Source organism: Desulfosporosinus acididurans (assembly GCF_001029285.1).
Lineage (GTDB): Bacteria > Bacillota > Desulfitobacteriia > Desulfitobacteriales > Desulfitobacteriaceae > Desulfosporosinus > Desulfosporosinus acididurans.
Window position 1 is genome coordinate 1 of sequence record NZ_LDZY01000015.1, and the last position, 57,671, is coordinate 57,671.

At 43.1% G+C, this 57,671-nt stretch carries 52 protein-coding genes, 4 tRNA genes and 4 pseudogenes (1 of these 60 running past the window's edge); 8 read left to right on the forward strand and 52 right to left on the reverse strand.

What is annotated here, in order from left to right:
- Positions 1 to 294 precede the first annotated feature (294 nt).
- From DEAC_RS18065 to tnpA, 7 genes and pseudogenes are all read right to left on the reverse strand, one after another.
- Positions 295 to 618 (reverse strand): helix-turn-helix domain-containing protein, encoded by a 324-nt coding sequence (locus DEAC_RS18065; protein WP_047811492.1) that lies wholly within the window; start codon positions 616 to 618, stop codon positions 295 to 297.
- Positions 615 to 701: pseudogene (locus DEAC_RS22935) on the reverse strand (IS200/IS605 family transposase); the annotation flags it as partial. The pseudogene DEAC_RS22935 and the gene DEAC_RS18065, both read right to left, overlap by 4 nt.
- Positions 702 to 716: 15 nt before the next feature.
- Positions 717 to 959: a hypothetical protein gene (locus tag DEAC_RS18070; RefSeq protein ID WP_242847201.1), complete on the reverse strand. Its 243-nt coding sequence runs from the start codon at positions 957 to 959 to the stop codon at positions 717 to 719.
- A gap of 96 nt (positions 960 to 1,055) precedes the next feature.
- Positions 1,056 to 1,718, reverse strand: coding sequence for a GyrI-like domain-containing protein (locus tag DEAC_RS18075; protein ID WP_047811494.1), 663 nt, complete (start codon positions 1,716 to 1,718; stop codon positions 1,056 to 1,058).
- A 3-nt stretch (positions 1,719 to 1,721) separates the two neighbouring features.
- Positions 1,722 to 2,105 (reverse strand): annotated as a pseudogene (locus DEAC_RS18080) (GyrI-like domain-containing protein); the annotation flags it as partial.
- A 129-nt stretch (positions 2,106 to 2,234) separates the two neighbouring features.
- Positions 2,235 to 3,359 carry an RNA-guided endonuclease TnpB family protein gene (locus DEAC_RS18085; protein WP_047811495.1) on the reverse strand — a complete coding sequence of 375 codons (1,125 nt, stop codon included), beginning with the start codon at positions 3,357 to 3,359 and terminating at the stop codon, positions 2,235 to 2,237.
- The gene (gene tnpA / locus DEAC_RS18090) at positions 3,356 to 3,757 is read right to left on the reverse strand and encodes an IS200/IS605 family transposase (protein WP_047811496.1); all 402 of its coding nucleotides are present in this window, start codon (positions 3,755 to 3,757) and stop codon (positions 3,356 to 3,358) included. Before tnpA ends, DEAC_RS18085 begins: the two co-directional genes overlap by 4 nt.
- Positions 3,758 to 4,098: 341 nt before the next feature.
- Between tnpA and DEAC_RS18095 the strand changes: the two genes are divergently transcribed.
- Positions 4,099 to 4,662 (forward strand): hypothetical protein, encoded by a 564-nt coding sequence (locus DEAC_RS18095; protein WP_047811497.1) that lies wholly within the window; start codon positions 4,099 to 4,101, stop codon positions 4,660 to 4,662.
- Positions 4,663 to 4,706: 44 nt separating this feature from the next.
- On the opposite strand, the gene DEAC_RS18100 is transcribed toward DEAC_RS18095, so the two are convergent.
- The 11 genes from DEAC_RS18100 to DEAC_RS22365 form a co-directional block, all read right to left on the reverse strand.
- Complete coding sequence (locus tag DEAC_RS18100) at positions 4,707 to 4,913, reverse strand: hypothetical protein (protein ID WP_047811498.1); 207 nt, start codon at positions 4,911 to 4,913, stop codon at positions 4,707 to 4,709.
- A 352-nt stretch (positions 4,914 to 5,265) separates the two neighbouring features.
- A complete protein-coding gene (gene cimA, locus DEAC_RS18105) occupies positions 5,266 to 6,870 on the reverse strand; it encodes a citramalate synthase (protein ID WP_047811499.1) in 1,605 nt (534 codons plus the stop codon).
- Between the two features lie 469 nt (positions 6,871 to 7,339).
- On the reverse strand, positions 7,340 to 7,972 hold the full coding sequence (locus DEAC_RS18110) for a redox-sensing transcriptional repressor Rex (RefSeq protein WP_047811500.1): 633 nt from the start codon (positions 7,970 to 7,972) through the stop codon (positions 7,340 to 7,342).
- 252 nt (positions 7,973 to 8,224) lie between these two features.
- Positions 8,225 to 8,917, reverse strand: a complete 693-nt coding sequence (locus DEAC_RS18115) for an SPOR domain-containing protein (protein ID WP_047811501.1) — start codon at positions 8,915 to 8,917, stop codon at positions 8,225 to 8,227.
- A 188-nt stretch (positions 8,918 to 9,105) separates the two neighbouring features.
- Positions 9,106 to 10,113, reverse strand: a complete 1,008-nt coding sequence (locus DEAC_RS18120) for an inorganic phosphate transporter (protein ID WP_047811502.1) — start codon at positions 10,111 to 10,113, stop codon at positions 9,106 to 9,108.
- Positions 10,106 to 10,732 (reverse strand): DUF47 domain-containing protein, encoded by a 627-nt coding sequence (locus DEAC_RS18125; RefSeq protein WP_047811503.1) that lies wholly within the window; start codon positions 10,730 to 10,732, stop codon positions 10,106 to 10,108. Before DEAC_RS18125 ends, DEAC_RS18120 begins: the two co-directional genes overlap by 8 nt.
- A gap of 184 nt (positions 10,733 to 10,916) precedes the next feature.
- Positions 10,917 to 12,242, reverse strand: coding sequence for a bifunctional folylpolyglutamate synthase/dihydrofolate synthase (locus tag DEAC_RS18135; protein ID WP_047811505.1), 1,326 nt, complete (start codon positions 12,240 to 12,242; stop codon positions 10,917 to 10,919).
- A 22-nt stretch (positions 12,243 to 12,264) separates the two neighbouring features.
- Positions 12,265 to 14,892 carry a valine--tRNA ligase gene (locus DEAC_RS18140; RefSeq protein ID WP_427846277.1) on the reverse strand — a complete coding sequence of 876 codons (2,628 nt, stop codon included), beginning with the start codon at positions 14,890 to 14,892 and terminating at the stop codon, positions 12,265 to 12,267.
- Between the two features lie 370 nt (positions 14,893 to 15,262).
- Entirely contained in the window at positions 15,263 to 16,657 is a 1,395-nt protein-coding gene (locus DEAC_RS18145) for an FMN-binding glutamate synthase family protein (RefSeq protein WP_427846278.1), read from the reverse strand.
- A 247-nt stretch (positions 16,658 to 16,904) separates the two neighbouring features.
- Positions 16,905 to 17,435: a nitroreductase family protein gene (locus DEAC_RS18150; RefSeq protein ID WP_047811580.1), complete on the reverse strand. Its 531-nt coding sequence runs from the start codon at positions 17,433 to 17,435 to the stop codon at positions 16,905 to 16,907.
- A gap of 139 nt (positions 17,436 to 17,574) precedes the next feature.
- The gene (locus DEAC_RS22365) at positions 17,575 to 18,423 is read right to left on the reverse strand and encodes a TIGR04086 family membrane protein (protein ID WP_053006497.1); all 849 of its coding nucleotides are present in this window, start codon (positions 18,421 to 18,423) and stop codon (positions 17,575 to 17,577) included.
- Between the two features lie 169 nt (positions 18,424 to 18,592).
- Between DEAC_RS22365 and DEAC_RS18160 the strand changes: the two genes are divergently transcribed.
- Positions 18,593 to 19,336 (forward strand): LysM peptidoglycan-binding domain-containing protein, encoded by a 744-nt coding sequence (locus DEAC_RS18160; RefSeq protein ID WP_047811506.1) that lies wholly within the window; start codon positions 18,593 to 18,595, stop codon positions 19,334 to 19,336.
- Between the two features lie 144 nt (positions 19,337 to 19,480).
- A complete protein-coding gene (locus DEAC_RS18165) occupies positions 19,481 to 20,359 on the forward strand; it encodes a DMT family transporter (protein ID WP_047811507.1) in 879 nt (292 codons plus the stop codon).
- Here the strand turns inward: DEAC_RS18165 and DEAC_RS18170 are convergent.
- Positions 20,325 to 21,323, reverse strand: a complete 999-nt coding sequence (locus tag DEAC_RS18170; RefSeq protein ID WP_047811508.1) for a sodium:calcium antiporter — start codon at positions 21,321 to 21,323, stop codon at positions 20,325 to 20,327. The genes DEAC_RS18165 and DEAC_RS18170 overlap by 35 nt on opposite strands.
- Positions 21,324 to 21,734: 411 nt before the next feature.
- Complete coding sequence (locus DEAC_RS18175; protein ID WP_047811509.1) at positions 21,735 to 22,544, reverse strand: ParA family protein; 810 nt, start codon at positions 22,542 to 22,544, stop codon at positions 21,735 to 21,737.
- A 437-nt stretch (positions 22,545 to 22,981) separates the two neighbouring features.
- On the opposite strand from DEAC_RS18175, the pseudogene DEAC_RS24310 reads away from it, so the two are divergent.
- Positions 22,982 to 23,133 (forward strand): annotated as a pseudogene (locus DEAC_RS24310) (transposase); the annotation flags it as partial.
- A 156-nt stretch (positions 23,134 to 23,289) separates the two neighbouring features.
- On the opposite strand, the gene yihA reads toward DEAC_RS24310, so the two are convergent.
- The 7 genes from yihA to DEAC_RS18215 all read right to left on the reverse strand — a co-directional run bounded on the left by yihA (position 23,290) and on the right by DEAC_RS18215 (position 34,052).
- The gene (yihA, locus tag DEAC_RS18185; protein WP_047811511.1) at positions 23,290 to 23,880 is read right to left on the reverse strand and encodes a ribosome biogenesis GTP-binding protein YihA/YsxC; all 591 of its coding nucleotides are present in this window, start codon (positions 23,878 to 23,880) and stop codon (positions 23,290 to 23,292) included.
- Between the two features lie 24 nt (positions 23,881 to 23,904).
- Positions 23,905 to 26,325: an endopeptidase La gene (lon, locus tag DEAC_RS18190; protein WP_047811512.1), complete on the reverse strand. Its 2,421-nt coding sequence runs from the start codon at positions 26,323 to 26,325 to the stop codon at positions 23,905 to 23,907.
- A gap of 101 nt (positions 26,326 to 26,426) precedes the next feature.
- On the reverse strand, positions 26,427 to 28,142 hold the full coding sequence (lonB, locus tag DEAC_RS18195; RefSeq protein WP_047811513.1) for an ATP-dependent protease LonB: 1,716 nt from the start codon (positions 28,140 to 28,142) through the stop codon (positions 26,427 to 26,429).
- Positions 28,143 to 28,582: 440 nt separating this feature from the next.
- Complete coding sequence (gene clpX / locus DEAC_RS18200) at positions 28,583 to 29,848, reverse strand: ATP-dependent Clp protease ATP-binding subunit ClpX (protein ID WP_047811514.1); 1,266 nt, start codon at positions 29,846 to 29,848, stop codon at positions 28,583 to 28,585.
- Between the two features lie 39 nt (positions 29,849 to 29,887).
- Positions 29,888 to 31,171: a trigger factor gene (tig, locus tag DEAC_RS18205; RefSeq protein WP_047811515.1), complete on the reverse strand. Its 1,284-nt coding sequence runs from the start codon at positions 31,169 to 31,171 to the stop codon at positions 29,888 to 29,890.
- A 361-nt stretch (positions 31,172 to 31,532) separates the two neighbouring features.
- Positions 31,533 to 32,807, reverse strand: coding sequence for a polysaccharide deacetylase family protein (locus tag DEAC_RS18210; protein WP_047811516.1), 1,275 nt, complete (start codon positions 32,805 to 32,807; stop codon positions 31,533 to 31,535).
- A gap of 93 nt (positions 32,808 to 32,900) precedes the next feature.
- Positions 32,901 to 34,052, reverse strand: a complete 1,152-nt coding sequence (locus DEAC_RS18215; protein ID WP_047811517.1) for a UDP-N-acetylglucosamine--LPS N-acetylglucosamine transferase — start codon at positions 34,050 to 34,052, stop codon at positions 32,901 to 32,903.
- A 235-nt stretch (positions 34,053 to 34,287) separates the two neighbouring features.
- Here DEAC_RS18215 and DEAC_RS18220 point away from each other — a divergent pair, with 235 nt between their 5' ends.
- From DEAC_RS18220 to DEAC_RS18230, 3 genes are all read left to right on the forward strand, one after another.
- Positions 34,288 to 34,980, forward strand: coding sequence for a DUF421 domain-containing protein (locus DEAC_RS18220; protein WP_047811518.1), 693 nt, complete (start codon positions 34,288 to 34,290; stop codon positions 34,978 to 34,980).
- A gap of 40 nt (positions 34,981 to 35,020) precedes the next feature.
- The gene (locus DEAC_RS18225; RefSeq protein WP_047811519.1) at positions 35,021 to 35,401 is read left to right on the forward strand and encodes a DUF4363 family protein; all 381 of its coding nucleotides are present in this window, start codon (positions 35,021 to 35,023) and stop codon (positions 35,399 to 35,401) included.
- Between the two features lie 341 nt (positions 35,402 to 35,742).
- Positions 35,743 to 36,162 carry a hypothetical protein gene (locus tag DEAC_RS18230; RefSeq protein ID WP_047811520.1) on the forward strand — a complete coding sequence of 140 codons (420 nt, stop codon included), beginning with the start codon at positions 35,743 to 35,745 and terminating at the stop codon, positions 36,160 to 36,162.
- Positions 36,163 to 36,269: 107 nt separating this feature from the next.
- Here the strand turns inward: DEAC_RS18230 and DEAC_RS18235 are convergent, their stop codons facing one another.
- The 3 genes from DEAC_RS18235 to DEAC_RS18245 form a co-directional block, all read right to left on the reverse strand.
- Positions 36,270 to 36,716 carry a DUF6773 family protein gene (locus DEAC_RS18235; protein ID WP_047811521.1) on the reverse strand — a complete coding sequence of 149 codons (447 nt, stop codon included), beginning with the start codon at positions 36,714 to 36,716 and terminating at the stop codon, positions 36,270 to 36,272.
- Positions 36,709 to 36,918 carry a helix-turn-helix transcriptional regulator gene (locus tag DEAC_RS18240; RefSeq protein WP_047811522.1) on the reverse strand — a complete coding sequence of 70 codons (210 nt, stop codon included), beginning with the start codon at positions 36,916 to 36,918 and terminating at the stop codon, positions 36,709 to 36,711. The genes DEAC_RS18235 and DEAC_RS18240 overlap by 8 nt, the downstream gene beginning before the upstream one ends.
- A gap of 353 nt (positions 36,919 to 37,271) precedes the next feature.
- On the reverse strand, positions 37,272 to 39,242 hold the full coding sequence (locus tag DEAC_RS18245; RefSeq protein WP_047811523.1) for a cell wall-binding repeat-containing protein: 1,971 nt from the start codon (positions 39,240 to 39,242) through the stop codon (positions 37,272 to 37,274).
- A gap of 856 nt (positions 39,243 to 40,098) precedes the next feature.
- Between DEAC_RS18245 and DEAC_RS18250 the strand changes: the two genes are divergently transcribed.
- Positions 40,099 to 40,860, forward strand: a complete 762-nt coding sequence (locus DEAC_RS18250; RefSeq protein ID WP_047811524.1) for a hypothetical protein — start codon at positions 40,099 to 40,101, stop codon at positions 40,858 to 40,860.
- Between the two features lie 289 nt (positions 40,861 to 41,149).
- Here the strand turns inward: DEAC_RS18250 and DEAC_RS18255 are convergent, their stop codons facing one another.
- The 22 genes and pseudogenes from DEAC_RS18255 to DEAC_RS18345 all read right to left on the reverse strand — a co-directional run.
- On the reverse strand, positions 41,150 to 41,452 hold the full coding sequence (locus DEAC_RS18255) for a zinc-ribbon domain containing protein (protein WP_047811525.1): 303 nt from the start codon (positions 41,450 to 41,452) through the stop codon (positions 41,150 to 41,152).
- A gap of 260 nt (positions 41,453 to 41,712) precedes the next feature.
- On the reverse strand, positions 41,713 to 42,198 hold the full coding sequence (locus DEAC_RS18260) for a CarD family transcriptional regulator (protein WP_047811582.1): 486 nt from the start codon (positions 42,196 to 42,198) through the stop codon (positions 41,713 to 41,715).
- 671 nt (positions 42,199 to 42,869) lie between these two features.
- The gene (locus DEAC_RS18265) at positions 42,870 to 43,385 is read right to left on the reverse strand and encodes a DUF5104 domain-containing protein (RefSeq protein WP_047811526.1); all 516 of its coding nucleotides are present in this window, start codon (positions 43,383 to 43,385) and stop codon (positions 42,870 to 42,872) included.
- A gap of 76 nt (positions 43,386 to 43,461) precedes the next feature.
- Positions 43,462 to 44,430, reverse strand: coding sequence for an RHS repeat-associated core domain-containing protein (locus DEAC_RS18270; protein ID WP_053006498.1), 969 nt, complete (start codon positions 44,428 to 44,430; stop codon positions 43,462 to 43,464).
- A gap of 85 nt (positions 44,431 to 44,515) precedes the next feature.
- Positions 44,516 to 44,659, reverse strand: a pseudogene (locus tag DEAC_RS24860) (site-specific integrase); the annotation flags it as partial.
- Positions 44,660 to 44,750: 91 nt separating this feature from the next.
- A complete protein-coding gene (locus DEAC_RS24610; RefSeq protein WP_053006499.1) occupies positions 44,751 to 45,437 on the reverse strand; it encodes a tyrosine-type recombinase/integrase in 687 nt (228 codons plus the stop codon).
- 180 nt (positions 45,438 to 45,617) lie between these two features.
- Positions 45,618 to 45,700 (reverse strand) — tRNA-Leu (locus tag DEAC_RS18280).
- Between the two features lie 145 nt (positions 45,701 to 45,845).
- The gene (locus DEAC_RS18285) at positions 45,846 to 46,142 is read right to left on the reverse strand and encodes a hypothetical protein (RefSeq protein WP_047811527.1); all 297 of its coding nucleotides are present in this window, start codon (positions 46,140 to 46,142) and stop codon (positions 45,846 to 45,848) included.
- A gap of 386 nt (positions 46,143 to 46,528) precedes the next feature.
- On the reverse strand, positions 46,529 to 47,617 hold the full coding sequence (locus DEAC_RS18290) for a DUF5667 domain-containing protein (RefSeq protein ID WP_152671439.1): 1,089 nt from the start codon (positions 47,615 to 47,617) through the stop codon (positions 46,529 to 46,531).
- A 196-nt stretch (positions 47,618 to 47,813) separates the two neighbouring features.
- On the reverse strand, positions 47,814 to 48,458 hold the full coding sequence (locus DEAC_RS18295; protein WP_047811585.1) for a TVP38/TMEM64 family protein: 645 nt from the start codon (positions 48,456 to 48,458) through the stop codon (positions 47,814 to 47,816).
- 236 nt (positions 48,459 to 48,694) lie between these two features.
- Entirely contained in the window at positions 48,695 to 49,075 is a 381-nt protein-coding gene (locus DEAC_RS24865; protein WP_427846275.1) for an ABC transporter permease, read from the reverse strand.
- A 14-nt stretch (positions 49,076 to 49,089) separates the two neighbouring features.
- Positions 49,090 to 50,847 carry a YhgE/Pip domain-containing protein gene (locus DEAC_RS18300; RefSeq protein ID WP_427846276.1) on the reverse strand — a complete coding sequence of 586 codons (1,758 nt, stop codon included), beginning with the start codon at positions 50,845 to 50,847 and terminating at the stop codon, positions 49,090 to 49,092.
- 31 nt (positions 50,848 to 50,878) lie between these two features.
- Entirely contained in the window at positions 50,879 to 53,038 is a 2,160-nt protein-coding gene (locus DEAC_RS18305; protein ID WP_047811528.1) for a YhgE/Pip domain-containing protein, read from the reverse strand.
- Between the two features lie 54 nt (positions 53,039 to 53,092).
- Positions 53,093 to 53,260 (reverse strand): hypothetical protein, encoded by a 168-nt coding sequence (locus tag DEAC_RS23650; protein WP_207642586.1) that lies wholly within the window; start codon positions 53,258 to 53,260, stop codon positions 53,093 to 53,095.
- Positions 53,261 to 53,573: 313 nt separating this feature from the next.
- A tRNA-His gene (locus DEAC_RS18310) sits at positions 53,574 to 53,649 on the reverse strand.
- A gap of 20 nt (positions 53,650 to 53,669) precedes the next feature.
- Positions 53,670 to 53,746 (reverse strand) — tRNA-Arg (locus DEAC_RS18315).
- 61 nt (positions 53,747 to 53,807) lie between these two features.
- Positions 53,808 to 53,885 (reverse strand) — tRNA-Pro (locus DEAC_RS18320).
- A 99-nt stretch (positions 53,886 to 53,984) separates the two neighbouring features.
- On the reverse strand, positions 53,985 to 54,578 hold the full coding sequence (locus DEAC_RS18325; protein ID WP_047811586.1) for an XTP/dITP diphosphatase: 594 nt from the start codon (positions 54,576 to 54,578) through the stop codon (positions 53,985 to 53,987).
- Positions 54,578 to 55,303: a ribonuclease PH gene (rph, locus tag DEAC_RS18330; RefSeq protein ID WP_047811529.1), complete on the reverse strand. Its 726-nt coding sequence runs from the start codon at positions 55,301 to 55,303 to the stop codon at positions 54,578 to 54,580. Before rph ends, DEAC_RS18325 begins: the two co-directional genes overlap by 1 nt.
- Before the next feature lie 91 nt (positions 55,304 to 55,394).
- Entirely contained in the window at positions 55,395 to 56,330 is a 936-nt protein-coding gene (locus DEAC_RS18335; RefSeq protein WP_047811530.1) for a hypothetical protein, read from the reverse strand.
- A gap of 63 nt (positions 56,331 to 56,393) precedes the next feature.
- Complete coding sequence (locus DEAC_RS18340) at positions 56,394 to 57,137, reverse strand: heparan-alpha-glucosaminide N-acetyltransferase (RefSeq protein WP_047811531.1); 744 nt, start codon at positions 57,135 to 57,137, stop codon at positions 56,394 to 56,396.
- Positions 57,138 to 57,139: 2 nt separating this feature from the next.
- On the reverse strand, positions 57,140 to 57,671 hold the 3' portion of the coding sequence (locus tag DEAC_RS18345; protein WP_047811532.1) for an O-methyltransferase. Its footprint extends 122 nt past the window's final position; 532 of the gene's 654 nt are visible here — the last part of the coding sequence; its start codon lies beyond the right edge, outside the window — the gene reads right to left on this strand; the stop codon is at positions 57,140 to 57,142.

The window sequence follows — 57,671 nt, forward strand, 5'->3', positions numbered from 1 at the left end:
GCTTGGCTATCGACAAACAATGTCTTTGATGAATAATCCAAACCTAGTACCGTTTTCTCTCGTTGGTGTTACGGGCTTTTATAGCGGCTTCAAACTCAACCAATACGGAAATATAGTAGTTTCCCTGTAGGAGTTTTTGCTTTATTAGTCGCAGACTTTATAACGGCTTTCTTTAGGTAATTGTCGGTGTAGCTTAATCCGTACATCTTTTTAATTTTTGGCAATCGAATTTATCTTACTGTCAATAAGCCTGATTTGTTCCACCTTGATTGTTGGTAGTATAGGATTTTCTTGTCACGATGCTTGTTTTTTGAACTTCGGAAAGCCTATTGATTTATCCCGAAAGAAGTTTTTGTATGCGGTCTGCAAATTCAGTTGAGNATTAGCCAAAGCCAAACTGTCAACTTCTTTGAGCCATTCAAATTCTTTCTTGAATTCAGCGGGTAATAAGTGTTTCTGTTGTTTCAACGCTTCTTTATCATCCTTGAACTGCTCATAAACCGCTTTACGGTTAGCAAGCATTTTGTTGTAGACAAACCGCACACAGCCGAACGTTTTATTGATGAGAATTTCTTGTTCAGGAGAAGGATATATACGATATTTGAATGCCTTGTTCATAATTTCTCACCTTGGCTTTCAATATAGCGTTTGATAACTTCAATAGGGGCGCCGCCAGTGGTCAGTAAGCAGAAACTCCTTGAACAAAGAGCGACAATTCATCCCCCACCTTCGCTCTCGCTATCGCGAGTATGGAAGGCTAAGAGGTGGGGGACTTCTTGTCGCACGAGATTAAAGCCATTTTCGATTAAAAACAATGCATTCCTACCATCACCACACGCAATATCAAGGACAGAACCTTTTTTAAAGAACTTAATACTCTCAATCAATGACTTCTCAGGACTTAATAGTTTATCCTCTTTCTTAGAAAACCTATTATTCCAGAATTCTTTATTGCCCATGTATTCCACGACGAATTTCCCTTCTGTTCTTACGCAAGATCCAACTTCCATAACTTATAAAAAATAGTAACTTTCAAATATTAATTAACTACAAATCTAAGTTTTTCTGACTGGGTGCCTTAATACTGTTTTCAACTTTTCGGGTGCCGTCTTTCGTGGGTCACTTAGGTAGATTTCATGATGACGTCTAATTTGACCGGAAGGGAGTATATCGGAGATTGCACATCTATATCCATTATCCAAAAGGAATTGTTCCATTTGCCCAAGAGTAACCGGTTCGCTATTATAAGGGCCGTTATGCATCATTTGTACACAGAGTCCCTCTGTCAAAGATTCTAAACGAGCCTTTGTTGGATCAATCTTAGGCTTTTTCTGTTTCAACACGCTAACAGCCCAGTTAAAAACATCTTCGGTGACAAATTCAGGTTGACGAATCATAGATGTCCATTGAAATTTAGATTTGTCTATTAACTGTGTTCCGTCAAAACTATCGTCCTGAAACCACCAAAGTCCCTCCAAAGGCGGTACAACATATTCAAAATATCCTGCAGGCTGCTTTCCGCTCATCTTACTCATCTTAATGGTGAAGCTTAAACCATAAAGAATTTCCAAGGCTTCCTGATATTCTTCAGAAGTATTCGGGTCTCCCGTACCATCAACCATAATAAAATTCATCGCCGGAACATCAATAAGGACAGGCTTTTGTTTAGGTACATACAAATCCTTATATTCTTTTTTAAAATCGAATTTTCCAGCCATATCTTAACCCTCCTGCTCAATGGGGATCACAATTTCCGTAACGTACTTATTGGGATTTCCTTTGAAAACAAGTCCTGGCCCTTTGTGATAAATTTCTCTCGAAGGCAGTATACTCGTAAGGCTGTGTTCTCTTGCGTAATCCAACACAGCTTTGTAAGCTAAATTCAAGGTTTCATAAGTTCCAACATGCATAGTGCTAATTGCTCGTATTTTAGGCAACTGTTTTGCAACAATCTTCTTTCCTGCCACCATCCCTTTAGTAGGAACACAAAGTTCAATATCAGCCTCTTCCTTAAATTCGTCATCGTAATAGCAGCAAAACGGGTCTCCGGAAGCTTTTCCTTTAGCCTCTTGATAGATCATGCCTATGTACTTGCCAACATCGCTATACTTTCCTGTGACATACTCCCACCACCTATGCTAACGCTTAGAGGTGGGGGCTTCTTGGGACATACCAGCTTATGCCAGTATAATTACCAAGCTAACCCCGTTTGCCCAACGGTTCTTAGTTATGGATTAGGCTATGCCAAGCAAGCGGCAGCCCTCATTTTTGATATTGATAGCAGCGTTTATGTCGCGGTCTAATTCTGCTCCGCAATGACTACAAGTCCAGGTCCTATCTGATAGAGTTAGTTCTTTATTTTCGTTGTTGCAGAACCTGCACATCTTACTGGATGGAAACCACTTATCAATAACGACTAACTGTTTTCCCTGTTCAGTAAGTTTGTATGTTAGAAAAGTTTTTAGCATACCAAAACCATTGTCATTCGTGGATTTTGAAAGATTGAGACATTGAGCCATGCCAAGCATATTTAGGTCTTCAATGGCAATAGCTGAGTAATCATCGGCTATTTGCCTAGACAGTTTATGCAAGAAGTCCTTTCGTTGATGAGCTACTTTTTCATGCAGTTTGGCAACCTTACGACGTTGTTTGTCACGATTTTTACTACCCTTTTGGCGTTTAGATAGTTTGCGTTGTGCTTTTTTTAATTTTGCTTCGGCTTGACGGTAGAACTTTGGATAATCGGCATTATTTGCTTGGCTATCGACAAACAATGTCTTTGATGAATAATCCAAACCTAGTACCGTTTCTCTCGTTGGTGTTACGGGCTTTATAGCGGCTTCAAACTCAACCAATACGGAAATATAGTAGTTCCCTGTAGGAGTTTTGCTTATAGTCGCAGACTTTATAACGGCTTCTTTAGGTAATTGTCGGTGTAGCTTAATCCGTACATCTTTTAATTTTGGCAATCGAATTATCTTACTGTCAATAAGCCTGATTGTTCCACCTTGATTGTTGGTAGTATAGGATTTCTTGTCACGATGCTTGTTTTTGAACTTCGGAAAGCCTATTGATTTATCCCGAAAGAAGTTTTTGTATGCGGTCTGCAAATTCAGTTGAGCATTAGCCAAAGCCAAACTGTCAACTTCTTTGAGCCATTCAAATTCTTTCTTGAATTCAGCGGGTAATAAGTATTTCTGTTGTTTCAACGCTTCTTTATCATCCTTGAACTGCTCATAAACCGCTTTACGGTTAGCAAGCATTTTGTTGTAGACAAACCGCACACAGCCGAACGTTTTATTGATGAGAATTTCTTGTTCAGGAGAAGGATATATACGATATTTGAATGCCTTGTTCATAATTTCTCACCTTGGCTTTCAATATAGCGTTTGATAACTTCAATAGGTGCGCCGCCAGTGGTCAGTAAGCAGAAACTCCTTGACCAGAAATAGTCTTTCCATAGTGATTTTTTGACGATAGGATATTCTTTCTTGGTTAGTCGAGAGGATGCGCTTTTATAGGCATTGATGAACTTTGATAATTCGCTATTGGGTTGCGCTTTGAACAGAATATGCACATGGTCTTTATCATGGTTCCATTCCTGCAAAACAACATTGTAATTTGGTGCTATGTACTCAAAAATCTCTTTGAGACGATTGGAAATCTTATCATCAATTACTTTCCGGCGATATTTTATAACCAAAACGAGATGATAATACATCAAGAATACTGAATGATTATTATTGTCTAATTCCATTGTGATCACCGCCATACATAACTATACTACTGATTATATCATGGCAGTATTTATATAACAATAACAAAACAAAGAGCGACAATTCATCCCCCACCTTCGCTCTCGCTATCGCGAGTATGGAAGGCTAAGAGGTGGGGGACTTCTTGTCGCACGAGGTTAAAACACCTCGTATTACATTCCTGTACGACCAATACCCCTAGACAAATGATACATTAAGGATTAGATAATCGTTTAGAGCCGGGAAATAATTATGGAAATAGCTGTTTGACGAATACTCAATACAAATTTCCAGTATCGTATTTTCCAACTTGGAAACTCTAACTAAAAGGAGTGTGATAAGGTTGAAAAAAATAAACGATAGAATTCTTCTTGGAATGTTATCTGGTATCGTTGGTTTAATAGCTTTAATGGTAACTGATAATATCTCGTCAAAAGCGAAAATTTCGCAACGGTCATTTGCAACAACAGCTGCTGGTGTGTGGGTATCTTCTCGTAGACAAGCAGAAAAATGGCAAGGACAACTTCTTGGAACATTAATGACCATAGGTTTAAGTATGGTCGGCGGAGTTTCAGCGGTTAAACTGTTAACTACTTATGGTCGAGACAAATTAATTGCCAAAGGTACTTTTTTGGGAGTTACGTTTGGGGCAGTGATAACAGCTATACTTAGCGGCCTTGCCCAAAACAAAGTTAAGCCCAAAGATGCTAATAGTAATCTTTCGTATCTGGTATCTCATGCATTATTTGGTTTAGCAACAGTATTAACAGCGGCTAAAGCGGGCGATGATTCTTTGTTTGACGCTCCCCCTAAAAATAATTACTTACAATCCACAGAACAAACAACTGAGCAAATCATAGGGGCGAACAATGATACCATTCAACCTGTCCAGCCTATATATCATTAATTAAATGTTTTAGCACTCATACGAGAAATCGTATGAGTGCCTTCTTAAATAACAAAGCCAAGAGAGCCGCGATTATATGTCGTGAAGCCTCTGCAGGAGTCGCAGCCAAACTCGGCTTTAAATTCTCTTTCTTCAGTGGGGCGGGAAACAGGACGTTTCCCGCCGGCCTTGCGACAGGGATGTCGCATAGGCCGGGCACCCTGCCCGCTTGCATCAGAATTTAAAGCCCTAATTTGGCGCGACGAACGCATGGCCGAACAAGTATAATGCGACCCTCACCTATAGAAACATGCAAACACAAAACTCCAAAGGACCACCCACCAACCGTCCCTCTTCTTAATAAGCCAAGAGGGTCGCAATTATACGGCGTGAGGCCTTTGCGGGAGTCGCAGCCAAACTCGGTTTTAAATTCTCTTTCATTAGTGGGGCGGGAAACAGGGATGTTTCCCGCCGGCCTTGCGACAGGGATGTCGCATAGGCCGGGCACCCCACCCACTTGCATCAGAATTTAAAGCCCTAGTTTGGCGCGACGACCGCATGGCCGAACAAGTATAATGCGACCCTCGGCAGAATAAGAGACCCTTTAACAAATCCCAGCAGGGCTTAAACCCGCGCCCGGCGCGCCCCCTCATCAAACTTCCAAATCGTCCAATTAATCGCATCAAGCAAAGCCTGCGCACTGGCTTTCAGAATATTATTGGAAACCCCAATCGTCCCCCAAACCTCGTGCCCCAAACGCGTATCAATAATAACCCGAACAATAGCCTCAGTCCCTCGCGAACCATCCAAGACTCTAACCTTATAATCCACCAGTTCACTCTCCGCCAGAATCGGAAAGAAACTTGCCAGAGCCTGACGCAGCGCCGAATCCAAAGCATTTACAGGACCGTTGCCTTCGGCGGCAATTTGCACGGTCTGTTCCCCGACTTTAACCTTCACAACGGCCACCGAATCAAGTTCACCGCGCAGCGGATCACTCCAGACATGATAATCTAAAACTTCAAAGGGAGACGTAAAACGGTTTAAGGTGCGGACCAGCAGCAAATCAAGACTGCCCTCAGCGGCCTCGAACTGGAACCCATTGTTCTCCATATCCTTAATTTCGAGCATTGCCTTCTCCACCAAGGGATCTTCTTTAACAATATCCGGATCAAAACGGCGAAGCCGTTCGAAAATATTTGCTTTTCCCGCTTGGTCAGAAATCAATATTCTCCGTTCATTCCCTACCTCGCCCGGGTCCATGTGTTCAAAAGTCCGATGATTCTTGAGAATCGCATCAACATGCATTCCAGCTTTATGAGCAAAGGCACTGCGGCCTACGTAGGGCTGTCTCTCGTCAAAGGGCGCATTGGAAAGCTCCGCGGCAAAGCGAGAAAAGGGAGTAATCTTGTGCAGGGCGGAATCCGAAAGGACGTCATAGTTTCCCTTAACTTGCAATAAAGGAACTAAAGTACTTAAATTGGCATTTCCGCAGCGTTCACCATATCCGTTCCAGGTTCCCTGGACCTGGGTTACTCCTGCCTCTACGGCTACCAGAGAGTTAGCCACTGCCAAGCCGCTGTCATTATGAACATGAATTCCTAACTCTTGAGGAGCAAATTCACGTCTCACCATTTCTACTCCCAAGGCAATGTCCTTCGGCAAAGAACCGCCATTCGTATCACATAAGATGGCTATGGAAGCTCCGGCTTGAAGAGCCATCTCAATACACTTCAGAGCATAGTCCGGGTTTTCTTTAAACCCATCAAAAAAATGTTCAGCATCAAAAAATACGTCATGGCCTTGTTTGACTAAGAAGGAAACAGATTCACGGATCAGGCGCAGATTTTCCTCCAAGCTCGTCCGCAAAACATCTCGCACATGCAAATCCCATGCTTTTCCGAAAATGGTAATGGTTTTAGCTCCGGAAGCCACCAGCTTAAGTAAAATCTCACTGTTTTCCGGCGCTTCATTCACTTTGCAGGTACTTCCAAAGGCAGCTATATGTGTCATAGGAACCTCTTGTTCCTTGATAAGCTGAAAGAAATTATCATCTCTGGGATTAGCTCCCGGCCATCCTGCTTCAACATAGAGACTGCCCATTTCCTCGATCCGCTTGACATAACTCAGCTTGTCTTGTGTCGAAAAATGAATCCCTTCTCCCTGTGCTCCATCTCTTAAAGTTGTATCGTAGATTGTAATTTTTCGTTTAGCTTCGTTTTGATTCATTTTTCCCCTCCGCAATCCAAAAAGTATACCAAATGGTATCAAAAAACCCGCAGCCGTTCCTAAGAACTTCCACGGGGCTTTTGTCCCACACGGTGTAGTTGGGTATTTTCCAACCTGTGTCGCTCGGTCCAGACCATATTCAGCGGAACCCTTAACACACTTCTTGTTGTCTATTATATGACACAAACACCTTAATGTACAACAGTTCGTTCTCCATAACAATAATTAATTGCGAAACAACAGCAGAAATTTTATAATCATTGCTCTTAATTATGTATAATTATTTTATTAAAAAAACAAGCATGATTATTTAATTGTTTAATTTATTATTTTTTTTATTTTCATAAACCGTTCTCGTGAATAATCTGCTGAAGCTTAAAAAAGAAACAACAAAGAGAACGGTCTTTGCCTATTTAAAAGGTATTTGACCGAACTCATTAGTTAGCAGCTTAGTTGCTGCTGCATGACTCTAAAATCTTTGAGCGCCAACGTTAAAGGTAAGTACTTCGAGATTAACAGCAAGATCGACATTCCTCAGTTCAATCTCAGGCGGAACATTCAAGACGACTGGTGCAAAATTTAAGATTGCCTGCACACCGGCCTTAATAAGTTTATCCGCAATTTCCTGAGCGACAGATGAAGGTACGGCTATAATACCGATCTGAGTTTGATTTTGTCTCGTAACTTCTTCAATCTGGTCAATTGGTAAGATTTCAACGTCACCGATTTTGGTTCCAATCTTATCAGGATCTGAATCAAAAATACTGGTAATGATGAACCCCCGCTCGCGAAATCCTTTGTATGAACTTAAGGCCAAACCTAAGTGCCCGGCACCGACCAAAGCAACGCTCCAATCAACACTTAAGCCAAGAATTCTCAAAATATGCTGACGAAGATCTTTGACGTTATATCCTACACCCCTTGTTCCAAACTCTCCGAAGTACGCTAGATCTTTCCGGACTTGTGCGGGACTGACGCCCACTCCTTCCGCGATATCCCCTGATGAGGTAGTAATTATTCCTTTTCTATCGACGTCTGTCAGATGTCGTGAGTAAACTGAAAGTCGAATAATAGTAGCCTCTGGGATTTTAAGCGTTTTCAATAAGTTCCCTCATTTCTCATCTGATATTTAAATCAAATTAACTTAATCGGATAATAATAATAATAAAATTATAGTTATGTTAATTATATCACTATTAACTAAAAACGCAAATAGTTCCATTTTATAATCTTCTGACTATTAATCATCGCCCTTGATACTCTCCCTTTAGCGTTTTTTTAGCTTATATTTTATAGTTGGCTTATATTTTATAGTTGGCTTATATTTTATAGTTTTGCTTATATCTTATAGTTATTATTTCCCAGAAAATGCATTTATAATCCTCGTAGCAGCAAAATATAGAGACAATCCTAAAAGCTGCTGATCTTGTGGGTCATTCTTCGCCCGAAGCAAATTATAGAGATTATGAAGCTGAACTAATTGTGAAGGGGAATGCTCTCCAGCCAGACTATTCCATATTTGCTGTTCCTGAGCTAAACGTTGAGAACTGATTCCTTCCTGCAAGAGAGCATTAACATTGGCAAGGAGTTCTATCGTTAGACGCGAACCATTCCCCATAACACGAAATGTTCGCTCCTGGAGTTCAACTTGTTTAATCACAGCGGGAATACCCTTAGCAGCAAGAGCTTCTTTGACGCCGCTTAACTCCTTTGCCGTATGGCCTAAACCGATGGCGACAATCCAGGGGTCCCTGCTGATAATACCGCCATCATTCGCTAACTCCTGCAGCTGCTTAAGGCAGGACTGAGCATTTTCTTCACTCTGAAAAACACCAATTTGACAGGTCCAAAAGGTTGCTTTGGGCAGAACCAAGGTGTCTGCTTGATTTTTCGCTTGACCGTCAGATGTGATTTGAGGAATGCTTACCTTTGCTGAATGATCTACAAGTTCCAAATAGGCTTTTCCAATTCCCCAGGTCAGCAACCCCAAAGCCATCATCCCCAAGAGCACCAACGTGAGAATACGCAGCCGCTGAAATTGATTCATCCTTCTACTCCTCCCGCAGGGTCCGGACAACCCTTCTACCGGAAGATATGTAGAAAAACTGAAAAATAGACTCCAAAATTCAAAAAGGGGCTGCCGCAAACACTTAACAGTTTACGGTGCCCCTCTTCAGCTTCTTTATCCCCATCTAAAACTCTCAATTCCCAAGCAGGGTCTATTCGATTTCACTCCTACATAATTCTTGAAACAACGAGATAATATAGGGCAGCTATAATCGAAGTTGTGGGAATTGTCACAATCCAAGCAATCAGCATTTGTTGAGCAACGCCCCAACGCACAGCCGAAACCCTTTTGGCACTGCCGACTCCCATAATAGAACCGGAGACAACATGAGTCGTCGATACCGGAAGGTGAAGACTTGGAAATACCGTCGCTGTCCAGATGACAATTGAAGAGCTCAAATCGGCAGCAAAGCCGTTAATAGGTTCCAGTTTAAAAATTTTCCCGCCCATAGTATGAATAATCTTCCATCCCCCGGCAGCCGTCCCTATAGACATAGCCAGAGCGCATGCCAGTTTAACCCAAAGAGGAGGTGCCAGAACCGTCTGAGCCTGAACTCCTGTGGCAATGAGAGTCATAGTAATAATCCCCATGGATTTTTGGGCATCATTGGAGCCATGATTAAAGGCCAATAAGCCTGCGGAAAGGACCTGCATTTTCTTGAATCCATGATTGACACGTGACGGTGATAATTTACCAAAGGCCATATTTAAAACTTTCATAATGATAAATCCTAAAATCATACCAATAATCGGTGAAAAGACCAAGGCTGCCAGGATCTTGCCTAAACCATCCCAGTGTAGAACGGCAAAGCCGGCTTTGGCAGCAGCAGCACCGGCAACACCTCCGACAATAGCGTGGGAAGAGCTGCTGGGAATTCCTAAATACCACGTTACAAGATTCCAGGTAATAGCGCTGAGCAAGGCGGCAATAATGACCTCTTGGGTCGTTAACTTGGGCGAAACAATATCCTTGGCAATCGTTTGGGCCACTCCCGTGCTGACCAATGCTCCCAGCAGATTAAATGCCGCCGCTAAAACAACTGCATGTTTCGGACTCAAAGCCCGAGTCGATACGCTGGTGGCAATAGCATTTGCTGTATCATGGAATCCATTAATGTAGTCAAAGCATAAGGCTAAAAAGACAACTACTACTAATAATACGCCAATATTAGTCATATTTGAGAACCACACTTTTAAGAAGATCGGCAATAGATTCACAATGATCTAAAGTCGTTTCAATATGTTCAAGAATCTCTTTCCACTTAATAATCTCAATGGGATCCTTCTCAAATTCAAAAAGTCGAGCTACTTCCTGACGATAAAGTTTATCTCCCGCGCTTTCAAGATGATAAATCTCCTCCGCTGCAGCCAGAATTATGGTCTTTTTGAAATGAATATTACCTAAACAAGAGAAGGCCGATTGGATTTGCTGTGTTGCCAGTTCGACTAAATGAACAAGTTCTTGGGCGCCAAGGGACGGTTTTCCAGTTCGGTAGAGAAGCATGCGTTCCACAGTACCTTCAGCGAAATCAACGATATCATCCAGTACTTGAGCGAGTTTATAGATGTCTTCTCGATCCAAGGGTGTGATAAACGTAGAATTAAGACGTTCCATGATTTGATTGGTTATATTGTCTGCTTCATGTTCAAACCGATGCATTTGAGCTGCATCTTCCGAGGATACAGAGTCTTGCTGCATAATATCCTGGAGTCTCTTTAAGGTCTTGGAAACGACTTGGGTACTTTGGGTGAAAAGCAAATAGAATTTATCTTCCTTAGGTGACAAACCGAACATGCGAAATAACCCCCAACGTATTTTTTTCAGCTCCCTAGAAAACGCAACTAATTTTATGACATTCCAGGGAGTATTGTATCAAATCTTAGGGGGTTTGTGTAAAAAAAATGTTAAGTTTTTCGAAACAGTTTTAAAAAAAGTGACTTTTATCAGGATTATAAGCATTTGTTATGTTAAGAGAAGGTTATTGTTTCTTTAACGCCTCAATTAAAGCTTGACGGGCATCGGCAAGCATATAGAGGGAACCTGTAACACAAAGCATGTCCTTTTCGCCCACACGGCTGAGGGCATAAATAACCGCCTCTTTGGGATCTTCGATGCATTGAACGGGACAGCCGTGCTTTTCAGCCAGTCTCCCCAGGGACGTCCAATCTCCGGCCCGCGGAGAATTGGGGCGGGTGACGATAACCTCTTCGGCCATAGGCACCAGCATATCCACGACCTTTTCCCGCTCCTTATCGGCCAGCATGCCGAAACATAGGATGAGGCGTTCCCGGGAATAAAGCGGCAGGGCCTCCGCCAAAGCTTGAGCCCCGTCAACATTATGAGCCCCATCCAAAAGAATTTTCGGTTGAAGGGAAAGCAATTCTAACCGCCCAGGCCATTCCACATTGCGCAAGCCCGCATAAATAGCCTCTCGCGGGATTGTTACTCCGTAATTGCTTTGCAGAAGTTCGCAGACGGTTACAGCTGTTGCAGCATTGCGCAGCTGGTGAAGGCCTATGAGGTGCAGGCGTAATTTATAATACGTCGAGTGCAGGCCCACCAGGTCAAATTCCTGTTCCAGCTCACCGCTCCAAATGCTCTCCCAATTGACATCCTCGCCAACCAGGTATAAGGGCACGCTATTAGCCTGTGCTGTGTCACGCAGGACTTGAATAACATCAGGGTTCTGTGCAGCTGTTACCACCAAAGACTCCGGTTTAATAATCCCGGCCTTAACTTTAGCAATGGACACCAGGTCAGGACCCAGATAATCCATATGATCCATGGCTACATTGGTAATCACAGAAATTAAGGGGGTTACGACATTGGTCGAATCAATGGCCCCGCCTAAACCAACTTCTATGAGAGCATAATCAATTTCTTCTTGAGCGAAGTAAAGGAGTGCCAGAGCAGTGCTCACCTCAAATTCCGTGGGATGCTCAAATCCTTCTGCTACCATCGCCTCCAAATGGGGACGAAGGTCATCAATGATCCGGATCATCGTTTCTTTGGGAATCATTTGCCCATTGATGGTCATACGCTCACGATAATCGTGGAGATGAGGCGACGTAAAGACACCAACCTTATAGCCTGCTTCCCGTAAGATCCGGGCAATCATCACCGTCGTTGAGCCTTTGCCATTAGTCCCCCCCACATGGACGACACGCAGTTTCTTTTCCGGATTGCCTAACCGTTTCAGAAGTTCCCGGATTCTGTCTAAACCAAAGTTCATCCCAAATGTTGTCAGGTTGACAAGGTAATCAAGACTCGCTTGATACGTTTGCTCAAGTTCCATTGATTTCATCTCGTTTTCCCCCTGTAACTTATTAACTCTGCAGCAGTTCCTTTAGACGTTCTTCTAAAGCAATTTTGCGGGCAGCTAAACCTTCTGCTCTTTCCCGTTCTTTGGCCACAACAGCTGCCGGCGCTTTGCCGACAAAACCTGGGTTATTGAGCTTCACTTCCAGTACGTTCTGTTCTGAAACCACGAGTGCGATCTCCTTCTCTAAACGGGCCACTTCCTTATCCAGATCCATGAGCCCTTTGAGCGGGAGATAAATTTCCACACCCTCTAAGACAGCACTGGCCGCTTGTGAAGGTTTTTCGGCCGCAGCTTCGAGCAGTTCCACACTTGCTCCTCCGGCAAGCTTGAGGATATCTGCTTTTCCCCGTTCCAAAACCTGACGCTGACTGGAATCAGCGGCCAGGATCAGAATCTCCACTTTCTGGCCGGGTGAGACTTTCATTTCAGCTCGAATATTGCGGATGGCTTTAATAGCATCCATCAAAAGCGTCATGTTTCTCACGGCATCTTCTTCATGATAAGCCGGTGCCTCAGGCCAGGACTGCATCATAATGCTGACTCCCTCAACAGGAAGGTTCTGCCAAATTTCCTCGGTCAAGAAAGGCATAAAGGGATGCAATAATCGCAATGTCCCTTCGAGGACTTCCAGGAGAATAGACTGGGCGGTATGACGGGCAAGCACATCTTCTTTGTTATAAAGGCGGGGCTTGCTGAGTTCAATATACCAATCGCAGAACTCATTCCAAATAAATTCGTACAGAATTCGACCGGCTTCACCGAGATCGTAGGATTCCAAGGCTTCAGTCGTTTTCTCAACAAGGGAGGCATAACGGGTCAGGATCCAGCGGTCTGCCAGGGTCAGCTCTCCCCTTGGCCCAGCCTCGTAGTCTTCTAAGTTCATGAGCACAAAGCGGGAAGCATTCCAGATCTTATTGCAGAAATTCCGGGTTGCCTCCAATCGTTCCGGATGAAAGCGCAGATCATTGCCCGGAGTATTGCCGGTAATTAGCATAAAGCGCAGAGTATCGGCTCCATACTGCTCAATAACTTCAATCGGGTCAACACCGTTGCCCAGGGATTTGCTCATTTTCCGCCCTTTAGAATCAAGAACCAAGCCGTGAATCATTACTTTCGGGAAGGGAACTTCCTTCATGAACTCCATAGCCATAAAGATCATCCGCGCTACCCAGAAAAAGATAATATCCCTGCCGGTTACCAACACCGACGTCGGATAGAACTGCTTCAGTTCCGGTGTTTTTTCCGGCCAGCCCATAGTGGAAAACGGCCAGAGTCCTGAGGAAAACCAGGTATCCAAGACATCAGGATCTTGCTTAAGATGAACTCCTCCGCAAGAAGGACAGCTTGTGGGGTCTTCCTTCGCACAAATCTCCTGTCCGCAGTCGTCACAATACCAAACCGGAATGCGGTGTCCCCACCACAGTTGACGGGAAATACACCAATCGCGAATATTCTCCATCCACCCAAGATAGATCTTATCAAAACGATCCGGCACAAATCCTAAACGCCCGTCCTTAATGACCTCAATGGCCGGCTTAGCCAAAGGCTCCATTTTCACAAACCATTGTTTGCTGACCATTGGTTCGATCACTGTGGCACAGCGATAACATTCCCCGACAGCATGAGCATGGGCGTCAATTTTGACTAAGACGCCTAAGGCCTTGAGATCCTCGACGATTACTTTGCGGGCTTCAAAACGGTCTAGCCCTTGATATTTCCCGGCGTGCTCATTCATTTTGGCTTCTTTGTCCATCACCGCAATTTGCGGCAGCTGATGGCGCAGACCAATTTCAAAATCGTTGGGGTCGTGGGCCGGAGTTATTTTCACAGCACCGGTACCAAACTCCCGATCCACATACTCATCAGCGATAATCGGAATTTCTCGTCCCACCAAGGGCAGGATCAAGGTTTTGCCGATCAAGTGCTGATAGCGCTCATCCTCTGGGTGAACAGCCACTGCTGTGTCTCCCAGCATCGTCTCCGGTCTCGTCGTGGCAACGATTAAGGTTTCATCACTATCTTTTACAGGATAACGCAAATGATACAAGTTTCCTTCGCTGTCCACATGTTCAACTTCAATATCCGAAATCGTGGTGTGGCATTTCGGGCACCAATTGACGATATAATTTCCCCGGTAAATCAGCCCTTTTTGATACAAGGTTACAAAAGCTTCGCGAACTGCCTGGGAACAGCCTTCGTCCATGGTAAACCGTTCCCGCTCCCAATCACAGGAAGCGCCTAAGCGGCGCAGTTGCTGGGTAATCCGCCCGCCATACTGATTTTTCCATTCCCACACCCGGTCTAAAAACTTCTCGCGCCCAAGTTCCCCCCTGCTCGTTCCTTCTTTGACGAGCTGAGCTTCCACTTTGGCCTGCGTAGCAATCCCGGCATGATCCGTCCCGGGCAGCCAAAGGGTATTAAAGCCGCGCATGCGCTTATACCTTGTCAAGATGTCCTGGATCGTTCCATCCATAGCGTGGCCTAAGTGCAGAGCACCTGTAACGTTCGGCGGCGGCATGACAATACTAAAAGGGTTTTTCTTCTCATCAACCTCCGAATGAAAAAATCCGTTTTCCTCCCAAAACTGATACCATTTTCCCTCAACTTGACTTGAATCATAGGCCTTAGCCATTTCTATCTTTTCCGGATTTTTGTTAAGACTTTCATCCATAATGTGCCAAACTCCTTCCTGCATTGAATTAAAAAAGCTTTTCATCCTGATAAAGGACGAAAAGCGATCGTGGTACCACCTTAATTTAGTGAAACAGCCTCCAAGGCTTTGGCGGTTTCACACTCATTGTTTTGTCTAACGGGTTTTCCGTCAGAGAGTACTCCATTCCCCTCTGCCCCTCCTGTGCGACCCAAGCGCTTCTCCGTAAAGACCTCTCAGCTCATAGTCTTTTTCTCTGGACGGTATCTTGATGCTATTCCTCACAATCATCGAGTTTAACCAATATTTGATTTGAATACATTATACTCAGCCGGATGACTATTGTCAAAATTTATAAATCTTTAAACGTATAAGCAGGTTTTACGCCGGTAACTTTCGCCGTCCATTCGTCCAAGGCCACCAGATCATTGGGACCAAGCTCAGCCAACGCTGTTTTTCCCAGAGCCCGTACGCCTTCCTCCATCTCCTTGGCCATCGACTTGAAAACGTTGGCAACGCTTTGACTGGCCAAATTAATATCCAGGCGGTCTTTATAAGGGGAATCATACCAGACCAATTGAGTTAAGGGCTCCCAAGGGAGAATCTTATGCACTTGGCGATGGACTAAAGCAAACAAAGGGACCGTTCCCAAATATACGGCATCGGCTCCCAGAGTTATGGCCTTCAAACATTCTCCGCTGGTAGCATAACCGCCGGCGACTACTAAGCTCACTTCTTTGCGAGCTCCCTGTTCCACTAAAAATCGTTCTGCACGCACTAAGCCGAGCAAGCTGGGGATTCCTAAATCATCGCAAATCATGGGAGAAGCACCGGAAGCCCCACCCTGTGCTCCATCGACGACAATCACATCAAAACCCGCTTCTACAGCAACAGCTAAGTCCCTTTCAATAGCGCCTGTCGCCATAATCTTTAAAGCAATGGGTTTTCCCCCTGCTTGAGCTCTTAGATCCTCAACATACTTCATCCAATCCCAAGGACTCTGAATCCCCGGTATAACCGCGGATGTAACGAGAGATTCGACAGGCGAAATTCCCATCAGTCTTTGGGCTTTGCCTTTAACAACAGACGGTTCAACGGTAAAAGGACCCATACGTGCCCCTTGGCCCATCTGAACTTCAAGCATATCTGCAGCCGCAATGGCCTCTGGGGAATGTCCCCATGGACTTCTGCTGATTTGCCAAATAAACTTTCCCGCCTCTTGCCGTTCTTCCGCTAAATAAGGACCCTCGCCAGAATTAGTGGCTGTCTGAAGCTGCTTGGCGGCCTTAGCCAAGGCCCGCTTAGCTTGTTCACTAAGACCAACACCATAGCCCATACCGCTGATCATCAGGGGAATTTCAATGGTTAAAGGTTTTTGGGCCTTAGGCCCAAGAGTTACCTTCATATCGACAGGAACGTCAGCCTCTTTTGGCAGCCGGGCCATCTGACCGGGAACAAACATTAAAGTATCAAAATGCGGCATTCGTTTAGGGGATCCCAGAGGCCGCTCGATAAGGCCGCCTTTTTCGGCTCGTAAGCTGATTTCCAATATGGTCTGAAGTGAGGTTCGGCGAACGGCACTCCAGAGTTCCATTAGATTCTCATGGTACTTATCTTGAAGCAGCCTGTCGATCACCAGGCCAAAAAGGCGCTGCACGATGGTGCGGAACAACCGTTTTCCTATAAAAAAGATCAGCACCAGGAGCAAAACTCCTGCCAGGAACGCTCCCAGGGCTGAAAGGCCAATAACCAGCAGAGCAGTCTGCAGCAACAATGCCAATCCCCCATCTTTGCAAATATGTTACTATCTTAGAGTAGTCTGCACCACAAGTTAAAGAATATTCGCTGAGTCCCCTGGCTTTTGCGGCGAAAAAGAAAACACTGTTTTCGCCGTAGGATAGGGCTTCCGGCAATCCCATAATGCATATCTCAAGGGTATCTCGTTAGAGATGCCTCACCCGATAGGCGTAAGGCGGGATTATGAAAAATTGAAGTTATTTTTTTCCCCACTTGCCACGGAAAGCAATCTCTTCTATAGCTTTGCGAGGACGAGGGCGACGTTCCTCTGCAGCATATCCCAAAGGAGTCATGGCCACTACACGAACATCCTCCGGAATCTGCAAAGCTTCCCGAACCTTCTCCTCAGTAAATAAGCCTTGCCAACAAGTCCCCAGCCCTTGTTCCGTCGCTGCTAAGACCAAATGTTCCATAGCAAGACCTGCATCAAGCATCATATAATCCTTGCCTTCCCAGATTTCTGATTCCTTAGGCACTGCACAAAGCACTATAACGATGGGAGCCCCCGTTAACGCTTTTCGCCCGGGATTTAACTCTCCCATACTGTCGGCCAAGGCTGCTTTTCCTGCTGCCTCTTCCACAACAATAAAACGCCAGCACTGCATATTTTTCCAGGAAGGAGCCAAGCGAGCCGCTTCCAAAACGTAATCCAGTTTTTCCTTCTCCACAGGCGTATCTTTATAAGTACGCAAGCTCCTGCGGGTCTGAGCTAATTCAAGAAAATTCATCATTGATAGTCTCCTTTTCTTTGCTGCTTACACTCTAATGCTTGTATTATTCTCAATTTCGAGTTCTTCTTTCAGAATTCTCTTTAAATACCCAGGATTCCTTCCCCCCGCAAGGCCCTTGAGAAAATATAATTTTATATTATTCCCACCACGGTTTATCATCCTTCGTCTTAGGAAAATTACCCTTCTTTTTATTGTCTGGCTCCCTATCCCAAGGCCATTTAATCTTCGAATCAGGGTCCGAATCAAAGCTTGAATTCAGGGAATCCATTTCAAAATTTGAAGCTGATTTTGAATCTGATGTAATATCTGATTCTAGATCCAGCATTAAATCCAAATTCGAATTCGGATTCGGCTTAGAATTTAACAAAAATTGAGAACTGGAACTGGAATCAGAATATGAATTTAACTTAGAATTAGTCTTTGTACTTAACCCAGAATCATAATCCTCTTTATCCGAGTCAAAAGACCAATCATCAGTATCAAGATTGCTGCCTGCAACTGAAGATCCCTCTCGACTGTGAAGATCATCATTCATATTCCAATCAAGGTCGCTGCCCGTCTGTTTTTCACTTCCATATCCGGCATAATGCGGCCTATAGTTGGTATTAGCTTTTCCGCCGCCCCAGGAACCCCTAACGCTTCCCTTCGAGCCTCCTGCTCCAAAGGCCCCTGCAATAATGCCTAATATTGCTCCTTCCCCCAAAACCTGAATAAAACCCCAGACCCGAATCGGAAGAAACAAAGCCAACAACAGAGTCCCAACAGTTACATAGCCAAAGCCTGTAATCCCACCCATTATCCATTCTCCGCTTTCCCGCGATGTACGATACCCGCCCACCAAGCAGCTTGCCAAAAGCCCAATATCCACCAGGCTGGAAACACTTAGTCCTCCTAACCCCATGGCTCCCCACAGCATTCCGGCCAGAAGGGTTAACAGGGTAACCATCAAAGCCGTTGTAATTCCCTTCAAAACACATGAAAGCATGAATAAACTCCTCCTAACATTATGGATTTTTCAGTCTTGAAACACTCTATCCTTCTATAACTACGCCGAACCCGTCCTATACATTCCATTCATCTCCATAATTATCCATTACCACGTTCTCTGGCTTGCGAATATAGTGTACTATGCCGTAGCAAAAGGAGGAGTCCTCATGGATTATGCACGCTATGTAGTGCGAGCAGGGGATACTATTTACAAGATCTCAAAAGCTTACTCGGTTGAAATGTCCGAGATCATTCAGCTTAATCATTTAAAACATCCCGATCGTATTTATGCCGGTCAAATACTGCTGCTCCCAATTACAAAAACTCTAGAACCAATACCGGGAGAAATACCTGAGCCAAATTTTACATATGCCATTTGGCTCTACGATGCTTATGCTGGTACTGATTCGGAACTAACCGCTATTACCACATATCTTTATCAGGCCGTATTACTTGATCGTCCGGAATTTGACGCTTTATTAAGACCCATCGCTTATGATGAACTCCGCCATTTGGAAAAGCTGGCCCTTGCTTTACGACATCTTGGTGTCGATCCCAGGTACGGTGCCTTAAGCAGCGGTCACTGGGTTGATTGGCGGTCCCGTTTTATCAACTATACAAGTGAACTTTGTGCACTCCTTGACGCAAATATTGAAGACGAAGCCAAAGCTCATCGTGTTTATCTTGAACTGGCCAATAAGATCCCCATCTCGGAAATCCAAGAAATTTTAACAGAAATAGCCTGCGATGAAGAACGACATTATTATCTCTTTTGCCAAGCCAAGGAACAATTCTGCAGCAATTGCGCCTGCCCGCCTCCGCCCCCTTGCTCTCCAGATCCCGCTTATACCCCCACTGAGGATCCTGATCCGCCAGGACAATCGGGGCCCCCTGATGGAGCCCGGGGCTAACTTTTTCTTTTCAGTTCTCTTAAGTTCCGCTATACTATAATTGCGTGCTTATCAGACAAGACAATCTGTAACAGCAGAAAGGCCGTTGCGTCTCAATACGCCGCGGCCTTTTTATTTTAAAGCTTGTAAAGGGGCTGAACCGACTTGAAAATAACTCGTACTCAAGGGGCTGATTTTTCGTTACTGCTCGTGGCTTTTGTTTGGGGCTTGACCTTTGTCGTCGTAAAATGGGCTATCGCTGATCTGCCGCCCCTTCCCTTCCTCGCGATACGTTTTTTTCTCGCCTTCATCAGCTTGCTGCCTTTCCTCTGGCTGCAGAGAGCTCATATTTCCAAGAAAAATATTCTCAAGGGAATGGCCGTCGGCGTCTTTCTTGCTTCCGGCTACATCTGGCAAACCATCGGCCTGCAATACACCACTGTCTCCAATGCCGGTTTTATAACCGGGCTTTCCGTCGTTATAGTCCCTACCTTAGTCACCATCACAACGAAGAAAATACCTCGTCCCAGTTTGATCCTGGGAATCTTAAGCGCTTTAGTCGGCTTAGCCTTACTCTCCTTGGGAGACCGCTTACAGTTTAACAAAGGGGACCTCATGGTTCTGATCTGCGCCGTCAGCTTTGCCCTGCAGATATTCTTTACCGGACGTTTTGCCCCCGACACCAACGCTACGGTACTCACCGCTTTTCAAATTCTTACAGTCAGTATCATAAGCACTGTTTTCTCCCTGATTTTACCCCAACCCCCGCTGCATTTCACAACGGCAGCCTGGTCTGGTCTGCTCATTACTGCCATCCCTGCTACCTCTCTTGCCTTTTTTGCTCAATCAAAAATGCAGCAATTCACAACCTCTACCCATACAGCTATCATCTTTTCCATGGAACCTGTCTTTGCCGGCCTATCGGCCTATTTTCTGGCTGGGGAAGTTCCAACCCTTAAAGGCTTGATTGGGGCAGGATTGGTCCTGGCAGGCATGATTATCGCCGAATTCAGTGGCTCGGAAAGCGCAGCACCGTCAAAATAAACATCAGATAAAAGACTCCTCCCATGAGAAGACCCGTAGGATGAATCGCTCCTTTACGGCGAAGCGAAAAAACCGGAATTATCGCCGAGCCAACCGCCAAGAAAGCACTCCAAAGAGCTAAGGTATCTAATTTCCAAGATGTCAAAGCAATGCCAATAGCAGGGATAATTGAACTTTGAAAGACCATCGCTCCTGTTAAATTCCCTATAGCCAAGGTATCCTTGCCGCGCATAATCCAAAGGACACTGTTAAATTTCTCCGGCAGCTCCGTCGCTACAGGAGTTATAATCAAGGAAAGCACAAAAACTGGAATTCCCAAATCGGCTGCAATAGGCTGAACAGCATTGACAAAGCCATGGGCCCCAAAAACGATAGCGACTAAAGCCATGGTGATCTGCAAAACAATAGCCGTCATCTTAGGATCATCCGCTTTGCGCGCCATGTAAAGAGAGGCCAATTTTTCCTCCTTATGCCCGCCCCGATTGGAACGCAGAGTTAATACAACATAAATCACATAGGCTAAAATCAAAGACCAGGCAGCAATAGTTTTGTAATTCTGGTTTCCTAAAAAAGACGCTAAAATTGCAATTGTAAATACAAAAAGAAAAAATTGCAGATCACGCTGCACAACCTTAGTATCAAGCTTTAAGGGCTCATTGCTCCGGCGAAATATCAAAGCAGCCAATCCGGTTATAAAGAATGCCAATGTTGAGAGCATAAAAGGAGCCCCAAGAATCGCCCCGATCCCAATATCCGATCCCTCAGTTCCTTCTCGAAAGCCAAGAAAAGCAATAATTGGCACAACCGTCTCCGGCAAAGCCGTCCCCACGGCCGCCAAAAGGCTCCCCACAGCCCCCGCCCCAAGCTTCAGCTTTTGCCCCAGCCACTCAATGCTATTCGTAAAGGCCTCCGCGCCAACAAGAATTATCCCTAAACTTACTACGAGCATAATGACATCCCTCAAGCCCTCTCCCCCTTCATCCCCGCTTAAACCCCTGAGACATTCCTCACTGTAACTATACGAGGTTGCCTATACATTTATAACGAGAACTTTCAAGCAGAAAACACGAAAAAAGGCGTGTCAAAGGGACGGTCCTTTTAACACGCCTTAACGTGTTAAAAGGACCGTCCCTCCGTCTCTCCGTCTCACACACAAACAACAGCATTACAGATGTGTCACAGTGTGTCACAGGGACGGTCCTCTTAACACGCCTTAACGTGTCAAAAGGACCGTCCCTCCGTCTCTCCGTCTCACACACACAGCATTACAGACAAACTACACATAAATATGTCGTCTCCCTAACTGGATAGCAGTACTTAATGTACTCAATGCGACACACGCCAGACATCTTTACATGAAAACATCAACCTTCACTCAAGCTATAGAAAATACCTCTTTTACAAAAGAAAGATACTCCGGCGCATTTTTGATGTTAGGCAAACCGTTACTTTGAGCTATTCCATGTCGTATTGCCCGTTTGATCACAGTGTCAAAAACCTTTACATCCGGATTTTCAGCAAAAGATTTCCGTAGATTTTGCAGCATTACATTATGAAGGTTTGTATAATCCTGAACCATTGTTGGTAATACCCCTAGAATATTTATCTTTGCACCTTGTTCCCGAATACGCTTGACCAGGTTAATCGTGTCATAGACGCCGTCAATGGCTAAGCCCTCCGGAAGAGCAGGGATGATAATATCTGTAGATGCTAACAGGGAATTCATCGTTTGCAGATCATTACTCGGTGAAGTATCAATTAAAATATAGTCATGGAGAGCTTTTATCTGACCAATTGCATTTTTCAAAAGATAATTAGGAGCAGGAAATCGCTTGTCATTATAATGCGCCATTACAATCGAAGTTAGATCATTAAGAGAAGTGTTTGCTAAGTACAAATCCACGCCAAAGGCATTTTGCTTAATTTCACTCATTTTTGCTTTGCCAATTAAAACATCATAAATGGTTTTCTTTATATTATTTTTTTTAATCCCGAAGGAAAATGCAATATGCCCTTGAGCGTCCATATCAATAATAGCCGTCTTATATCCGAGACTAACTAACCCTACGGCCATGTTTGTAACAGTAGCCGTCTTGCCAACTCCACCTTTTTGTGATGCAACGGCAATGACACGTGCAGTTTTTATCGCTTTCATAGATTTTCCTAATCTTCTATCCCTATTCATGCCACACATCCCCTTTAACAATTGTATTATTGGTATATTTTACCATATACAAAGTCGAGTGTATATACTTGTTGCTTTTAGTTAAAGGGAACCTTCATTCGACAGATAATCTAAAGACTGATATGATATAAGACCAAAAGGCAATTAAAAAAACCGTGCTATTCTTATCAGTATGCATAAACAAAATCAGTATAACAACGACAGCACATAAAATTTGTCTTCTACCTAACGTCCCAAGCAACCCTATAGCAGGACGCAGTGTGACACAAACCCGATCTTTACGTGAGCAGACCAGAGCAAACTTCGTGAAAACGGCCAAACCTGAGAAAGTGTGTCAAAAGGACCGTCCCCTCAACATTAACCCTAAAGGCAATGAACTAAAAGCAGAGGCAAGGGCTAATCTGACCAGCGAATATGGGATGAAAATGCGTAGCTTAAGACCTATAGAGGTGGAAAGTGCTTTGGAGATATCAAAGGCAATTTTGGTGTGCGACGATTTATCCTAAAGGGATTGGAAAAGGTCAAGCTGGAGTGGGGATTACATTGTATTGCCCATAACATGAGAAAACTGACTGTCGTCTTAGGATAGACGGTCAGTCAGTTTAGCCTTCCCCATTCGAAACCTATTGAGGGGCTGTGAGAAACAAAGTTTCAACACAGCCCCATTAAATATCCTAAAGAACTATTTTATGTCACAGGACCGTACGCCGCCAAAAGCGTGTCAAAAGGACCGTCCCCCTAACACTTACACGAGTCCCATCTCGGAGAGGGATTCATTCAGTTCCTCTACACCGGCGCCTGTCTGCGCGGAAAAGGGCAGAATCAGCGATGCATCATCAATCTCCAAAGCCTTGGCTATAATCGTCAAATGCTTAAGCCACTGCCCTCGGGAAATCTTATCCGCCTTTGTCGCAACAACCATCGTCGGGACCTGCCTCATCCTCAGCCATTGATGCATTTCAACATCCTCGCGGCTGGGTGCATGCCGGATATCGACAATTTGAATCACAGCGCGCAGAGTCTCTCGCTTTTTGAAGTAGTTTTCCATCATGGAGCCCCATTGGGCATTGACCGTCTTGGCCACTTTGGCATACCCATAGCCGGGCAAATCCACGAGAAACCAAGCGTCATTGACACGGTAAAAGTTAAGAGTCTGAGTTTTTCCCGGCGTGTTCCCCGTTCGCGCCAAATTGCGCCGGCCTAAAAAGCGATTGATTAAGGAGGACTTGCCTACATTAGACCGCCCGGCCATGGCGATTTCAGGCAAACCTCCTGTTGGGTATTGTTCATATTTTACTGCAGATGCCACATATTCGGCTTTGCGAATAACAATCAAAACCTCATCGTCCCTTTAAAAAAATTAAGACACTACCGGGCGCTCTCCTGCTCCGTTATCGTTCACAGGCACTCCCTTACCGCCATACACAGTATGTCTCGAGTCATTATTGTTAACCTCATCGGATTGGGCCAAAGGAAGCAGCGCTAGTTTCAGAACTTCTTCGATGCGGCTGACAAAGTGAAATTCCAAAAGTTTGCGAACCTTCTCCGGAACTTCTTCCATATCCTTGCGGTTCTCTTCAGGCAGCAAGACCACTTTTATGCCGGCCCGATGGGCGGCCAGAACCTTCTCTTTCACTCCGCCGATGGGCAAAACATTGCCTCTGAGGGTTATTTCCCCTGTCATCGCCAAATCGGCACGAACGGCACGTTTGGAAAGAGCTGAAGCCATTGCAGTGGCCATGGTAATACCGGCTGACGGACCATCTTTGGGGACAGCGCCTTCCGGCACGTGAATATGAAGATCGGTGTGCTCATAGAAATCCTGCTCAATGCCTAACTCTAAAGCATAGGCCCTGATGAAGGTCCAGGCCGCTTGGGCAGACTCCTTCATGACATCTCCCAGTTTCCCCGTCAGGGTTAAATTCCCTTTACCAGGCAAGGGGGTTACTTCAATCGTCAGCACAACTCCACCGACTTCAGTGAAGGCCAGTCCCGTCACTGCCCCAATCTCCGGTGCTTTAGCCGCTGCTTGGAAATGATAACGAGGTGCCCCTAAGGCATTTTCGATATCCTCAAGTGTCAAAGCATGGGATTCCCAGTCTTCCTTAACCACACGAACGGCGATCTTACGGCAGACATTAGCAATTTGTCGCTCTAAATTACGTACTCCGGACTCCCGGGTGTAGTTTTGAATGAGTTTTAGCAGTATTTCCTCGTCCATAGTGAAAACTTCATCCTTAACTCCGTGAGTTTTCATTTGTTTAGGCACGAGGTAACGCTTAGCAATATTCACTTTTTCGTCCTCGGTATATCCGCTGATCGAAATGACTTCCATACGATCCAAAAGAGGACGCGGGATCGTATCTAAGGTGTTTGCTGTTAAGACAAAAAAGGTCTGTGACAAATCAAAAGGTACTTCCAGATAATGATCTGTAAAGTTAGCATTCTGCTCAGGATCCAGCACTTCAAGAAGCGCAGATGCCGGGTCACCGCGAAAATCTGAAGACATCTTATCAATTTCATCCAAAAGGAAGACAGAATTACGTGTTCCTGCTGTACGAATCCCCTGAATAATTCGTCCCGGCAATGCTCCTATATAGGTACGGCGATGTCCTCTGATCTCGGCTTCATCCCTCAATCCGCCCAGAGACATACGGACAAATTTACGATCTAAGGATCTGGCAATAGATTTCGCCAGCGACGTCTTGCCGACTCCAGGAGGTCCCACTAAGCAGAGAATCGGGCTTTTCATTTTGGGAGTCAGTTTGCGAATCGCCAAGAACTCTAAGATACGTTCTTTAACTTTCTCCAAGCCATAGTGATCTTCATTAAGTATACCCTCAGCCTTTGCCAAGTCTATTTTATCCCTGGTAGTTTTGTTCCAGGGAAGTACCAAGAGCCAATCTAAATATGTGCGCACTACCGTACCTTCTGCCGAAGAAGGAGGCATTTTTTCTAAACGTTCAATTTCCTTTAATGCCTTTTGCTCGACTTCTTTGGGGCATTTGGCCTTAGCTACCTTTTCGCGGTATTCATCGGCTTCAACTTGACGCTCATCCTTGTCGCCTAACTCTTTCTGGATCGCCTTAATCTGCTCGCGCAAGTAATATTCCTTCTGAGCTTTGTCCATCTGTTTACGGACTCGTAAACCAATACGGCGTTCCAATTCCATAATCTCGATCTCACGCATAATAAGCTCTGTCAAACGTTCAATGCGTTCGTCAATTTCTAACGCTTCTAAGATTAGTTGCTTATCAGGAACTTTGAGATTAAGATGGGAGGCGATTATATCCGTTAGCTGCCCCGGCTCTTCCACCGCTAAAACAGTTCCCAGGGTTTCAACGGGTACACGTTTACTGAGTTTAGCATATTCCTCAAATTGATGAGTCATTCCCCGAACCAAGGTCTGTGTTTCGGCAGACATAGGTTTCTTCTTCTCACTTAATTCCTCAACCCGGACTTTAAAATAAGGCTCCTCTTGAAGAAATTCGAGTACATGACCTCGATCAATCCCCTCGACTAAGACCCGCATGGTGCCACCCGGAAGTTTAAGAAGCTGTTTAATTTCCGCAACCGTCCCCATGGTATACAAATCAGCCGTCGTTGGAGAATCAATTTCTGTCTCTTTTTGCGAGGTTAACAAAATAATTCGATCTCCCAGCATAGCTTCTTCGATAGCTGCCATGGAACGCTCTCTGCCGACGTCAAGGTGAATAACCATATATGGAAAGACTAGAATTCCACGCAGCGGGAGTAATGGTAATTCACGCTCTTTGCTCATTAATATCCCCCCTAATAGATCTATAGAAAAAGACACACTAAAGCTAGTGTGCCAAACTTATCATTTACTATTCTAACATGTTTTGCCTCGTTCAAGCAAATTTACTGGACATTATTAACCACTTTATTTACAGCAAAATCTAAACAGCTTAATACTTCTTCAAGGGGCGGACGTATTTCTGTTTTCTCCAGCTTAATCTCAGAACGGAGGGCCAGCTGCAAAACTTCAGAAAGCTCCTCAACAGGAATTATCTCAATATCGCCTTCATATTCGGCAAAACGTTCCTGCCAATTTTCCTTGGGAATTAAAACTCGTTTGCATCCTGCCTGTCTGGCCGCTTCAATCTTGGCCGTAACCCCGCCGATGGGTTTTACTCTGCCCCGAATGGACAGTTCCCCTGTCATCGCCAGATAGTTATCCACGTTTTGCTGCAGGATTGCTGAAGCCGTAGCTGTCGCAATGGCAATCCCTGCAGAAGGCCCATCTATGGGAGCGCCCCCGGGAAAGTTGACATGGATGTCAAAGTTGCCGGGCTGAATCCCCAACTGTCGTCTTAAAACCGTAAGAACGTTTTCGACAGAACTGCGTGCCATACTTTTACGCCGAATCTTTTTCCCCGCATTTCCTTGTTCCTCTTCCTCAACAATACCTGTGACCAAAAGAGTTCCTGTACCCGGAGCAACAGGCAGAGCCGTTACTTCGAGTTCTAAGAGAGCACCCATATTGGGGCCATAAACGGCAAGGCCATTAACAACCCCAACACCGGCCTCTGTGGGTACTTTCCTCTCGGGACGAGGAGTGTACTGTCCTGTTGTAACCACCCATTCCACAATTTCTACATCGACCTGCTTCAGACAATCTGTTAAAGCGACCCCTGCGGCTAACTGGACCATATTGACAGCTTCTCGTCCATTGGAAGCATACTGTTTGATGACTTCAATAGCCTCGGTAGTAAATGATATTTCCATTTTCGCTGCAGCTACGCGAGCGATCTCGGCAATTTCATCAGGAAGCAAACCACGGAAATAGACCTCCATGCACCGGGAGCGTATCGCCGGCGGGATTTCTTCCGGGCTGCGGGTAGTAGCCCCGACAAGACGAAAATCTGCCGGCAGACCATTCTGGAAGATATCATGAATATGCTGAGGAATATTTGGATCCTCCGAACTATAGTAGGCGCTTTCCAGGATTACTTTACGATCTTCCAGAACCTTCAGGAGCTTATTGATCTGAATTGGATGAAGCTCGCCAATCTCATCAATAAATAAAATACCTCCATGAGCTTTGGTAACAGCACCCTGTTTGGGTTGGGGGATTCCGGCCAAACCCATGGCCCCGGCTCCTTGGTAAATAGGATCATGAACTGAACCAATCAAAGGATCAGCAATTCCCCGTTCGTCAAAGCGAGCCGTCGCCCCGTCAATCTCAGTGAAACAAGCATTTTCATTAAAAGGAGACAGAGGATTTTTCTTCGCCTCTTCTAAAATCAGGCGCGCCGCTGCAGTTTTTCCGACGCCCGGAGCCCCGTAAATTATGACGTGCTGCGGATTAGGGCCGCAAAGAGCCGCTCGCAAGGCCTTGATGCCTTCTTTTTGCCCGATAATCTCGTCAAAATGTGCCGGGCGGGTTTTTTCAGCCAAAGGCGTTGTTAAGGCAATTTTGCGCATCTTCTGCAGTTTTTCAAGTTCCTTACGTGATTCGCGTTCAACGGAGATTTTATTCCCCTGTTGTGACTTGAGCATTCCCCAAAAATACAGCCCGATGACAACAGCGAAAACCAACTGAACGACCATGACTATTCCGCTCAGTCCACTCATACACTCATTCCCTCTCAGTTTTTTCTCACTGATAGTATTGCCAGCAGTCTGAAATTAAAACATTTTCTTTCACAAAGTCCGCAAAATTAGTGAACTCAGATCGCTTAATCTGAACATCGGTGATTCGGTGTAGACTCTCCGTTCAGCCAAAGCTGAACATCGAGGCTTCAGATACAATAATGTCCAGTGGACATTATTGCCGAGCCGCCTTTCCCAATAGGAATACTTAGCGGCGAAGGAGGACTCTACCCGACCTGAAGTCAACGAAGGACCCACCCCTACTTATAGAAGTGGGGGTCTTAAAAACTAGATAAATTGATTAAGCTTAATCGCATAAAAAGGCTGCAATAAAACTGGAATAACCAGTTTTATTGCAGCCTCAACTTTCCTAAAGAATATTAAACTGTCATAGCTTGATTAACTTGATCAGGCTTTGAATTTTAGGCAGATTCCTCTTTTTTACCTTTTTTTGCCTTATCTGCCATGACGAGCACCGGCTCTTCCTTCTTCTGAACCACTTCTTGGGTTACTACGCACTTCGTAACATCTGTGCGGGAAGGAAGATCATACATGACGTTTAGCATAAGCTCTTCCACAATGGCTCTTAAGCCCCGAGCTCCGGTATTTCGGCGTATCGCCTCACTGGCAATGGATGTAAGAGCAGAATCTTTAAATTCCAGAGTCACACCATCTAATTCCATCAGTTTTTGGTACTGTTTAACTAAAGCGTTTTTCGGTTCTGTCAGAATTCGGACCAAAGCAGGTTCATCTAAAGCTTCCAGCGTCACGATTACTGGCAGACGTCCTACAAATTCAGGGATGAGACCGTACTTTTGCAGGTCAGCAGGTAGAATCTGTTTAAGAACTTCCCCGATTTTCATATCCTTTTTATTTTTGATATTAGCCCCAAAACCCATGGTTTTTTCGCCGGAACGGTTTTGAATAATCTTTTCAATGCCATCAAAAGCTCCGCCCACAATAAACAGGATATTTGTCGTGTCTAACTGGATAAATTCCTGATGGGGATGCTTGCGCCCGCCTTGCGGAGGAACACTGGCAACGGTTCCTTCAAGGATCTTGAGCAGCGCCTGCTGAACACCTTCACCAGATACATCTCTGGTTATGGAAGGATTTTCAGACTTACGGGCAATTTTATCGATTTCATCGATATAGACAATACCTTTTTCCGCTTTTTCAACGTCGTAATCAGCTGCTTGAATTAATTTCAAGAGAATATTTTCGACGTCCTCACCTACATAACCGGCTTCTGTAAGCGAGGTAGCATCGGCGATAGCAAAGGGAACATTAAGAACCTTAGCTAGAGTCGAGGCCAGCAAAGTTTTTCCCGAACCCGTTGGTCCAAGCATAATAATATTAGACTTCTGTAGTTCTACGTCATCAATTTTCATGCCGAGATTAATACGCTTGTAATGATTATAAACCGCTACGGAAAGTGCCTTTTTCGCTTCTTCTTGACCAATAACATATTGATCAATAATTGCTCGGATTTCCTTAGGCTTTAAGATCTCACCAATCTCAACACCGAGGTCGTCTGTGAGTTCTTCCTCAATAATTTCATTGCAAAGTTCAATACATTCATCGCAAATATAAACACCCGGGCCGGCAACCAGTTTCTTGACCTGTTCCTGAGTTTTACCGCAAAATGAACACTTCAGTTGATTTTTGTCGTCGGTGTACTTTGCCATCCTCTCACCTCTATACCTCAGAATTTCCCTCTAAGGCGCTTAGGCATTCTGTTCCACTAAGAAGTTGACAGTTTTTTCCTGAATCAAACTTTGCTTATAGAACTCCATCTGTCCACGCTCTAGAAGGGATTGTTTGAGCGACGCAGGGTCTTGTTTAAAACGCTCCCCAAGATTTTCTAGTCCCTCATTTACTTCGTCTTCCGTAACCGTAATTCCTTCTGCTTTTGCAACAGCTTCTAAAACTAAATCTCTTTTTACGCTTTCTACGGCTTGAGGGCGTAATCGTTCACGCATAATTTCTTCGGAAGAATTCGTAAATTGATAATACTGATCCATGTTCATTCCCTGCTGAATGAGGCTCGTGTTTAATTCCTCGAACATCTCATTAATCCTTTGGGTAAACATTACTTCCGGAATTTCAACGCTGGCATTGTCAACTACTTTCGAAATAATCGCTTTAAGGTGATCATCTTTAACTTTTGATTCAGCGATCTTCATTAATTTATTCCGCAAATCGTTTTTCAATTCATCCAGAGTCTCAAATTCACTAACATCTTTTGCAAATTCATCATCTAACGGTGAAAGCTCTTTACGCTGGATTTTTTTAACAAGACATTTAAAAACAGCTTCTTGCCCTGCTAGCTCTGCACTATGATATTCAGCCGGGAAGGTAACGTTGACATCAATATTCTTACCGGCCTCGGCACCAATCAAGCCTTCTTCAAACCCGGGAATAAACGTTCCCGAACCAATTACGAGTTCGTAATCCTCAGCTTTGCCGCCGGCAAAAGGTTCGTCACCTTTGAAGCCCTCAAAGTCGAGAGTGACAATATCTCCCTCTTCAATTTTACCATCTTCTATTATCATGAGTCTAGCATGTTGCTGCTGTCTGCCCTTTAATTCTTCGATAACTTCTTCTTCAGTGACGCTGGCAACATCTTGTTCAACACTTAATCCTTTATATTCACCCAAAACAACTTCCGGGCGTACAACTACTTTGGCTTTAAAGATCAGTTCCTTGCCTTCTTCAATCTGAACTAATTCTACATCAGGCCGGTCAACAGGGTTAATCCCAGTTTCCTGAACAGCTTGAGCATAAGCCGGCCCAATTACATGATCGAGGGCTTCATCATAGAGAGCTGCCTGGCCCACATGAAGTTCTACCAAGCGACGAGGAGCTTTTCCTTTGCGGAAACCAGGAACGTTAACTTTTTTAGCCAGATTTTTGGCAGCTTGGTTGACAGCATCGGCAAATTTTTCTGCTTCAACTGTGACTTGCAAAGCCACCACATTTTTTTCCACGTTTTCTACAGAGACTGACATATGTTCTCCCCCTTAAAACACTAATTACTCTATGTGCAAGGCAAGTTGGGATACTACGATAGTCTTACCTTTTTTTCAAGACTACAAACCCCGCTTAAGCCAAATACATCCAAAAAAAGTTTTACTTCAGCTATTATAGCTTAAATCCGCCTAAGGGGGAACATATCGTTCCCCCTTTAACACAAAGTTCCCGTTAAATGTTCAAAAATCGATTCTAAAAAATTCACTAGCCAATTATACCAGACTTAGGCCTTGTAATCAAATACAAGACAAATAAGTTCTTACTAAATAAGTTCTTACTAATTTAGCTCCTTATATGCCCCATGTTCGATCCCTATTAGATTCAAGTTAGGAATTTATGTCACGAACTATTTTTACCGGATTTAAGATCGGAAGCGGCATAAGAAAGCAACTTTTCCCGGCTAATCCATACCAGCTTCGTTTTATTGCCTAATCGTTCATTTTGACGGTCCTTGCCTGCCGGATGATATATGCGCATAATCATCATCTGCAGAAGGGCTATCCCCCTGCTCTTCCACGTCTCCGGCAAATCCTGAACCGTGAAGCCAAAACCTTTGACACCTCGATAGAGCAACGTCTCACCTACGAACACCTTAACATCGGAATATCTAGGATTATGTGCAATATAACGGGCCAAATCCGGCATTGATATTCGAGCTTGACGCAAGGCCTTGAGGGCCGTTTTCTGAACATCTCGGCCTTTGGCCTGAAGCCGAATATTATCCATATGAATTTCTGCTGCCGGATCTCCTTTCCGAGCTAATAACCGTCCGTCTTCAGAATAAAGTTTCGGTCCATCATAAACTGTTTTTTCCAAACGAAAAATATTGGTATCATCAACCCGATCTACATGATGTGTTTTAGCGTAATAGTGTTCCCATTTTTCCCAAATCCTGAAGGTCAGACGCTGGCCCAAGGACCAGTCCGGAAAGTCCAGGGGGACAAAAGGCAATTTCAAGTCGCGAGGAATTCGTTCTGCTAATAAATCCAAAGCGGCCAGAGTATTTTCCGGAGCTCCGCTTTCTCCGCCGCTGTCATGCATCACGACGATTGAACCCTCATTAACCCTTTTCATGATTCGGGCTGAAATATCTTCAGGTGAGCGCCGAACCTCCCAATCGTGGCCCTCCGCGTTCCACAACACCGCCCTCATATGATGTCGTTTAAGCCACAGCCAGGTCACAAGATTAAAGGTCCCCCAAGGCGGACGCATCCAAGTGATTTTTTGACCGAGAATTTGTTCCAAGACACGAACACTTTCCGTCCATTCTTGAACTGTTTTCCGCGGGGAGGTAAACCAGGCATAGCGATGGCTGAAAGAATGAACACCAATCTGATGTCCTTCCCCAGCCATCTGCTGAATCAATTCCGGATACTGCGCGGCCTTTTCGGCAATCACGAAGAAGGTTGCAGAGATCTTATGGCGTTTTAGTGCTTGCAATAAACGGGGAGTAATCAGCGGATCCGGGCCATCATCAAAGGTGAGGGCTACTCCTGGGCTGAATTGTCTTCTCCAGCTCCCAATACCCCAACGGTGGAGAAATAAGTCAGGAACGATCGTATAGATCGCCGCGCCTATTAAAATAAAACCGAGCAACATAGTTCCCCAAAACATGATCTATCTCCCTACCATTAAGCTTAACTAGTGAACTCCTTCAGCTCAAGCTGAAGTTTACGAAGGACCCACCCCCACTTATAGAAGGGGGGGCTAGCCGATCCTTTGCGCGCTCCGCCGCTCTTCCACAAGACGCAGAATTCCTTCTACGGCACGCTCAGCAGCACGGCCAGGAACAGCTTGAGCCGCTGCTCGGCACATTTGCTCTACAGCCTCAGGATGCTGCAAAAGGCTGAAAATTATCTTCTCTAACCCTTCTTCATTATCGGCTGCTCGGCCAGCCCCGATTTTCTCAAGATAACGGGCGTTCTCTTCTTCCTGACCGGGAATAGGTTTGAAAATCACCAGCGGCAGACGTTTGGTTAAGGCTTCCGAAACTGTAAGCCCGCCTGCCTTAGTAATAATGATATCTGCCGCACTCATTAACTCCTCAACATTGTTGACGAAACCAAAACGCACCAGCGGATTCTTACAGTCCTCAACTAAAGAATCCAGAGCCTTGTATAATTTTTCATCCTGCCCGCAAACTACGATAGTCTGAAGAGATATTGCGGCTTCGGATAAAGTCTTACAAATCCATTTGGCACCGCCCAAAACTCCATAGGCTCCACCCATTACTAAGACCGTTGGCAGCTCCGGATTCATTGTTAGATTCTGTAAGATCATCCGGCGGTCTAATTTCAATTCAAACTTAGGACTTACCGGAATTCCAGAGATATGAATTGTTTGAGGATTTATTCCCCGAGCCACTAACCCTTTATAAACGTCTTCACAGCCTACGATGTAATGGTCAACCCCTGGGTGAATCCATTGGCTATGTACCGCATAATCCGTAACAACGGTCACCAAAGGAACATTTAAAACTCCACGAAGCCTCTGTTGAGCCAAAACACCTGCTACTGTGGGATAAGTACAAATCACAAGATCTGGTTGCAGCACCTGAATAAATCTCACGAATTCGCGGCGTCCCAAGCCGTTTAAAAAGCGCTGAAATAACGAATCCGGGGGAATCTTAGACGTCCGATAGTAAAACTTGCCCCATAGTCTGGGGGTATGTTTAATGAGTTCAATATACGTATTTTTAACAACTGAATTAAATGTCTTGCTTAAAAAAGCTCCAAAGTCCAGGTGGGTAATTTTCACGTTCGGGTCCTTAGCACGCAGGGCTTCAATAATTGCTTCTGCGGCGCGAACATGCCCAGCGCCAAAGGACGCTGAAAAAATCAGCACATTTAATTGTTCCACGAACAAACCTCCTCGTTATTGACTGTATGTTTGTTAGATTTGTTACAGGAAAAGTAACCCTCTGAAAAAAACTCTGTTCTTGACCATTATACCGTGAAACTAGCAATTCACCAAATTATGGTGAAAATGTGAAGAAGGAATGATGATTCAAAAGGGATAACAGACAAAATTTGAGGGAACTATACTTTTTGCAAGGAATCGTTAATGCTCAAATCGTCCAAAAGGAGTATCGCAAATGATCATTGTTGTACTTAGAACTCTGATATTATATGGCTTAGTTATTATTGCCCTTCGTTTAATGGGGAAAAGGGAGATAGGTCAGCTGCAGCCTTTTGAACTGGTCGTTATTATCATGATTTCAGAGTTGGCTGCCATTCCGAGTGAAAATATCGGTGTCCCCCTTCTCAGCGGTATTATTCCCATTTTAGTTCTGCTCCTAACAGGCATCACCTTGGCTTGGATTTCTTTAAAAAGCGAACGGGCCAGAGCTATTATCTGCGGCACACCAAGTGTCCTTATCGAACGGGGAAAAATCTTAGAAGATGAGTTGAAAAAAAATCGTTACAGTCTTACTGATTTACTTGAAGAACTGCGTATTAAAAATGTACCCAACATCTCCGAAGTTGAATTTGCAGTTTTAGAGACAAACGGACAACTAAGTGTTTTTCCCAAATCTCAAAATAGGCCTACAATTCCCAAGGATTTTATGCTAAAAACTCAATACGAAGGACTGCCTTTAACACTTATTATGGACGGAGTTCTAAATCAGAAAAATCTGCGGCAAAGCAATAAAGATCTCAACTGGTTAATGAACGAACTAAAAAAACAAAAGATTGACCGCCTGGAGGGCGTCCTCTTGGCTTCTTTGGATAGTTCGGATACACTTTTTGTTCAAACTAAAAGCAGTTCGAATATTAAGAACAAGTAAACAAAATCAATCATTAAACATAATATCGAGGTGAAACTTTTTGCGTACCCATATAACGGTTGTCATTATCCTTATCCTCTTGCTCGGAGGATCTTTGGTATCTTATGAATTTATTCAAAGAACAACTCAAAGTCTTGACTCCCAGATCTCAACCGTCGAACAATCCATATCCGGCCAGCAATGGGCCATGGCTCAAAATAAATTAAAGGAAACTCAACAACGCTGGGATAAAAATAAAATCTGGTGGACCATTCTTCTCGATCATCAAGAAATCGACAAAATTGATTTCAGTTTATCTCGCCTTGACAAATACTTAGTAACCCAAAACCTTCCCCTTTCTCTTGGTGAAGTTTCAACCTTAGAACTCTTGATCAGTCACATTTCGGAGACAGAAAAATTTACACTCGAAAACATTTTATAGAATTAATTTATAGAATCAATTTCTCGAATAATTTCTCGAACTCCTATCCTATAAGAGTTTAAAATTGTTTAAATTAGTTCAGTTAAAAATTGCTAGTTCATACATAGCGCAGGCATAAAAATACGTATGTTAACTTCAGGTGGAGTAGAGTCCTCCTTCGCCGCTACGTATTTCTATCGAGAAAGGCGGCTCGGCAATAATGTCCACTGGACCTTATTTTATCTGAAGCCCCGATGTTCAGCTTTAGCTGAACAAGTTCACTGTATTTACGCCGTCGTTTGACATCATATTTGAATATATATTAAAATTTAATAGTATTATACTTACAGAGGTGAGATGGCGTGAAAAAAGCATTCTATTGTTTAATGGTATTAATGATCTTAACAGCCGTAGTTTCGTGTGGTACCAAACCCCCCAATACAACAGCTAATAATACTGCAAATACTTCTTCTAATTCCAGTAATGCCAAAACCTATACAAAAGAATTCTCATACCTCCCCGCCTACAACGGTATCAAGTCAGCAGTCTCCTATAAACCTGCGAGTACTGCGCAGCCCCTCGGCAAAGCAACATACATTATCCAAAACGCAAAGGATACCCAAGTATTTGAGAATTATGAGGCCCTTTTAAAAAAGGACGGCTGGACAATTACTCATGAAGAAAAAGTTATTAATTTTTCAGCGAAAAAGCAAGACCATATTGCCAATATTTCCATTTCCATATATGGTACCGGAGTAATGCTAACCATTGAGTCAAAATAGAAAGTTTCAACCATAAAAACAAAGGAGTCTCGATTATCGAGGCTCCTTAAAGCACAAAAGCAGCAGCTCATTTGTCTAGACCAGAGCAAATGAGCTGCTGCTTTTTTCTATTTATCACATGCCTGCTCAAGTAATTCTTTTCTTTTTTTATATAAATAACTTGTAAACTGTAAGGCGGCCAAACAGAGCAAAAATGTGGAGATACCAATAAATGCAGCCGTCGGAAGTACTAAACCGTGCTGATTATTGAGATGAAATTCGATTCCGAAGATTACAAACACAGCCAAGCCGGCAAGCAAGCTCATCAAAGTATTCGTTTTTAAGTTCGGTTTTAAGCGTCTGTCCCAAATCCCGTTCTTGATACAAGCGATTAACGTATAAATACTAAGCACCATAAGAATAACCCATTCTCCGGCTAACTGTTTAAAATCGGCACCCAAACATGTTTGAATCATAATAGCTGCCACAAGACCCCAAAAGGCCAGCCACATGCCGTTATGTTCGATACTCAATAATTTCTTTTCTTGCATCTCATCCAGATTGTTTTTACGCATCTTCGTTCTCCTCCCCAAACAGCTCATCAAGAGATTTCCCCAACACCCTGCATATATTGCGACATAACCTGATTGTTGGGTTATATTCGCCCTGTTCTATGGCGTTCATCGTTTGACGAGATATTCCCACGGCTTCAGCTAAAGCCTTTTGGGTCATATCAAGTTCTGCACGAGCAACTTTAATTTTTAAGTTTCTGGCCATATTATCACCTCGAATATAACTATAATGCATATATGAATTAATGTCAAATATATATTACATTAAACCTTAAATATATTACATTAAACCTTAAATATATGACATTACCCAAAGAGTTATTCAAAGTGCCTTTAAAAGGAAAGCTCTTAGCTTCGAGAAGCATTCTCATTTTTAATACGCTGCAATGAGAATAAGACATTTTTCATAGCTTCATTCAGGACCATCGAACATAAAAAAACAAACAGTAAAGAGAGGGCGTTATTTCCCTCTCTTTCTCTGCTGTCCTATTCATTGCGATGGTCAACTGATAGAAAACTTAGCTTTAGTTCATGATAATGAATTTAACCGAAAAATCCTTATAGGCTTAAAGTTGCGGTTGTTGTAACATTGCTATTCGAGTCAACACCGGTTATTGTAACGTTTGTGAGCGATAGGGGATTAATATTCGAAAAAAATCTCAATTGGATTAAACCATTCCGTGCTGTAATGGTGCCCACATTTGAGGTGAATTGAATATTATTTGCAAGATATGTGTTTGTAATATCAGCGCCATATTGATCAGTCACAATATATGTTGCATAACCAACTGTGTTATTTCCATCAGCAGGGGTTGTCGCCAGTTTCGTTGAGTTTATCGTAATTTTACTGACCTTTTGATCTGAATATTGACTGGGGCTTGGATTTCCAGACGTCGAATTATTAGCAGGGGCAGGAGAACTTGAAGGGCCGGTACTGGAAGAAGTATCAAGACTCACAACTCTGCCGGTGATTAAGTCTACGAGAGTAATAATCGGTTTATTCGTATCTGAAGAAGAGTTATAAGTTATCGTACCGAGACCTTTGCTTGGATCTAAAGTAATTGATGAACTTACCGAGGCAACGGCTGATAACTGCGCAGCTGGAACGGTTGACGTAATATCTTTGCCATTTTCATCGAGTACCTGAAACTTAAAGGTTGCAGTAGTCGCCCCAGTTTTGGAAAAATTGCTCAAGCTAAGAGTCCTACGGTTTCCAATTATGGTATTTCCATTTGCAGCAGCATCAGCCGAGGAAGAATCGTAGCTCACAACTCTGCCGGTGTTTAGGTCCACAAGGGTTATAGTAATCGGTTTATCTACATCTGAAGAAGAGTTATAAGTTATCGTACCGATACCTTTACTTGGATCTAAGGAAATCGATGATTTTACGGAAGCAACGGCTGATAATTGTGTTGCCGGAACGGTTGACGTAATGTCTTTCCCGGTTTGATCAAGTACTTGGTACTTAAAAGTTGCAGTGGTCGTCCCAACTTTAGTGAAATCACTTAACTTCAGAGTCTCCTGGCCTGAAGTATTCGCAGAACTAAACGAATTCAGATCAGTAATTACCGATTCAGGAATAATCCCTGTCCCGCCAAATACATAAACCTTACTTGCCTTGGTAAACCTTTGCTCATAATAACTTCTCGTATTTGTCGGAGAATCAGTATTAATAAGGACTAGAGGTTCAGATAGTTTTGCACAAAAGGCTGTTCCTGTTAAGGCATCAGCAAAGCCCTCACCTGTGGCTAAACAGACACTGTCTGACTTGAAATCCGTATTAAATAATTGATTTACGGCTATGTTTCTGGCATATTTATCAGCCCCTGGGATCCGTTCAGCATTTGGGAACTGTTGGGCAACTTGATCGCTAATGATGTCCGAACTTCCAACAATATAGGTTTTGCTGATATTGAGCGTTGCAATGTAATTCTTAACGACATCAGGTATAACATCATGTGGTACAAGAATAATTGGACTTTGCTTTAGGGAAGCGATGGAGCCGACGGATAACGCGTCGGGATAGTCCTCGCCGGTGACAACAAACAAGGTTGAAGGATTCGGACTCACTTGTTGGGCAACTTGAATCGCAGTCGCATACCGATCAATCCCATAAATTCTTGTTGTCTGCAGGCCCATCGTTTGAAGTTCAGACTCGACCGCTTGAGATATTACTGCTGTTCCGCCAATAATTTTTACGTTTTTTACGTGCAAATCTAACAATGTTTGCTTCGTAGTTGTTGGCAAACTGCCGGTATCTGTTAATAAGATAGGAGCATCAAATTTCTTGGCTAAAGGGGCAGCAGACAGCGCATCAGGATAGTCTCCCCCGAAGGCCAAAACAGCATAATTAGACTGAGACCAGCCCGACACAGCGATCTGGGATGCTGTTTCGTAACGATCAACACCTGCTAAGCGAGTAATCGTTGGCGAAGAATTTGCTAATGTTGCTGCAGGAAAAACAAAACTGATAAGGGTAATTAGACTTAGGATTAAACATAATCTTGAGTTTCTTTTCCATAGAGACATATTGATAATTCACTTCTTTCATATTTTATTAACTAAAGTATAGTACTTTGTCCACGGGATTTTTTGTCGCAAGATGTAACATTTTATCCTTAATAAAAATTTAATATTTACTCCTTAACCATTTACGGACATGCTGCATACAATGTATCAAAACCTTCTCGATCTCTTCTTATGATATCTAAAAAGAGGAGGTGTAACGAATGTTTATTTTCGGAATAATTGGCGCAGCTTTAGCCTTGATTATTGGTTTGGTGTTGGTTATTCTTCATTTAATTTTTGGCGGTATAGCAGCAAACGCTTAATTCATTCTTCCGCATCGTGAGGAGCATGATCTTCCTTATGTGATTTACATTTGAAAGAGCAGCCGTATTTTACAGCTGCTCTTTCTTACTAAATAATCTATTCTATTTTCTATGATCATCATGTGTACACACTCAGCTTAAAGTTATCAATATCATAAGCTTCTTCAACATTCTTATTAAATAAGCAATTCCTGAGATTATACTTTTCTGATAGTTTTTTTCTAGTAAACCTATAAATCAAGTGCAATTTCGTTAAGTTTTCCGGCCATTACGGAAATTCCCTCTATGCTTGTTGTGATTTCCTGCGTAGCAGCAGCTTGTTCCTAGATTCATTAGCCATAGTTATAATTTCACTCGTTAACTTTTGAATTTTAGGGACTGTACTCTATTAAATACCTTGCCAAAAGTACACGCTGAGCAAAAATATGGGGGACGTGAATTCACAAAATCCTAACAAGTTTTTCAGCAAACATTCAGCGTACGTTCAGCGTACATTCTGAAATCAAAGGTATACTTGGATAAACTACAAAATTGATTTCAAGGAGTGTTTAATTATGAAATTCAACAAAACAACCAAAATTGCTCTTGCTTCAGCCGTCATTACTTTGTTATCCTCATCTACAGTTTTTGCAGGAACTATGAGTCAATCATCAGCTCAAACGAAAATACCGCAAATGTCTCACTCAAGAGGTTTTGACGGAGGATTGAAAAGTCGATTAGACAGCTTAGTATCTTCTGGTACCTTAACCTCTGCCCAGGAAACGGCTATTAACGATGCTCTAAAAGCATCCATGCCTCAACGTGTCAATCCATTCGATAGTCTGGTAAGCGCAGGAACCATTACACAAGCCCAAGAAACGGCAATCGAAAATGCTATGCAAACAGCTCGAAAAAGCGGCACTAAAACAGATATGAAAACCGTTCTTGACAGCCTCGTTAGTGCAGGGACCATCACCGCTGACCAAGAAACTGCAATTACGAACGCTATGCCCCAACCTAAAGATCAAGGCCTCAAGGGAAAAGAACATAAAAACCCAATCGATAGCTTAGTCACTGCAGGTACCATTACCCAAGCTCAAGAAACGGCAATCGAAAATGCTATGCAAACAGCTCGAAAAAGCGGCACTAAAACAGATATGAAAACCGTTCTTGACAGCCTCGTTAGTGCAGGGACCATCACCGCTGACCAAGAAACTGCAATTACGAACGCTATGCCTCAACCTAAAGAGAACACCGGCTTAAAAACAGCTTTAGATAAACTGGTTACAGCCGGAACGATTACTCAAGCTCAAGAAGATGCTATCTTAACAAAGTAAGACAATAAATGGCAAGAGCGTTGGAAATGTGTTGTTCCAACGCTCTTGCCATTTTTATTCTCACTATAAAGCGAACTCGCTTACGCCAAAGCTGAACATCGGGGCTTCAGATACAATAATGTCCAGTGGACATTATTGCCGAGCCGCCTTTTCCAATAGGAATACTGATAAACATGATTATCCAAATGAGCATTTAGATTCAAAGTTAAATAACATTGCGTTGAACGACAGTAAATAAAAAAAGCCTTCCTGGGTGTTAACCCTAGAAAGGCTTCGGTCGATTAAATAATTACCAATTGTTTCTCGTGCGTGGTTGATAACAGTCACGGCAATATACTGGTTTATCACCCGTCGGTTGGAAAGGCACTGTCGTTTCTTTTCCACAATTAGCACAGATTGCAGGAAACATTTCTCTTTGAGGGCGAGAGTATCCACTATTGTTTCTGCCTTGTGCCTTTCTGGCAGAACGGCATTTTGGGCACCGACCAGGTTCGTTAGCAAATCCCTTTTCTGCGTAGAATTCTTGTTCGGAAGCGGTAAAGGTAAACTCACTGCCACAATCCTTGCATGTTAAAATTTTGTCTTCAAGCATTAAAAAAACCTCCAAAATATATTACCCGCGCTACATGGGAAGTAGTTATTGCTTCCTATAGCTTTAGGCAACAGAGGAAGGTTTTCGTAAATCCGCAAATATTAACGAGCTTATTAAGTATAACTGTAATGAAGAAATAAGTCAAATACTTAATAAGCTATTTCTCAAATAGATATTTCCTAAATATGGTATACCGAGAATAATAAAACAGGACTTCAGGAATAAGCAAAACGTTATCAAAACCGTATTTGAGATTATCTCTAGGAGTTCAACACTTCATCCAACAAACGAACTGCTTGTTCTTCTTTAAGGCCCTTAACCTCCATTATCTCGCTGACAAAAACATGACGTGCATTATTCAACATGTTTACGTCATCTGCCCCAAGTTTATTTATTTGACCCTTACGTGTTAAATCACGGATAATTTCCGCACCTTTATAAATGTCACCACTTTTAAATTTCTTTTTATTAATATCTTTGCACCATCGTTGATTTTCAAGAATAATCGGGTCAGTATTTCCAAGGTTAAAATCACTGAGTACATTTTCCAATATCTCATGGTTAACTATCTGACGCATACCTACATCGACAGCTTTGTCCATTGGAACCATAACATGCAATTTCTCCTGAGGAATGTTCAAAATGTAGCAGAGTTTTCTTTCCCCTAAGATCTCTTTTTCTTCAACTGCTTCTACAACACAAGCCCCATGAACTGGATATATAATCTTGTCACCAACGTTAAATATCATACCGTCTACCTCCAGACTACCACCCTAAGTATATCACAAAACAAGAAAAATTAAAAATAATTATTTTACCATATTATATTTATTTGTGTCAATAATTTATTGAGGAAGAAATCAGCTCAATCTTATAACAATTATTAATGGCAAAACTGGCGTCATCAAAAACCGAAAAATCCTCCCTTTAGCCGTTCACGGTTTAAGGGCCAAGAAGAATACCTCTCAACCGCATTTCGCAATATTTCAAGTACGAGTTTTGAATCTTGGGTTACTAATTTTCTAGCAGTCTCAAATGTCGTTATCTTATGCTCGTTTTCAATTCTTGCTGGATTTTTTTGAGAAGTACACACATTTATTTTTTACACACAAAAAGAGAACCTCTCAGTGGTTCTCTTAGCATTAGCTAGAAATAATCATGATAATGCATTAAAGGGTCTCCGGCTAGCGAAAAATGTGCGTATGTTAGCTCAATACGGCACTAAGGTCAAATATATTAATAGCACGTCTCCCCAGAGCGGTCAAGGGTCGAGATGAATGGCTTCGCGCCATTAGCCGTTTCGGAAACTATGTAATATGATAGCCATGTTAAGGCAAGCCTTAACCTTGTATGGCTCATTCCAAAAGAGACAGCCGCCTTTAGAAATAAATTCAAGGCAGCTTTTGATAGGCTATTGTTACGGTTTATATATTCCGGCAATTTTCATTTTTTGCCATGAACTAAATTGCGTATTTTCATCCTCGGCTTTAATCACACGTAATGAATATAAACCAACATTAGATTGGTCTGTATTTGTCGTGTATTCCAAAAGAAAGAAAAGATATTTTTGTTTGTCAGTCTCGACAATATAAAATGATTTTACCTCATTTGTACTATGCCCGTAATTGTCCGACTCATCAACTATTAGCCCATCATTCTTTTTAGACTGAACCTTGCCTTGAAAAAGCTTAAATAAGTAATTCATACTTCCATCAAAATCCTTAGCTTCAGCCAAAGCTTGTTTTGAAAACATTGCCCTTAAAGCATTTTTATCTTGATTTTGTATAGCTACAATCACTTGTTCTAGTTGAGCATCTGCTTTTTTATCGTCACTTTCTTTGTTAAGAATTCCCGCTCTTGACCCTCCTAGCGAACATGAACTTAGTAAACATGCTATGATAATTAATAAAATAGCATATGTTATTTTACGCATAACCTATCCCCTTCTGGTTTGTACCATTGTAATATCCGCTAACACAACTAATATACTCTAACTTCTTTGTCCAACACTAGAATGTATATGTTAACAAATATTTATTATCTTTTGATATCGACCATTTATCTTTATTATCCAAGTATGCATTAGAATTAATAAAAGCATTATACATATCAGTTTTATTGGAAAAATCAATTGTATAAATAGCTGTCAGGTAATCTGCATCTGCTTGATCACCTTGATAATACGGATTAAAACCCGTTACCCACCATTGTGGTTCGTTAGGATTATAAGAAAATATAACGTTACATTTATTATCTTTAAGAGACAATGTTATTGGCATTGCATCACTTGTATCTGCCAGCCATTGATCTGTCTTAACACCGCAAATACTTAATCTTGAGTATATACCCATTTCTGCACCAGCTCCAAGGTTAAGATAATTTCCTTTCCATGCCCAGAAAATATAATCTGTTCCTCCGTAATTAAATTGAAATTTTGCTTTATCCATGCTTGTGGAGTAATTGAAAACAGTATCATAGAAATCATTATAACCGGCATATTGCTGCAAAGCATCTTGCCTCGCATGGTATACGCCACCTGAATCCCTGACAAAACCCGCTTTATAATAGAGATCGCTAAACCACCCCTGTTGAGTTGCGTATACGTTGACTGGGTTAGCTATTAACCATTTTGCAGAAGTTCTCGTCACGTCTGTAAACTCAGGCCAATTTCCACTCATATCAACATATAAAATAGGATTATTAAAGCAATAAGTATAAAGATTCAGGCTTAACGGGTCTATTGTTTTTCCTGTATTTGTATCTTCATTCAAGAATCGGCCTGTTGTCGGATCATAATTTCTTGCCCGCAAGTAGTAGGTATTCGTCTCTAAATCTAGATACTCTCCTGAATACCTGAATACATTAGTGTCATTAGGGTCAATATTTTTCTCATTCCCAAAAGCATCATAGTCATAATTCTTTGTGACATTCCCTGACGTATCAGCTAATTGAACAACATCTCCATGCCCATTATACATATATTGTTTCCTGACGTTTTTGACGACAGCATGAACTTGTTAACGACTGAAATCGTTTATTTCAGAATGTCTATTCACATGTTAATTAAACTATTTTGCCGACCCTTTTAGGCTTAATCAAGTTCATCAACGGCGATGCAGTTGAATGTGCAACTTTCAAGTCCTCATCAGTAGCTGCAATATAACGTCTAGTCATGGATAAGTCCGTATGTCCCATTAACCGCTGTAAGAATAATGCGTTACCACCGTTGCGGAGAAAGCCTAGAGCAAATGCATGTCGAAGCTAATAAGGGCGAATTTTAACGCCCAATTGGTTGGCATTACTTCTCTAGGCGGTCACCCCAAGTATGTCTGTTCAGCATCGTCCCATCGGCAGAGGCGAAAATTGGCGTTACATCTATCCATTCACGAGGACGAACTGCAATGAGTTGTGAGATTAACGAGGCAGTTGCTTGACTGACAGGTAAGATTCGCTGATTTCTTGTTTTTGCAATCTCCGCACGTATGAAGATCTCTAGAGTACGGGAATTAAAATCATGTTTGGTGAGTTGGCATGCCTCTTTTGGCCTAATACCTGTATCAATCGTCAAGAATATAAGTGCCTTGTCTCGCAAGCCAGCATAAGTTCGAACATCAGGCAATTTCACCAATTCTGTGAGTGTTTCAGTATCCAGTTCAACAATCCTTGGCTCAGCTCGACGTTTTGAAAGGTTCTTGAGCGGGTTTTCATCCATATAACCTTGTTCCACACACCACTTGTAGAATCCTTTCAAATACGCTAACCGAATGTTGTATGTGGCTGGGGCAATCTTTTCAGTCATATAGGCGTATAGGTTCGCCTGTAAATTGCCATCGGGAAATAAACGATAATATTTGTGGATGTGATAATCATAATCATGAATTGTCGTGTCCGATCGGCCTTGTGCCTTCTTTTCAGCTAGGAACATACTTAGCGTATCCTCCCAACGAATCAATGATTGTGTGACCTTACGTACCCTTTTTGCCATAAAACAATACCTCCCTTTTATTTGTGGAGGCATCCATAATTTTCTAAACGCTAACACACTGGACTCGCCGTAAACCAACACACTGGACTCGCGTTAATTTACGTCCAAATCCACCTTATACGTACAAAATCAAAAAGTACGCTTGAGTCTTACTCTCAAGCGTACTTGAACGTTTCTAAATGGTGCGGGAGACAGGACTTGAACCTGCACGGTTGCCCGCTGGAACCTAAATCCAGTGCGTCTGCCAGTTCCGCCACTCCCGCATGTTGAAATCACGTAGCAGAGAATATAATACCATATATCTTACAAAAAGACAAGGGATAGACTACAACTTGCCCAAACCATAAACTCACAACAAATTCACTATAAACTACTATAACTTGTAACCTGGGTTTACCTATCACACTGTTACCCCATGCTCCGTAATAACCAAAAATATTCGGATAGTAAAATGATCAGATCAATTCCTATCAAAAACAGCAAATTCTTTAGCCAATTCTCCGGATAGTTCCAATAATATAAAACGATATTGATTATGATGAGGACGGCCGAACTAATACCCCAACGCCAATACAAGCTTGAGTCTTTGGAAAAAAGATGAATAAACCAAATGATGGGCAAAAAAAGAAAGACACCCAAAAAGGTAATCATATTGTAGCCAATTTGACGACGCAGATCATCGGGGGTAGGTTTAGCTTTGCCCAAAATTTTCTCTCCTTATCTACCCTGATTATTACTTGAATATCAGTATACCATAATTTTGACACTCCCACGGCTGAAGCGGGTGGAATTCTTGGGTGATTAAACCGAAATCCATTTCTAGTGGCTAGTGTATTTAGGATTCACGTATTCAACTCGAATACCTTCCAGAAAGGCCTCGTACTCGATAAACGAAGCAATGTATCGCTGAATAGTTTCACTAGATACCACGATTAAAACCATAGGCTTTCGTCTGCGTTTCTGTAATCATGAGCATCAAAAAACTCCCATAAACCTTTTGGCTATAGAAACTCCCGCACACTGCTGAAGTGTACGGGAGCTTTTTCAGCTATTGTTACCTTACCATTTCAGAGGATTCAGTTACCCCATCTCTAATCTCTTTGATGGTCTTCTCTGCCGTGACTTTTACTTTTTGGTCCATTTCCATGCTCTGAATTTGGTGATCCCTTTACTGAAGGATGAACAGAATTGGAGCCGGCCTCAGGGCCGGACATCATGACTCCTTGAGTCATCGGAGTATGCCGAGCAGGTGTAACTTGCTGGGTCCCAGAATTATCCTCATCCTGGTCTTGATCATCCAGGTTAAGCTTTACATTTTGCTTCAAGGACTTCTTAAAGTTTTCTAAAGCGACTTTAGCATCCTTTTCTAATTGCTTAGTATTATTTGTTACCGGTTGAGTATTTGTTGGACTCGAGTTTGCTGTCACTGAGCCGGAATCAGTCACAGATCCTGACGTTGATGCAGAAGTACCGGAAGGAACCGTCGTACTCGAATTCGTACTCGAAGAAGTACTCGAAGTCGTTCCCGCGGTGGAATCCGTCTCTTCAGCAGGCAATTTAGTTACAGCCTTTTCCATAGTTTTAACAATATTCAAGGCTAATCTTTGAGCAGCTTGGGGGGGAAGCTTATCCAATAAACTGCTTAACACCTCAATATTATTTGAATTCACATTTGCGAGAGCTATAGTGAGGGCTTTAGCCGTTTCACTGTTTGGATCTTTTGCTTGGCTGATAAAATTTTCAGCTTGACTCATCTTGTCTGAGTATTGAGATAGACTGGCTTCAGCTGCCTGAGAATTTCCTTGCTGCATAAGTTTCTTAGCTTCGGCTAGATTTGCTAAAGCATGGTGCTCATTAATAGAAGCCTTATTAACAGGATCAGAGGTCAACATAAGCTGAATTTTGCCTAATAAATCTGTGAACCAATTTTCGGCTGTGACGGTATTGCCATTACCATCAACAACAGTCGCTGGAGATACCGTTACAGGCACTGTCGGATCTAAGGGAGGCACAGCTGTATTTGTATTTGTATTTGTATTTGAATCTGAATTTGCAGCTGCAGCTGTAGTTGCATTGGTTGCCGAAGCGGCAGAGGAAACAGTATCAGCGAGTGTCAGAGCGGAACCAACAGGCAGGGTAAGTAAGGTAAATGTTGCGGCGATAGCTATTTTTCTTTTCATGTGCTGTATTTTGTTCATAACTTATCATAATCCCCTTTTTTATGCTTTAGTACGTACTATTATTTCTTACGTATATAAAGGAGGTTTTAAGGGGGGCACGAAAATTATTTTTACCCAATCGTAAGATAGGCCGTTGCAAAATGCATAAGCGCTCAGAGAAGCTTTTACTAGGGAGTATAAGCTATGCCAAAACCCTCTAAAATACCGTTTTTCTTTTATTAAGAAAATAACTCGTTCCCCAGAATAGTGCCAGGGCAGCAAATCCCAAAACCAGCCAGAGCCAGGTTGCCCGCGCAATTCCCAAAAAAACAAGAGCCGTACCGATATAATACGGAATCATGGAAACCGCAGCGGTCCAGAGATAAGTCCATAACTGCATCGAGGGCATGGCGCCTGCTATATAATTAACAGCAAAGGCAGGGATAGGAAGCAGCCGGGCCACTAGCAACCCGAAAGACCCTTTGCCTTTGACCCAATTATCAACTGTGTTGAAACGTTCCGGCGAAATAAGTTTTTTCATCAGGGTTTGACCATAATATCGCACAAGAATGAAAATAACCAGGGAGCTAAATGTCGAACCGATCCAGGCAAAGAAGACCCCTTCATACACTCCAAAGACTTTCAAAAACATAATAACCAGCCCTTCTGAGGGTATGGGCGTCATGCAGATTGCCGTCATCAGTAAAATTGCGAAAGCAACTCCCCAAATGCCCCAGGCCTGAATAACGTCAGAGATCCGGTTCTGACGATCATAGTAGAAAAAGGCCACTAACAAGACAATAAAAACAACAGTAATCAGAGCCGTTAAGCCATACTTTCCCAGCTTGTTTTGATCTCCCATCGTTAGACTCTCAGTCCTTCCTCTTTTAATCCCCTCGTGAGAAACGCCCCTCATTAAACAAAACCATGCCTATATAGTGTTTTATCCTCTTATATGCCTGGTTTTATTTATAAAAACGGATAGATATTCATTAGGCAACGGCCCCCTTACGATTGGATAAAACCTAATTCTCGTTTAGTAATGTTCCCAAATCCTGCTATGTTATGACTGATAATCCCTCTGCCCTTTTTGAGCACCTATAGTCCCGATTCCTTAAATTTACGCTCCATTAGTTCCGTAAGCCTGTGAAAGGGCCTTTTTAAAATCCCCAGGCAGAGAAATACAAGACTGAAGATAAGCAGAGCAGCTGCATAGTTGATTACTTTGCCCCATAATGGACCTGCTATCGCTTCCCGAAATCCTCCGATAGCATAAGTAAAAGGCCAGAGAGGCTGCAGGATTCCAAAGATTCTCGGGTTTGTTTGAATAGGATAAATTCCCCCGGAGCCGGCAATCTGAAAAACCATCATGACCACAACAATCGCCTTACCAACATTGCCAAAGATTGAGACCAAGGTGAAAATGATGCTGGTGAAGCAAATCCCCGAAAGCAAAGCAAAGCCGAGCATTAGGGGCATATTTGCCGGAATAACTACTTGTCGCCTAACGTTACGATAATCGCCTGTACAAGGGAAATGGCCATAAATAAAAGCATTTTGCCATAATGTCTTTGGATCAGCGTCAATGTTCTTTTCTCATTATCTCCATAAGCAGTATGTTCAACACTCAATAAAGACGAGGACAGCAGGCCTCCCACCCAAATAGCTAAAACAGTATAAAAAGGGGTTAAGCCCTCCCCAAACGTCTTCATGTTGTAAATATCAACTTCTTTGACATCAATAGGCGAGGAGAGAAAACTGGCAGCCTGGCCAGGGTTCATTTTCATTAAATTAATCATCGTATTAAGGTTATTTTCGTTTAAGTCCTTGAGTTTAACCTGTAATTGATTTAATTCGTTCTGAAGATTTGCGAGTTGATTGTTTAAATCACTAGCCTCTTGTCTGGATATCTCACTGCCCGCTATACCATAATTGGCTAAAGCATTTAACTGAGGCACAATAACCTTTGTGGATTCCAGGATCGTATTAATATTATCCAAGCCGCTTGTAAAATTATCCGAGAGATTGTTAAAAACCTTTAGCCCCGCAGAATAAAAATTATTTGTTATTGGTACTAGGTTATTGGCAATTTCTTGATTTAGAGCAGAAACTTGATCAATAGCCGAAGTTAGAGACGCTTGGGAAGCGCCGTTATTAAGAAGTGTTTTGAGTGCGTTTACTTTTGTTTCTTCATCGCTGACTAATCCTTGCAAATCCTTAAGCATGCTTATCAATTGGCTTATTGAGCCGTTGGGATAACTTTTATTGATAGATTCTAAGCTGTTAATATCGGCATCGATTAAATTATTGGCCGAATGAAGAGGACTTGAGAGTTCATTGATAATATTTATCAGATTACCTGAATCTGAAGTCGAGGCCATTTGCTTCAAGGTCGACAACAAGAGCTGATTTTGCTGATTAATGGCTTCCAGCTGAATCAAATCGTTATTCATCTCTGCAGCCGTGTTGTTAATCGCTTGTTTTGTAGAAAGCACCAGAGATTTATTGGCTTCGGCGGCACTTTGTAAATTGTTAATTTGGGCCGTAATTTGAGGCAGATTTGTTTTAACAGTTTTTAAATAACCTTGTAAAGCTTCGGAGTTAGTATTTGCCTTATTGATGAATCCTCGAATCGCTTCCAGGTCACTGCCAGCCTGAGTCAATGTATCTTTTATCTGCAGGATTTTAGCCTTGTTGGTCTGAATATTTCCTGCCACGGGATTTAAGGTTTCCAAGACTTCCTTCGTAACTGTTGCCAGAAAATTGCTTTTAATGCTATCGGCTAATTCCTGTGTTGCCGCATTGGAAATTTTGGAGGCGATAGCATTTAGTTTTTCATTAACCCTATAGGTAATATGGGGTTTGGGGGCAGTTACACTTGTCAGGCTTACTAACTTTTGCGAAAAATCGCTTGGGATCTCTATGAGAGCGTAGTAGTATCCTTCATTGAGCCCATAGTTTGCCTGCCAGGAATCGAGGATTATCCAGTGGATGGATTTATTCTTTTTTAGTTCTGTAATAATCTGATTCCCCACGTTAATTTCTTGACCATTAAAGGATGTGCCTTGATCATCGTTCGTTACTGCTATAGGAAGATTGCCTGTGTTGGCATAAGGGTTCCAACTGGCTCGGATATTGATCCAGGCGTATAACGAAGGCAGAATGCCTAAGCCTATAATAATTAAAATTGCTGCTTTGCTCGTAATAATGCTCTTCAAATCTTGCCTAAAGACTCCGATTAATTCTTTCATGCCAGGCTCCTAACTATTACAGAATTCAAACTTACTCTCCGATTCCCGACAGCTTAAAATTCGCTTCGAACTTACGAACGTGCTCGTATAAAACCTTTTTAAGGAAAAAGCCCAACAGAATGAATATGACTGAAATGAGGATCAGCATGAAAAAATCCAAAGCAACACTGCTGATTAACGGGCCGGCCATTGCCTCTCGAAAAAGGGCAATAGCATAGGTAAAGGGAAATGTCGGCTGGAGTATTCTAAGAATTAAAGGGTCAACCTGAATAGGATACGTCCCCCCGCTTCCCGCTAATTGGACGATCATATAAATAATGGCTAAAGCCTTGCCGAGATTACCCAGCAGAGAAACTAAGGTATAGGTGATAATGACAAAGGTTAGTGATGATATTAAAGCAGCCATAATCATCAAAGGCGTACTAACCGAATACACGCCTAACAAAAGCTTATCACCCAGAGAAACAATGAGTCCCTGCACAAGGGCTAACGTGATAAAGGTTAACATTTTGCCAAAGTGTTTCTCACGGAGCGACAAGGTCTCAATTCCTTCGTAATAGGCAGGTTCCGTCTTGAGCAAGGACGTTAAGATGAGTGTTCCCACCCAAAGAGCTAACACTGTATAGACGGGGGCCATAGCAGAGCCATAGTTTGGCACTCCATAGATAGACTCCTCCTGCAAATTAAAGGGTGATGCAATGTAACTTCCCATTAATTCAGGATTACTCTGGAGTATGCTTAAAATTTGCGCTAAGTCATTATTACTAACCATCTGAAGTTTATCGCTCAAAGCAGAGATAATCCCTTGATACTCTAACAACCTGCTTCTTAAATCGCCGGATACTTTGGCGGCCAATTGACTGCCTTGAATTGCTGTTCCCATAAGACTATTGATTTGAGCTTGAAGTCCCTGAGCCGACGTTATGAGATTTGAAGCATCATTGGCAGCATTGGTCAGATTGCCCGCAATAACATTTAGATCCTTTTGGGCGCTGTCATTATAGAAATTAGCAGCCTGAATGATTTGGGAGTTAAGATTTGTTGTTATCTCATTTAATTGCTGCCACAGTGTTTGATTGATTGTATTGGCCTGATTGAATTGCTGCTGTAAAGAATTTAATTGATTGGTTTCGGCTGTCAAGGAGTTTTTAATGCTTTGCAAAGAACCAATTAGATTAGCAAGGTGTGTGCTGGGACTGAAATCATTAAATTTCTGCAAGTAAGTAATAATAGTGCTTATTTGGCTATTAAGGGCCTCTAACTCCAGGTTTATCTGCCCAATGGTGGAATTCACTTGAGATGCGGACGTGTTGGCTGCTGAGGAATTTACGCTCTGCAGCAAATCATGGATTCTGTTCACTGAAGCTTGAGCGTTATTCAAACCTGCCTCGATCGTATCAAAAGATTGGTTTAAGGTAAGCTGAGTCGTTTTAAGCATTGCCGAGTTATTGTCGTTAATTTGAGCCAGATCGCTTAATTGATTATCCACTCCCGGCATGGCTGCCTGGATTTCTGTCAGGAACGAGCTTAAGTTACCAGACCGGCTGTTGATGTCCTGAAGCAGCGGTAAGATCAAACCCATGTTCCGATTAATCTGGATTATTTCATCTTTCCATTGAATGATCTTGCTTTTATTCGCTTCTGCATCTGCACCGACTTTATTAAACAAGGTGAAAATACTTGTGTTGACGGTAGATATAAAGCTGGTTGAAATCTGGTCCACGAGTGAACTTTTAGCTGCCTCCGTTATTTTGCCGGCAACAGGATTGGCCTTCGTATCCACCTTATAAATTATTTCTGGTTTCTTCGTAGCAGCCGTTAGAAAACTAACAAAACTCGCTGAAAAATTGCTTGGGATCTCTATAACTGCAAAATAAGTCCCGTCAACGACCCCCAAATTGGCTTCATTGTCTGACACGAATTTCCAGCCAATCTGTTTATTCGTCTTTAGTGTATTGACAACGGTATTGCCTATATTAATCAGTTTTCCTTGATATGTAACACCTTGGTCCTGATTCACTACCGCCACCGGAATTGAACCGGTGTTTTCATAGGGATCCCAGCAAGCAAATATATTTACCCAAGCATAGAGGGAGGGCAAGATACATAATCCAGCAATGATTATTAAGGCAATGGGATTTGCCTTTATCCTTTTGAGGTCATTACTATATAGTTTTAAGATATTCTTCAAAGGATCGACTCTCCTTTTTAGAACTATTTGCTCATATCAACAGTATTTCCTTAACTAATTTTGCTTATCAAAAAACATCCCTTGTTCATAATCAAGGATATTCCCATGTTTCTCCGTAATTATATCTTGGGAAGAATAATTTTTCCAGATTTGAAGAAAAACTTCCCGGTCACTCCAGACATTTCCTTTAGACATTTTTAACCGGCAGTCATCTCGCCGCAAAAAGATAAAAGAAAACCTTCTCATGTATTTCTAAAAAACACAGAGAAGGTTTTAGTATTTAAAACAGTGAACTCGCTTACGCTAAAGCTGAACATCGGGGCTTCAGATACAATAATGTCCAGTGGACATTATGGCCGAGCCGCCTTACCCAATAGAAATACTTAGCGGCGAAGGAGGCCACTGAAAATCTACTGCTTGGGTATTCAAAACCGCCATATACGGTAGGTAAAATAAAAAGTCAGCACTATATACGGCGCTGACCTTCTCGAAGATAAAAAAAGCCAAGAATAAATCTTGGCTTAATTTCCTAATATGGGGTGGGTGATGGGTTTCGAACCCACGAATGCCGGAACCACAACCCGGTGCGTTAACCGCTTCGCCACACCCACCATAGTACAGTAAAATCAATTGGTGCGCCTGGAGAGACTCGAACCCCCGACAACCTGCTTAGAAGGCAGATGCTCTATCCAACTGAGCTACAGGCGCAGTTTGAGAGATTACGATTGTCAACCCAGGTTACTCCTAAACCTAGACAAGTTGGGAATAATGGTCGGGGCAGAGGGATTCGAACCCCCGGCCTCCTGCTCCCAAGGCAGGCGCGCTAGCCAAGCTGCGCTATGCCCCGATTGGTGACTTGATTAGTATAGCTCATCTCCACGTATTCGTCAAGAATTTATGCTCAATAATTTATAATTTTTTTTGAGCTTTTTTGGGGGGCTTTTTTCTAGCCTTTTAATCTCTGCAATATAGGAATCGCCTTGCGGAAGGCTCGAGCTCTGTGACTCAAATCATTCTTCTCAGTCAAGGATATCTCAGCTAAAGTTCTTCCCAATTCCGGCACTAAAAACAATGGATCGTAACCGAAACCGTCCGTCCCCCGCCGCTCCCTGAGAATTTTCCCTTCGACGGTTCCCTCAGTAAGATATTCTTTCCCTTCGGGAATCGCAATAACCAAGGCACAGCGGAAACGGGCCGTTCTTTTATCATCAGGAATTGTTTCCAAAAGGCCCAAGAGCTTGTCATTGTTGCGTTCATCGTCTTTGGGCTCTCCGGCAAAGCGAGCAGAGAATACCCCCGGAGCACCGTTTAGCGCATCGACTTCCAAGCCCGAATCATCGGCCAAAGCAATCAGGCCAGTTCTTTGCACGGCTGCTCTGGCTTTTAGGGCCGCGTTTTCAGCAAAGGTTTCTCCGTTTTCTTCAACCTCTTCCCAATCGGGAAGATCCCGCAGCGAAACTACTTCAATCTCTTCATCAGCCAGCAGCTCCTGCAGTTCTCTTACTTTTCCTTGATTTTGAGTAGCTAATAATATCTTCATCATGAATTCGTCTCAATTGCTGTCTTCTGAACTTCCATGAGGGAGCGAATCCCTTTTTCCGCTAAACGCAGAAACACATCCAAATCGGCACGATCAAAAGGAACTTCTTCTGCAGTTCCTTGGATTTCCACGAATTTTCCTGCTCCTGTCATAACCACATTCATATCTACTTCTGCTTTCGAGTCTTCCTCATAGTCCAAATCCAGGACCTGAGTTCCCAGAACCTTGCCGACGGAAACCGCAGCCAAGGTATCCATAATAGGATTCGTTTTAATCAGCTTCTTTTCAAGTAAATACTGTATGGCATCCAACAAGGCTACATAAGCTCCAGTGATGGAAGCTGTCCTTGTACCGCCGTCAGCCTGCAGTACGTCGCAATCCAGCCATATCGTCCGTTCACCTAATTTTTTCAAGTCGACGACGGAGCGCAACGCGCGGCCGATTAAACGCTGGATTTCCATAGTGCGGCCAGTGAGCTTTCCTTTGGTCGCCTCGCGCTGGGTTCGAGTTTGGGTGGCCCTGGGAATCATGGCATATTCCGCAGTTACCCAGCCTTTTCCCGTCCCTTTTTGGAAGGGAGGAACTTTTTCTTCTACACTCGCCGTACATAAAACCCGTGTCTGACCAACTTCAATAAGAACTGACCCTTCCGGCGCCTTCGTAAATTGTCTTGTAATTCTAACAGGGCGCAGACCATCTGCGGCCCGATCATATGAACGCTGCATTATTAACCTAACCTTTCTTTACCTATAGCTTGCTAATTTAGTTTACCAGATCGCTTCTAAAAATGCCAATAATACACAAATAATTTATCCTCTACTTACCGTCTGTGTTTTGATTTCTGCCTCCAAACAAATCAATCGAACGAGTTATCATCGCCCCTTCGCCAACAATCCCAGCAACGGTATAAAGCCTGGCAATAGGATCAAAGCGAAATTCTTTAAGGAGGTGAAAACCTTTAATATCACTAGTTCTTCGAATGTGGATGCGCGGACCGGTACAGGGATACATCATTTCGCCAACTCGAATGTGCTCGTCATCGGCAAAACAAATTGCCAGATCTGCTTTGATCAAGTCTAAGACGCGCTGTTCCACTAAGTCTAAATCAATGTCAGGTTTCTCAGGAAGTTCTAATACAAAGCCATGCTTTATATCACTATGCACTTCGGGCCTTTCCAAACCCATTTCTTCCAAAATCATCGATGTTAGATCTTCGGCACTATGGGCCATGCGCCTATATTTGATAGACTCAAAAACAATATCGGCAATACTTTGCGGTTCAGGTCCAAAGACCGTCGGACGTGTAACAATGACTTCTTCCCCGACACCGATTAAAACTTCGGCATTGGCTCCCAAGTGAGGATATACAAGATCAAAATGCTCAACAACAACTCTATGCCCCTTAGCAATGGCTTTCTGAATGGCCTCCGCAATTTGCCAGGGCTGGGTAAAGGCCGACTCAAAACGGACATCCAAATGGTAGGTATGACAGCGGAAGTGATTACGTTCCGCATCTTCCATTAAGGGCAGCGGCCGGATATTAATACCGTCATCATCATTCGTCAATTCCAGACCAGGAAACATTCCCCGAATTAGCAGCGACTTACCGGCACCCGCATCTCCCACAAAGCCAATTAGCTTATCTTCCGGACTTAAATAACGCTGCTGTATATTTGTTCCCAAAAACAACAGCCGTTTTCTCCCTCGCGGGGCAAAATATACGGCCTGCATCAAATGTTCATGGACAAACATCGTTTCAATACCTACTCCCTTCTATGATCAGGTTTAATGAAACTCCGATACTTCATTATTATCTTACAAATGTTTGCTTAAGTATAGGAGCAGCAAAAGAATCGGTTGATGAATCAGATAGATTCCTAAAGAATTCCGACTTAACCATTGTACCCATCCGGGAAGACGCCAATTAATTCTTGGCCGGCTCCAGAGAAGGAAGTTTTGTGAAGGTTTGCCGTTTCCAGCTCCTTGGGCATAAAAATGCCTGTAAATAAGTATGCCAATGATAGTCACCGCTAAATAGGGGAACAGCGGGTAATAGTCGATGGAGCTGAATCCCTCATACATCAGACCCAAAGGGAGGAAGAAACTTGTCTGAACCGTAAGTGTTTTAAACCAAAACCCTAAGAAAGCAGTCAAAACGGTTATGACCCCAAGGAGACGCGAGGATAATCTCCTGAAGAGAGGAGATAAAATCATGGCTGTCCCAAGAAAATGTAAAATTCCAAAGCGGACGTACTCCTCTTTCATAACCAGATACGTCACTAAGGTAACACCCATTCCATAAAGCAAAATGTTTAAACCCCGGCGAACGGGGAAAGTACTTAAACCGCTGGACAGCCCGGATAAGAGAATAAAGAGCAGTGCCGACGTCTTGCCGAGGATAAACCAGAAGGATGCTCGATAATCGACAGCCGCTCCGGCAAACTCATGAAGGTCATAAACTGCGTGAAAAATCACCATGAATACGATTGCGCTGGCTCTTAAAAGGTCTATTTCCTGAAATCGCTGGGATGATCTCCGGAGAGGCTGCCATTCTCCCATAACTATCTCCCTTTTTCAGCTTTCCTGCTGACAGATACGCCGTCCCCAAACGGCAGAACCGAAGTCACATAGTCCGGATTGGCGCAAAGTTCCTGCAGAAATTTCCTCAACCCGCCGACCATGCGCTCATATTTCGGGGCGAAATTACTGTCCGGTACTACCCAGCCCCGAAAAAGAACATTGTCAACAACCAATATTCCGCCTGGGATAATTAAACCATCGATCAGCTTTAAGTAATCCAAATATTCTCCCTTTGCAGCATCAATAAAAACAAAGTCATACCCTGAAGTCAAGCTAGGCAAAATCTTGCGGGCATCGCCTTCCAGAGCTGTGATTTTTTCCAGAAGTCCCGCACGTTGGAAATAACCTCTGGCTCGTGACAAGCGGTCTTTATTCATGTCGATGGTCGTAACATGACCTCCGCTCTTCTCAACCCCTCGGGCCAGCCAGATCGTAGAATAGCCAATGGCAGTACCAATTTCCAAAACTGACTGCGCTTTATTCATGGCCGCCAACAAGCTGAGAAAATTCCCC

Coding starts and splice junctions, on each gene's coding strand:
- DEAC_RS18070 (WP_242847201.1), bottom strand. CDS start 959: ATGGGCAATAAAGAATTCTGGAATAATAGGTTTTCTAAGAAAGAGGAT.
- DEAC_RS18075 (WP_047811494.1), bottom strand. CDS start 1,718: ATGGCTGGAAAATTCGATTTTAAAAAAGAATATAAGGATTTGTATGTA.
- DEAC_RS18085 (WP_047811495.1), bottom strand. CDS start 3,359: ATGAACAAGGCATTCAAATATCGTATATATCCTTCTCCTGAACAAGAA.
- tnpA (WP_047811496.1), bottom strand. CDS start 3,757: ATGGAATTAGACAATAATAATCATTCAGTATTCTTGATGTATTATCAT.
- DEAC_RS18100 (WP_047811498.1), bottom strand. CDS start 4,913: ATGCGTTCGTCGCGCCAAATTAGGGCTTTAAATTCTGATGCAAGCGGG.
- cimA (WP_047811499.1), bottom strand. CDS start 6,870: ATGAATCAAAACGAAGCTAAACGAAAAATTACAATCTACGATACAACT.
- DEAC_RS18115 (WP_047811501.1), bottom strand. CDS start 8,917: ATGAATCAATTTCAGCGGCTGCGTATTCTCACGTTGGTGCTCTTGGGG.
- DEAC_RS18120 (WP_047811502.1), bottom strand. CDS start 10,113: ATGACTAATATTGGCGTATTATTAGTAGTAGTTGTCTTTTTAGCCTTA.
- DEAC_RS18125 (WP_047811503.1), bottom strand. CDS start 10,732: ATGTTCGGTTTGTCACCTAAGGAAGATAAATTCTATTTGCTTTTCACC.
- DEAC_RS18135 (WP_047811505.1), bottom strand. CDS start 12,242: ATGAAATCAATGGAACTTGAGCAAACGTATCAAGCGAGTCTTGATTAC.
- DEAC_RS18140 (WP_427846277.1), bottom strand. CDS start 14,892: ATGGCTAAGGCCTATGATTCAAGTCAAGTTGAGGGAAAATGGTATCAG.
- DEAC_RS18150 (WP_047811580.1), bottom strand. CDS start 17,435: ATGAATTTTCTTGAATTAGCTCAGACCCGCAGGAGCTTGCGTACTTAT.
- DEAC_RS22365 (WP_053006497.1), bottom strand. CDS start 18,423: ATGCTTTCATGTGTTTTGAAGGGAATTACAACGGCTTTGATGGTTACC.
- DEAC_RS18160 (WP_047811506.1), top strand. CDS start 18,593: ATGGATTATGCACGCTATGTAGTGCGAGCAGGGGATACTATTTACAAG.
- DEAC_RS18175 (WP_047811509.1), bottom strand. CDS start 22,544: ATGAATAGGGATAGAAGATTAGGAAAATCTATGAAAGCGATAAAAACT.
- lon (WP_047811512.1), bottom strand. CDS start 26,325: ATGAGCAAAGAGCGTGAATTACCATTACTCCCGCTGCGTGGAATTCTA.
- lonB (WP_047811513.1), bottom strand. CDS start 28,142: ATGAGTGGACTGAGCGGAATAGTCATGGTCGTTCAGTTGGTTTTCGCT.
- clpX (WP_047811514.1), bottom strand. CDS start 29,848: ATGGCAAAGTACACCGACGACAAAAATCAACTGAAGTGTTCATTTTGC.
- tig (WP_047811515.1), bottom strand. CDS start 31,171: ATGTCAGTCTCTGTAGAAAACGTGGAAAAAAATGTGGTGGCTTTGCAA.
- DEAC_RS18210 (WP_047811516.1), bottom strand. CDS start 32,807: ATGTTTTGGGGAACTATGTTGCTCGGTTTTATTTTAATAGGCGCGGCG.
- DEAC_RS18220 (WP_047811518.1), top strand. CDS start 34,288: ATGATCATTGTTGTACTTAGAACTCTGATATTATATGGCTTAGTTATT.
- DEAC_RS18235 (WP_047811521.1), bottom strand. CDS start 36,716: ATGCGTAAAAACAATCTGGATGAGATGCAAGAAAAGAAATTATTGAGT.
- DEAC_RS18240 (WP_047811522.1), bottom strand. CDS start 36,918: ATGGCCAGAAACTTAAAAATTAAAGTTGCTCGTGCAGAACTTGATATG.
- DEAC_RS18245 (WP_047811523.1), bottom strand. CDS start 39,242: ATGTCTCTATGGAAAAGAAACTCAAGATTATGTTTAATCCTAAGTCTA.
- DEAC_RS18250 (WP_047811524.1), top strand. CDS start 40,099: ATGAAATTCAACAAAACAACCAAAATTGCTCTTGCTTCAGCCGTCATT.
- DEAC_RS18255 (WP_047811525.1), bottom strand. CDS start 41,452: ATGCTTGAAGACAAAATTTTAACATGCAAGGATTGTGGCAGTGAGTTT.
- DEAC_RS18265 (WP_047811526.1), bottom strand. CDS start 43,385: ATGCGTAAAATAACATATGCTATTTTATTAATTATCATAGCATGTTTA.
- DEAC_RS18270 (WP_053006498.1), bottom strand. CDS start 44,430: ATGTATAATGGGCATGGAGATGTTGTTCAATTAGCTGATACGTCAGGG.
- DEAC_RS24610 (WP_053006499.1), bottom strand. CDS start 45,437: ATGGCAAAAAGGGTACGTAAGGTCACACAATCATTGATTCGTTGGGAG.
- DEAC_RS18290 (WP_152671439.1), bottom strand. CDS start 47,617: ATGAAAAGAAAAATAGCTATCGCCGCAACATTTACCTTACTTACCCTG.
- DEAC_RS18295 (WP_047811585.1), bottom strand. CDS start 48,458: ATGGGAGATCAAAACAAGCTGGGAAAGTATGGCTTAACGGCTCTGATT.
- DEAC_RS24865 (WP_427846275.1), bottom strand. CDS start 49,075: ATGCCCCTAATGCTCGGCTTTGCTTTGCTTTCGGGGATTTGCTTCACC.
- DEAC_RS18300 (WP_427846276.1), bottom strand. CDS start 50,847: ATGAAAGAATTAATCGGAGTCTTTAGGCAAGATTTGAAGAGCATTATT.
- DEAC_RS18325 (WP_047811586.1), bottom strand. CDS start 54,578: ATGAAGATATTATTAGCTACTCAAAATCAAGGAAAAGTAAGAGAACTG.
- rph (WP_047811529.1), bottom strand. CDS start 55,303: ATGCAGCGTTCATATGATCGGGCCGCAGATGGTCTGCGCCCTGTTAGA.
- DEAC_RS18335 (WP_047811530.1), bottom strand. CDS start 56,330: ATGTTTGTCCATGAACATTTGATGCAGGCCGTATATTTTGCCCCGCGA.
- DEAC_RS18340 (WP_047811531.1), bottom strand. CDS start 57,137: ATGGGAGAATGGCAGCCTCTCCGGAGATCATCCCAGCGATTTCAGGAA.